Here is a 53,544-nt window from a genome sequence, read left to right as displayed (position 1 = left end):
AACTCTACCGACCAGACCGAGGGGAGCCCGGCTATTGGCAGCTTCCGTCATCAATGTGATCCTCTGAGCGGCCAGTACACCTAAGCCCGCCGTGGCCACCGGCGTCCGCCACCGTGCCCCGCCCTTGTTCACGCGGACATCATTGCTCGTCGATCGTCTAGCGGCACCAGGATGCGCACATACTGTGATCAGCACACCATATGCGACGGCTACGGTCGCGGCGGCGAGTGGGTTAGCTCGGACGTCGTGGCTACCGTCCAATGACCTTGTGGAACAAAGCCAACGCTCCGCCGGCGGCTCCGCCACCGACCAGGAACGCTGCCGGTACCGGTTGGCCACTGAGAAAGCCGAGCAGACCTGCAAGTATGCCTACGACGGTCGCCAGCAGCAGGACGACAGCGGCACGGACAGTCAGCAGTGGGCCAGGTGATGCTGCCACGGAACCTCCCAAGGGTGATGACGGAAATCGCGGCTCCTAAGTCGCGCAAGTGAGGTCATCCCACGAGGATCATCCAGAATCGCCGCCTGAAAAGAATCTTGGAAAGCTCCGTGGGATCCCTGCGGCACGCCCACTTACAAGGGGGTCATCTAAGTAGGCGTCAGCAGAAGGGCTGGAACGGTGAGCGACAGCGAACAGATCGCGGGCAAGGGGCCTGTGGTCAGCGCGCGTGTCCAGCCGCTACAACCTGCTGAAGAAGTTCTTGCCGATCTTGAGGTGCTGGCTTCCCCGCCTGAGATGGTGCGGGGAATCTCAGCTGCGCACGTAGCCGAGGCCCATCAGCTTCGAGAAAGCCTGCTACGTCGCGCGGCCGACCAGCGATTACGAGATGAGATGGCTCGGTACGACTTCACCGGGGAGATGTATCAAAGGTTCGAAAACGAGTTGGCCCGCTACGGTATGTCGGTTCTTCGTGGATGGATGTACACCGGATACATCTTCAAGCTCACCGCCACGCGCAAGTTCTTCCTGGCGCCCACTGACGTCGAACTCGAAGAACTTCAACGCGACTCCGATGCCCGCGAGGAACTGGCCACGATGACCGTCGCGCTTGCCCTTCCGCGGTTCCGCCAGCATGCGCTCGTCGAGGGAGGCTGGCGCTACGAGGGCGGCGCGAGTCTTCCGACCTACTTCATGGGAGCGTGCCTGTTCATTTTTCCCAACGAGTTCCGTAGTCGCCGGGCACAGCAGAAGAGATGGTCCCGAGCGCTCGCCCAGGGGGCCATCCTGCTGGATCCGGACGCCGGCATTACCGCCGACTTGGAGTCCCAGGCACTGGGACGGATCCGCGTTCGTGATGATCTGGGACGTGCCGGTGAACGCACCCGCGCGATTGTCGCCCTCACCCTCGACGGCTACAGCCAGGAGGAGATCGCCGAGTTACTCGGTGAGGCCTCAGTGAGGGCAGTGGAGGGAGCATTGTATCGGTGGAGAAAGACCGAACAGGAGCATGCCCTTGAAGGAGGGGATCTCTCGTGAAAGGCGCGGCTGAAGAGCCGTTCGAGGAGCTGATCGAGCGGTCCTCGCTCGGCACGGTCGGTGCCCGTCAGCTTCGGCAGCGCACCCCTCAGCCGAAAACTGATGAGGTTCGGCGGATCCAACAGCAGCGACTTGCCGGACGGTTTGAAGGGCAGACTGCAGAGCAGCGACTGGCGGATCGACGTGAGCGCCTCCTTACCGCTGCGTACAGCCTGTTCTCGACCCCCGGCTTTCACGCTGTCACCATCGAACGGCTTTGTTCAGAGGCTCACATCTCCAATAGGGCCTTCTACGAGTGCTTCGATGGCCGCGAGGGATTGCTCCAGGCATTGTACGAGCGCGACGTTGAAGAGGCTCTCACCCAGGTCGCCAAGGCGATCGCAGAAGCCTCGGTAACACCTGAAGACCAGTTCGTCGACGGCGTAACGCGATACCTGGAATTCGCCACTGCTGACCGTCGTCGGGCGCGCATTATGCATGTGGAGGCGCTCCGAGTCAGCTCCATTGAGAATGCCCGGCGACAGGCGCTCAGACGCTTTGCTGAGGTCTTTCAGGAGGTTGTGATCAACCTACCCGGGAATCGCCCTCAAGATCCATATCTGATTGCCCTGGGGTTGCACGGTGTGTTCCAAGAGCTCATCCGCGAGTGGCTAGAAGCAGGCACACCGCCTTCGACTGAGCTGCTGGTAGGGACCGTCATTAACATCTTCATGGGAAGCGCTCGCCCGGCTTCTTGAGAGGCATTTCGGATCTCCGTAAGTGAGCGGCCGTGCCGATGGGACGGTGCCCGGTCACCGGCGACCAGCAGACTGAACTGACCGGCCACACCGGCGGGGTACTGGCGGTGGCGGCGCTGCCGGGCCCGGACGGGCGGACCCTGCTAACTGCGGTGCTGGTCGTCGGCGATCTGATCAAGCACGTGGGGTGGATCGAACAGACCAATGCCGGCGACACTGTCATCGGCATGATCGACGAGATGCGCTACCAGTTGGCGGAGCGCCACACGCAGACGCCGCCCGCGCAGATACTCACCGATGTGCTCCGTCAGCATCGCCAGGTGCTGGCACTCTTGAGGGGCGGCAAACAGCGGCTACGCCAGACCCGCGAGTTGTTCCGCATCGACGCTGATCTCCTCGCGCATGCGTCCATCCTGCTTGGAGACCTCTACGACGACGGATCGGCGGTCGTCTACGGCATGGCCGCCGTCTTGTCAGCGCAAGAGGCCGGCGCCAGCGAGGCTGCCGCATTGAGCGTCCAGGCCAAGACGGAGCGGTGGCGACAATGTCGCTGCCGCCCGAACACCGCCTGTCCACGATCACCAACTACCTGGTTCGCATGGACTCGCAGCTGAACGCTCCTCGGTTCCGCGGTTCGGATATCGTGACCACGCTGCGCGAGCAGATCAGGACGTTCAACGCCGCTCGCGCTCGGCTCATCCCCGCAGAGGAGGATGCGTGAGTCCACTGCCGATGCGCATGGTCAACCGCTGGGAGAAGCGACAAAAGCTCATGCTGCCCCCCGGCCAAGGCCGGCTCTATTGGCATGTCTTGCTCGGAGACGACGTGGCCGCGCGTGCCATCGTGCAGGAAGCCCACGACCGCCTGGCCGGGCTGACCGGTCTCGATCTGGTGCCGCACCAGTTCATCCACCTGACCAGCTTCATCGCCGGATACTCGCATGAGATCACCGACTATCAGGTGGATGTGATGGCGGAAGAAGCCGCACGGCAACTCGCCGGGGTCGAGCCCATCACCGTGACGTTGGGTCGTGTGCTGTACCACCCGGAGGCGGTCGTACTCGAGGCACGGCCGGCTGAGCGGCTCCGGCCGTTGCTGGAGGCGGCGAAGTTCGCCACGTGCACCGCGACGGGTCGTGATGGACTCCTCGCGCACGACGCGTGGATACCGCATGTCACGGTCGCGTACAGCAGCGCGGATGGACCGGCGGCACCCATCATCGATGCCCTCGGGAATCGGCTGCCGGACCGCGAGGTGACCGTTCGGAGCATTCACATCGTCAACCAGGACGGGCCTGAAACGGTGTGGGCGTGGCGCCCTCTGATGGAGGTGCGTCTCGGCTCAAACGGCCGTCTCGGAAGTTAGATCTCCGGCGGTGGACTGCCGAGCGCCTGCGCCTCGAGTACAAGATCGCGACTGGTATTTCCTCTGGTCAGGCGGCGAGGAACGCGGCGTTCTTGCTCACGTGCTGTCCTTGGCGTCCCCAGCGTGGGACATCAACTGTGGGAAGTGCAGAAACGCAACAGATGGGCCAAGTCCGCTTCATTGGGCAGCCTGTTCGTTCAACTGCCCATGCCCTGACCACCTTGTGGCTGGAAGGCTGATGGGTGGAAACAGGGGACCCCGATCACGGCAGTTTCAGGGCTCAGAAATAATCATCTGAGCTCGGCCAGTCGGATGGCCGGCGGTGGGCCAATGGCCAGCAAATAAGAGTGGCTGGCCTAGGCGGCGGCGGAACCGCAGGTCGGGATTGGGTGGGGTCGGCCAGTCGCTACCCCGACTCTACTGGAGTCCTCAGTATTAAAGGTACAGGCGCGCTCCTGGTCGCTCTGATTCCCATTAAATTCATTTCATGAATCAGATCCACTCACTTTCTTTTATTTGTTTCTTTCGTTGATTGCGCAACTTACTTTAGGTTTTCTCGGGTCGCCTTTGAATCGGTATTTCTTCTCGGCTGACTCGGTTGAGAATAATGGTAAAGACTCGCTGGATGTCGTTGATTGAGGGCTGTGTTTCGAGATGTAATTGAAGTGTTCGAAGGTGGTAGGCGCGAAAAGCGCGCAGCAGAAACGGAGACAGGAAATGTCGTACGCAGCTTCTGGAAAGAGCGTTCCCGTCAACGTCCCCGGGGAGAGCCTCGCGCCGGAGGACATGGCGCGGGTGACGCCGGAGGACTGGGCGGAGATTCAGCGGCTGGCGCGTGGCTACTGCCGTACGGTGGACGCCACGCGGTCCCGTAAGCGCATGGACGGAAGCGCCACGATCATTAAGCAGGGGCACGCGCCGTATGGCACCGACGACGTTTCGGATGACGTCACCCAGGATGCGGTGCTGCTCTTCGCCCAGAAACTTCGGGACATCTCCGCGTCGTGCCGCAAGGCTTCCGAGAGCACGGCGGATGCCCCCGTGTGGATCTACGTCCGGCGCGATGGAGGCGAGATGACCATCTCGCGTACGACACTGCACCGATGGGCTGTCCGAGATGCCGCCGCGCGGAACGGTTACCGGGTTGATGTGCCTCCGACCGAGGCCGAAGCCACCCCCGGTACTCAGCTCATGCGACCGGTGCAGCGCGTGGAGAATGTCACGCGCGCGGCTGTGGCGTTCTGCATGGCACAGAACAGTGCTGCCATCTTCCGGCAGGCGTTCGGAGACGGCGGTGACTTCCCGATCCTGCGAGCGATGATGAGAATCGCGGGACAGGCCGATGATCTGGGACGGGCGGGGATTCTCGGCAAGGTCGCTCAGACGCGATACGGCGGTACGTACGGCTCCCGACGGGCCGTTATCCGCACGCGTGACGCTGCGCGGGCTGAATGGCGGGAGCTGTCCGAGCGCATTGACGATGCCAGGGACACGCTCAGGTGCGACGACGGATCCACGGAGGATTAACCGAAGGGTAGAAAGGGCCTCAGAGTACATCTGAGGCCCTTTTCGTATGGGGCTGCTCGGCGTGGGTACGCGCTTGAATGAAAAGGCTCCCCGAAAGCATTCGAGTTGCGGACGGTTGGGCGGGTGTGGCGACCGTATTTAAGTGAGAGCAAGCTCGCGGCGTTATAACGCTCGCACTTCTTTCGACAAGGCAGTTCGGCAGTTTCTAGCGTCGCATCGTCTTCGCCCCGCTTATGCAGCGGGGGCACCGAATCCATCTCATCCATCCGGTCGTCGACCGGGGCTTTCTCATGTCTGGAGGTCTCCCATGAGCGCTGCATCCGAGCTCACCGACACCATCACGATCAAGAAGCTGGCCGACATGGTCGCCATCGTGCCGTACCTGCTCGGGTTCCATCCCGCGCAGAGTCTGGTTTCGGTGTGGATCGATGACGCCAAGGTGAAGGGCGTCATGCGCCTGGATCTCACACAGGACCCAAGCGAGATGGCAGAGCGGACGGCGCACATGGCCAAGGTGCTGTCGGGCAACGGCATACAACGGGCACTATTGATCGGTTACGGACCTGGTTCCCAGGTCACGCCCATGATGGATGCCGCAATGGAGGCCCTCCCCGGGGCCGGGATCGACATCAGCGAGGCGATACGCGTCGACGACGGACGGTACTGGTCCTACATCTGTACCAATGTCAAGTGCTGCGCCCCGGAAGGGGTGCCGATCGATCCCACCGTCAGCGTGCCCGCCACTGCCGCCGTGGTGGCCGGGATGCGCGCTCTTCCCGACAAGGCGGCCCTGACCGCAACCCTGGCCCCGCCCCAAGACCTTGATCACAGCATCACACGCGAGATCTGCGCGCTCGCAAGAGAGGCGAGCAGAGAGGGCAACGACTGGTTTGGGGACGGCGTGAAGCAGATCGTCGCTGCCCTGGATCATGTCCAGTCGGGAGGGAACCTCGACGCCGAGACAGTGGCCTGGCTCGGCGTGTACCTCACCGCGAAGCCCCTACGCGACATGGCCATGACCTACGTGCAGGAGTACGACGCGGAGACGCATGTGCGCTTGTGGACCGAGGTCGTCCGCAAGGTCCCGCCCGCGTTCGCCGCAGCTCCCGCGACGCTCCTGGCATTCGCCGCGATGTGCCGGGGAGACGGGCCGTTGGCGAGCGTCGCGCTGGATCTGGCGCTGTCGGTCAGCACTCACTACACCCTCGCGATCCTGCTCACTGAGGCGCTCATGGTGGGCCTACCGCCGTCCGACATGCTCGGACGTGACTGGCGCCAGATGGCCGATGACATCGTTGCGCAAGTACGCGAGCGCCCCTCGGCTGCCTGGCCGGTACTTCCCGAGGGATGGTGATCACCCAGTCGGCGGGCTGAACCGGCTACCCAACGTCGCCCCCGACCAACACCACGCACTACCACCTCGCCGTCGCGCCTTGAACGGGGCGCGGCGGCGAGCTTCTTTCGCCGATCAACCCGTGCTGCCCTGACACACCGAGCCCGAGAGGACACTCGATGGACGACTGCAACATGAACGACCTCGTGTCCGAAATCGCCAAGCATCTGCACGGCTACAACCCAGAGACCCTCTGGGGCACGTCGTACCTGATGGGACCGGATGGGGCACGCCTGGCCGTACATCTGCTGATGGGTCGGACAGAGTGGGTCGTGATCACAGGGGTCTATCCCGTCGAATCTCCCGACCTGCGGCGCCACTCGATCATCGTGGCGGCCACACGCGGGCCGAAACACATCGCGAAGAAGATCACCCGTCGGCTTCTACCGAAGTACCTGCACGACCTCAAGCAGCAGGCCAAAGCGGCCAAATGCACTCGGACCGATCTGGTGGACACCCTGCTGTCCCTGCTGCCCGGACACGCAATCACCGCTGCCGAGCAGGGAGCCGTCATCCGATGGCGCCTCGGCTCCATGTACGGGGTCTTCGAAGTCCGCGACCACGCCAACAGCATCGAGATCCGCAACGCGGACCGCGAACTCGCCGAACGAGTCGCGTACGCGATCAATCAGCGCGCCACCTGAGCACGCGCCGAACACACCGACGGGCACCGGTTACGACCGGTGCTTTTTCCATTTCAAGCTGCCGTAGAGAGGAAGCGCACCATGTCCCGTGAGTCCCTGGAGTGGCTGAACACGAACACGCTGATCGGCCACACCGACAAGCGCGGTACCGCTTGGCACTACCGGGCCAGCATGCAAGGGGCGGAGCCCAACCACTACCCGGGCCCGATCCCGGTCGACGACGTCAAACGCCGCCTGTTCGGCTGGCAGGCGCTGTCGAGCCTGGTGTACGTGGAGGACCCGCGCGGAGGACTCGCCCAGGTGCCCGGACGGCAGGCGATCCTGCGCAGCGACAACGGCCACGTCATGGGGATCTTCTCCGACGGCTACGAACCGCACCCATACGTGGAATGGCTCGTCGGCAACATCTCCCGCCTGCTGGACGCCGATCTCTCGATCGGATCGGGCGGTCTGCTGAAAGGCGGCGCTGTCGCCTGGGTGTCGGTCGAAGTTCCCGACAACATCCACACCCCTGAAGGAGTGGAGTTCCGTCCGCACCTGTTCGGGGCGACCTCCTTCGACGGATCCCTGTCCACCACCTTCAAACGCGCGATCACGAACGTCGTGTGCGACAACACGATGGCCGCCGGGCTCGCCGAACGGGGCCAGCAGGTCAAGATCAAGCATTCGCGGCACTCGAAGTTCCGGCTCACCGAGGCTCGCCAGGCGCTGAACATCGTCTACTCGCTGGCCGACGAATTCTCGCGCGCTGTCGCGGACCTGTGCCGGATCCCGGTCAGCCGGTGGCAGTGGAACGCCTTCCTGGACGTGCACGTGTCGATGCCCGACAAGCCGGGCCGTAGCCGAACCATGGCCGAGAACAAGCGCGACTCCCTCGCCAGGCTCTGGAACCACGATGTACGCGTGTCGCCCTGGCAGGGGACGGCGTGGGGCGTGGTTCAGGCGATCAACACCTACACCCACCACGAACAGCACGTACGCGGCGCGGACCGGGCAGAGCGCAACATGCTGCGCGCCGTCACCGGCGGCGTCGACGACCTTGACCGCGACACCCTGCGCACCCTGTCCACGGTGCTGGACCGCTCACTCACCATCGCTGTCTGAATCCCGCTGATACGAGGTATGGCGCCCGGGGCCGTACCTGGAAGGAGAGACCGTGTTGCGGACCTGGCCCCGTCCGGGGCACTCCGGCCGTTCTGCCCGACGATTCCGGGCGCGTCCCCGTGAGAAACGGCTCAGAACCACCGAACTGCGCGCGCTGCGCGCCTGTCCGACAGGGGCCGAGCCGACGGCATCCCAGAGCAAGGAGGAAAGACGAGCATGAAGGTCGGAGATCTGGCCGTTGTCGCTGCCGGGTGCGTGATGCGGATCGTGGCGATCGGCGAAGTCCGGCACGACCTGGCGACGCTGGTCCCGGCGGCTGACCCGGACGGGAGGCGCGAATACGCGATCACGCGCTGGTTGGACTCGATGCCGACCGGTGCCGACGCGATCACATGCAACGGGTGCCTGCACGACACCCACCTGTGGACGGATGCCACCTACACCATCCGCTGGTCCGGACGCCGGGCGAGGTTGATCCGGTGCGCCCGCTGCTACCTGGATCTTCTCTACATCCGTGACGTGGACCTGCACAGCACCAGCACCACGATCAGAACCCACCACCTGGAACGGCGATGAGTCCCGTTCTGCCCGCCGCGTGATCGGACCAGAGACGCCGGCCAAATGTCGCCTGCTCACGTTACTCAGCACGCCAACGGTTTGGCGGCATCTGATAGACGCCATGCCGGAAAGCATCTGAGAGTTCTGAGGCCGCCGTTTCTGCAACGCTGGGGAGAGCGGAGCATGCCACGAGCGAGCAGGGCCGGAGGCGACATGAACGAGGAGACCGCGCATCTGCTGTTCGACACGGTGGAGCGTATCGAGAAGGACATCATGGCGCGGGAGTGCCCGGCGATCGTTGCCATGGAAGGCACGGGCAAGTTCGTTCTGAGTGATTATGACTACCTGCGCGACCCCGCGACGGCGGCAGCGTTCGAGGTCAGGGCGGCGGAGAAGGCCCGACAGATCGACGTCACGCGGTGGGTGCTGGCAGTTCCGCAGGTGTGGCTGTTCAAGCCGCCGAGCACGATCGCCGTCCGGGCCGTCTCCAATCACCCCCTGCGGGAGGGGGAGCAGGAGGCCATCACCTGGATGAGCTTCGACCAAGTGGATGGCGTGGATTACGGACGAGTCGTGTACGTACGCCGTCCGAGCGGAGAGCCCGTGTTCGAAGAACCGGAGATTTTCGAAATCGGCGTCTGGCCGGAGGAGACCATGCCGGGCCTCGTTCTGCTGCGGCGATGCCTGGCCGAAGAGTGAGGGCCGGTTCTGAGAACCGGCCCTCGACCGACTCAAATCTGTTGTTCGAAGGCAGATTGAAACGGTAGCCGCGAGCTTATCGCCTGCTCTTGAGCGCCGCCGGGATTCATCGCGTTACCGCTGGGCCGTACGGCGCCGATGAACTCCCGTTCCCGATATGGGTCGCCTGCCCAGGTGTCGATGCGCACAGTGCTGCCGGTGGAGGGGGCGTGCACCATGCGGCTGGCGTCCACAGCGATGCCTACATGGTGAATCGTCGCTGCACGGGTTGGGTCACGGGCGAAGAAGATCAGATCCCCGGGTCGGATCTGGCTCCTGGGCACTCGGATGCCTGCGTTCCACTGCGTTGAGGTGTGCCCACCGATTCGGACGCCGACCTTGGCCCAGGCGTATTCGGCCAAGCCGGAGCAGTCGAACCCGTGGATGTGGGCGCCATGTTCAATGCCGAGGCTGGGGCCGCTGGGGCCACCGCCGCCCCAGGAGTACGGTACGCCGCGCATGCGCAGCGCGGCCTGTAGGGCGATCAACCCATGCTCCGCCCCGGCCACCGCCACATTGGGGAGATGCTCGCACAACCCCATAGGAACGGATTCAGGTTGTCCGGGGCGGGCGTCGTCACACTTCGCGCCGAAGGCGGTAGCCGTGACGTAGGCGCCCCCGGCCAGTCCGGCGAGGAGCGCGATGCCACCCATCAGAGCGGCGGCTGCGGCAAGGATCGGCGCCAGTCCGGTTTCCGCGATCAACAGCGCGTCCCCGGTTGAGACTGGTGCCAGTGGCCGGCGATTTCGGCCAGGCGGAGGCGCGTGCCCCGGCGATCATGCGGGAGCCAGATCGCTTTATGAGGGCTGGTGCCTGTGACAGCGGTGGCGCACGGCACAGAGGTCTGGGCAGCACGGAGCTGGAGGCGCTCCTGCAGGTTGTTCTCCCGGCGTGGGGCGGAGGTGAGGAACAGGACAGGGGTGGTGATGCCGGTGGCGGCGGTGAGGGAGGCGTAGCCATCCAGCTTGGCCACAACTCGACCGATGGTTTCGGTGCCGGTGTCATATTCGAGGAAAAAGTCCACCGTCTGGCCGTTCTCGGTCCAGCGGCCGTAAGCGTCGGGGCGAACATGGGTACCCCACTGGATGGCGCAACGCCTTTCCGGCCACCAGATGTGCAGGTGGCACCCGCTGGTACGGCGGGCGGTGCCATACAGGTGGGCGAAGACGTCGTTGGTGCCGATGGTGTGAGCGAGTCGCTGGCTGTAGGCGATGGACAGGACGCGGTCGCGGCGGTAACCGAACTCGGCCAGATCTGTTCCGTCTTCGGCGGCCAGGACGACGGCGCCGGTTTCGCCGAGCACGTAGTGCCAGGGGGCGGAGCCGGTCGGCGGTTTGGGACGGAAGCGGTTCAGAACGCCGATGTGGTGCAGCTTGACCAGGCGGTGGCGTGCGGTGGTCGGGTCGTTGAAGGCGATGCGGGCGATCTGGTGGCTGGTCAGGACCTTGTGGGTCCAGACCAGGCGGAGCAGGTGCCGGTCGCGGGTGGTGAGCTGGGTGGCAAGTGTGGCCATGACGGCGGGCGTGTAGTGCTCGTTCATGCGTGAACGTCTCCTCCTGCGTTGGGCTGCTGCCGCGGGTCGTCCTGCGGCAGGGCTTCGGGGCGGGCCGGGGCGCGGCCGTGGGCTTGGGCGGCGGCGGCCCGGACACGTTGCGCGAGGTCGGCGTCCGGGGTCGGGAGAGGGTGGGTGCGCAGGGTGAAGGGTGGGGTTTCCGCGGAGCGGACAATGAGACGGGCAGCAGCTTGGTAGGCGCCGAGATTGGCCAGGTCATGGCGGGTGAGGTACGGGCTGAAATGGTGTTCGGTCTCGCGGGCGTCCTCGGGTGAGAGCGTGAAGTAGATCTTGTTGCGGGCGTCTGAGCTGATGGCCTGGTGGAGATCGCGGGGGAGCTGGGCGAGGTGCTGGTGGGCGAGCACGATCGACAGGCCGTAGGCGCGGGCTTCGGCGAGCATGTCGGACAGGGCACGGGGGAGGTTGAGGAAGTTCTGGGTTTCGTCGACGTACAGGGCCGAGTGGGCGCGGGTGCGGCCGAGGCGGGCGCGGTGGGAGGCGGCCTGCCAGACCTGGGCGAGCAGGAGTGAGCCGAGCAGGCGGACGGTGTCGTCGCCGAGGACGCCTTTGGGCAGACGAGCGAGCAGGATCTTGCCGTCCAGGACGTCGCCGACGTCGAAAGTGGATTGAGCGGAGCCGAGGATGTCACGGACGAAGGGGCGGAGCAGGAAGGCGCGGAGTTTGTTCATGATGGGCGCGGTGACGTGGGATTGGGCCTGCTCCGACAGGCGTTCGTACCAGGTCCAGAAGCCTGTCAGGAACGGGTCGCTCAGTTGCCCGGTGAGCTGGTGGCGGTAGGCGGGGTCGGTGAGCAGGGCGGGGATGTCGGCGAGGGTGCCGCCACTGCGCGACAGGGTGAGGGCGCAGCCCCGCAGGATGTCGTCGCTGCGTGGGCCCCAGGAGTCGGCGTAAATCTTGTGGAAGATGCCGACCAGGTTGTCGGTCAGGGTGTCTTGGTTCGGGCCTGCCAGGACGTTGAGTGCGGGCCTGGAGTACGGGTCGTCGGGGTCGATGAGCGCGATGCGCTTTGCGGCGGTTTCGGGGATGAGGCCGAGGAGGTCGGCGACGAGGTCGCCTTTGGCGTCGATGACGGCGACGCCACGTCCGGCCTGGATGTCGGAAAGGATCATGTGGGCGAGCAGGGTGCTCTTGCCGGTGCCGTTCGGGCCGAGGATGTGCGCGTGGTGGCAGGAGTCCGGTACGCGGAGCGCGACCGGCCGCTGATGGCCGGCGTCCGCAGTGCCGAGCACTTTGCCGTGCTGGGCGACCTGTGGTGTGGGGGCGACCGTGTTGGCTCCGGCCCGTCGCACGCCGGGGACGGCGGGATCGATCGGCAGGTGCGCGAGTGCGGCGAGTTCGGGGATCGACAGCAGGAAGCCATGTCCGAGACGGCGGGATACCAGCCCGTGGGCCGGTCGGAGCAGCCGGCGCCGTTCCAGCCGGTTGTGCCCGGAGTACAGGGCGAACGCGGCGGCGATGGCATGAGCCCGCCCGCGGATGGCCTGGCGGCGCAGCGTGGCCGCGCCGCCGTCGGCTGACTGGACGACATAGCGGATGGCCACCTCATAGCGGGGTTGGAGAGCCTTGTCGCGGATGGCGCGGGCTTCGGCGTAGTGCTCCAGCCGTACGGCGTGATCCGGCTCCCGGTGCGGGCGGGAACGTTCCGGGATGAAGAGATCAAGGGCGGCGCGCAGTAGCGCGACCGGTAGCCCCGGGCGGGAGGACAGGCGGCGGCCGGTGGCGGGACGGGCCAGGATCTGCACGGCGGCGTGCTGCCAGACCGGCATACCCACGCCGGCGCCGAGCAGGGCTCGGAGGGGGTCGTGGTCGTGGTCCTGCCGGATCGGTAGCCGTTCCTCACGGGCAAGCATGAACTGCCCGCCGGTGGCCCGCCCGCTCAACGGCACCGGCGGGTCTGCCTCGACGACGGTGGTTCGCGCGGAAAGCCAGGTGGCCTCGATCGCGTGGTTCACCAGGTGCTGAGGTACGGTGCCGGGAACCCACATGAGGATCCGCACACCGCCTGCACTGAAGCGGTACTCGAAGGTCAGATGCGGTTGGCCGAGCAGGACCCGCTTCCAGGCCGGGCGCAGCAACCCGAGCAGGTTGCCCCACAACGCCTCGGCTCCAGGCAGGTCAGCGGCTGGTGGGGCCAGGATCTCCAGACAGCGTGCCCCGCGAGTCGCAGCGCGGTGACGTAGCCGTACGAGTAGGAACCGGCCCAGACTTGCCAGGAACACGCTGGATGGGACCAAGATCGCAATCTGCTGGCCATGCCTGTACAGCCACGTCAGGGCGTCTGGGTCGTGAAGGAGGTCATGGAGTGTCACAGGTCCTCCTCGTCGTGCTGGGCGAGTTCTTGCGGGGAGGAGGTGACGAGGCGGTGTTCGCTGGCACTGGCCAGTACGTGGAAGGCGACCCGGGACGCGCCGGAGTCGGCGGCCAGCAGGCCGGTGCCGCGTTCGGCGGACAGCAGGAGATGGCGCTCGCCTTCGGACAGGTTGAAGGCCTCAGCGACCGCGTCGATGGCCTGGGGCGCCTGCCGCAGCAGGATCTGTGTGGCGGAATTGGCGATGATCGCCTGCCCGATGGGGGAGCCGAGTAGGTCGCCGGCGTCCTGGGTGACCACCGACAGCCCGGCCCAGTGCTTGCGGGCCGCCTTCGCCATCCGGAGCAGGAACTTCGCCCCTTCGGGGTCCTTCATCAGCAGCCACGCCTCGTCGACCACGACCAGTCGCGGACGCCGTCGGTCCGGGTCGGACACACGCCGCCAGACTGCGTCCAGGGTGATCAGCGTGCCGACGGCCTTCAGTTCCTCGGGAAGGTCCCGTAGGGAGAACACGATCAGGTGAGAGTCGTGCCGGGTGGTGGTGGCCCCGTCGAAGAGCCGACGGTGACTTCCCGTCACGTACGGTGCGAGCCCGGCCGCCAACTCGGAGGACCGGGGATCTTCGTCTTCGGTAAGCGTTGTTACCAGATCGTGCATCAGTGGTGGGGGTCGGTCCCAGGTGGTCGGATCGAAGGTGATCCCGGCCTGCTTGTACGCGGTGAGGATGGCTCGATCCAGCGTGGCTTTGCCGGTCTTGTCCAACGGTTCGCCGAGCATGACCGCGATGAGCGTGTGCAGGAACAGCACCCTGCGGGTCAGCGCATCCCGTCCGTCGGCGGGCAGGTCGAAGGGGTTGAGCCTGACGTCCGGTGCTCCCAGGTGCAGATAGGCGCCGCCGACCGCCTCGCACAGCCGGGCGTACTCGTCCTCGGGGTCGATGACCGCGACCTCGACTCCGGTGTACAGCGAGCGGAGTGCTTCCAGCTTGGCCAGGTACGACTTGCCGGCCCCGCTGCTGGCGATGATCGCGGAGTTGTGGTTGGGCTGGGCGAACCGGTCCCAGGTCACCAGGGAGGCGCTGGCAGCGTTCGCCCCGTACAGGACGGCGGTCGGCCCCATCGTCGCGGTCAGGTCTGGGCTGGTGAAGGGGAACGCGGCAGCCAGGGCCGGGGTGTCGAAGGTACGGGTAGCGCCCAGGTTGTCGAAGGCCAGCGGCAGCGACGACACCCACCCTTGCAGCTGGCGGAAAGCGACTTGGCGGGCGTCCAGGAGCAGGGACGCGGCTAGCGCGCGCACCTGGGCACACGCCTCGTCCAGCTCGCTCTCGCTGGTCGCGTGAACGGTTAGGTAGATCGAGACGCGGAACAGACGGGCCTGCCCGCGGGCGATCCGGGAGGCGAGTTCCTGTGCGTCCTCGGCGGCCACCTCGGCGCTGGGGTCGAGGAGACGGCCGTGCTGCTGGTCGCTCCGCAGCCCGGACTCCAGCCGGGCCAACTGCCGGCGCAGCCGATCGGCGGCCAGGAGCGACGGCACCGGATCCACGTGGAGCGACACGTCCAGACGGCCGGGGTAGGTCAGCAGCGGCTCCAGCCACCCGGGAGCGACCTCTCGCGGATACCCGCTCACCGCCAGCGACGCGCACAGCCCACCGCCGACCCGCAGATGGGACGGTCGAACCAGGACCGCGTCCGGACCGAACCGGCCGCGATCTGACCCCCTCGTACGTCGGATCTTCACTGGGAATCCCTCCTCGTGATGACCTCGTTTGGCTCGGCGAGCTGATCGGCGGGTAGAGGTGGCGCGGCTGGGTCGAAGCAGGACGCCAGCACGACACCGGCGGCCTCGGCGTTCAAGAGCCGGACCATGACCCCGCATGCCGAGAGCAGCCGCGTGGCTTCCTCCACCCGCCGTAGCGCTCGCGCTGCTGCCGCGTCCTGCCCGCCGCTGGACGGTTCGCGGACGACGAGCAGGACTTGGCGGCGCAGTAGGTCATGCCGGGCGGACAGATCGGCCAGGAACTCGGCATGCTCGTGCGCGGCGGCCCTCAACGCCGGATGGGCGAGACCGCCGGCGCCCTCCATCAGTTGGCCGATCGTTGGGGCGAGATCCACCCGTTGGGCGCGCAGCAGGATCTGCGCCGGGCCGGACAGGGAGTTGAGCCAGCGCCCGAACGTCGCCACGAGCGCGTCCTGCTCCTCAGGCGTACGCAGCGCGAAACTGACCGTGGACACCTCCGCCACCGCGGCGACACCATCGGGGCCGAGGTCGATCAACCCATCACCGATCACCCCACGAGCGGGCAGTCGCAGCGGCGCAGGCCGGGCCCCAGAACGCGCGGCCACCCATGCAGGAGCGCCAGGAGCTTGCTCGGCCGAGGAGGTCAGGGCCTTCGGCGAGACCAGATGGCGCAGCGCGGCCAGCAGATACCGGTCCAGCGGGACACCGTCACGCCGCCCGATGGCCAGCAGCAGCCCCGCCGTCGCGACCGGAAGAGCGCCCGCAGCGAACACCAGCAAGCCGATGTGCTCCCCGGCGACCAGGTACGCGCCATACACCAAGGCCGCGGTGCCGCCGAGGATGGTCACCTGACGTGCGGTGAACCTTCCCACGATCCGGTCGTCCTGTTCCACATCGGCGGGAATCCGTACCAGCCAGCTCATGTGCGTTCACCTCCTGGATCAGGCGGAGTACGCCGCCCCGGACTCGTGGTGCTGCCGGGATAGGCAGGCGGCAGGAACACGGCAGGCGGAACCGGAGGGCGGCCAGGCGTGCTGTGATCGCGCGGTACCTGACCGGCAGGGCCGGTGAATGGGCGAACCTGCTGGGGCCCAGCGCTTCCGTGAGCCAGCGGAGTGACCGACGACTGTGTGATCAACGCAGGGTTGCGGTGCCTGCCCGGATGGCGAGCACAGGTCGGGGAGTGCTGGCCCTGGCCTGGCCCGCCGCGGGGAGCCGGTCCGGTGGATGGACGAGGACCGCTCGAACCGGCGGGACCTCCTGGGCCAGATGGTCCGGGTGGACGGCGCGGAGGCAGCACCCTGCCTTGGATTCCCGGCGTCTGCCGGGCACCGGTAGTGGCACGCCCCCGGCCCAGGTGCAGGGCGTTCAGAACAGGTGAGGCGAACTTGTAGGCCAGGGCGTACTTGAAGATCCGCGCGATCGACGAGCCGCGCCCCGCCGTCTGAGCGAAGATCCGGCGCGAGACCCAGTGCGGAATGCGTACCAGAATGATCAGTAGGCAGATGGCGAGGACCACGTTGATGAGCTGGCCGGACGGGACGAGCCCGAGGAGCAGGCGCCCGTCCTGGTTGAAGAAGATCCGTACCGCCATCACCAGAGTCAGGGACTGAGCCACCTGAACGATCAGCAGCCCGGTGAAGGCACGCCACCAGAACCGGGCGAGCCCATCGGTGTGGGGAAGCGCCAGGCAGGCCATCGCCAAGGGGGCGGCCACGACCAGCAGCAGCACCAGCGCGGCTCGCATCACGAAGGCGATGAGCAGCAGGATCAGCAGAATGACCGCGACCAGCGCGAGCAGGATGTAGAAGCTCCCATCCTGTGCTGGTGGCAGGATCAGGTATCGCAGTGTCGTCAGCGCGCGCCGGCCGTCGAAGCTCTGCCCGAGCAGTGCCTGTGACAGCGCGTTGGCCAGCTCGATGATCTTTCCGCAGATCGTGAAGCTCGTGTTGGCGGCCAACGCGGCGGCCAGCAAGCGGGGCAGCACCTCCTTGACCGCGTACCGGGTCTGCACCGTCTCGTGCCCCATCGCCGTGATCGCGCCGATGGTGGCCAGCAGGACGAACGTGCTGTTGGCGATCACAGCGCTTGCCTTCCACAGGTCGAACACCCTGGGGCTGGCGGACACGTCCGGCGTGGAGAGCAGCGTCACCGCGAGGACGTTCAGCATGGGCTCCACTGCCAGCGCCACCATGTTGGCGAACCACGAGTTGAGCCAGCCGCCGATCCAGTCACCGATCGTGAAACCGAACCCGGGAGTCGTCATGGAGACGTCTGCCGGCAGCGACGGTGATGGTGCCGGCTCGGGCGAAGGCGAGGCAGCTGCGGCAGGAATTGCCGTCGTCGCGGCAACGCAACCGGCAATGACGGCAGTGGCCATGGCCTGCCACACCACGTTCCGCCGGGTGGAGTAGTCAATGACCCCACTCGGCAGGTAGGGCCGTCCGGGTGCGGTGTGGATCGGGAGCGTCGCGGTGGCAGAGGTGCGGGCGGTGGGCGGCATCGTGGTCAGCCGCCCACGATGCGCTTGAGCACGCTCATGAGTACCGGTGCCAGCACGGCCAGGGCGTATCCGAAGGCTGCCGCCTTCAGCGCTGCTTTGGCCTTCTGGATTTCCCCGGGGTCGCCACCTGCGATCAGGTAGCGCAGCCCGCCAACGGTCAGCATGAGTGTGGCCAGCGCTGCCAACATCCCGATCAGCCAGTTCCGCAGGTTCGTGAACACCGTGTTCAGATCGGCCGGAGCGGCGGCCGATGCCCTGGTTGCCACTACGGCAACCAGCAGCACAGCGATTGCCGCCGCGGCCACGATCGATACGGCGAGGCCGCGGAGGCAGCGCCTGCGGTGCTGGGGTTGCCGCGCGGTGCGCCGTCGCTTGGCCCGGCCGGCTATGGATGGGTGGTTGGGGGAGATCCGCGCGGAGTCAGGGGTGGTGTCCCTGTCTCCCTTCGAGTCGTTTGCCATGACTGCATCCGGAGTTTCCTGGCTCCGCGCGGAAGTAGTGGGTGAAGGGGTGGGGCCGGTTTCCGGCAGCCATGGCCTGCTGACCCGCGAGGCGTCTTGCCGGTTGTACGGCCGGCTGTCACGCAGGGGCATGTCCTGCAGCCGGGTGAGGACGATCAGCTCGGCGTCGAGTTCGCTGAGTGTCCCTTCGTTGACCGCGTCGAGGAGGACAAGGTCGGGGTGGTGCCACGGGCGGGTCACAGGCGGCGGCTCACCGGTCTGCCGCTGTCGCTCGGCCTTGGTGAGGAGGTAGCGGCGGGCGCTTTCCCCCGAGCAGCGGGCCGCCTCGCACAGGCGGCGCCGGATGTGGGGCAGATTGGTGTCCACGCGGTGGAGCGCTCGCAGGAAGCCCGCCAGGATCGCGATGTCGACGTCCACGGGGTCTCCGTGCGGCAAATCGCGGGTCAGGGAGAGCGCCGTCCTGCGAAGGGCCGGCATCGCCATCCCCGCAGTGGCGACCGTCCAGGCCGACTGCGGCTGTCGGGTACGGGCGATGAGTTCAGTCCAGACCGCGTCTCGGGCCTGTTGGGTGACGGTCTGGCTGGTGAGCAGCACTCGCAGCTCCAGCAGTTCGATCGGCCCCCGAGGCAGGCCGGGCGCGAATGCTGTGCAGTCCATGGACAGGCAGCCGGGGCCGGTGGTCAGCAGCCGAAACGATGTTTCCGCGGTGTCCAGGGGCGATTCGGTGAGGCGAGGTGCGCTCATGTCGTGCTCCGATTCGAGAAAGGCTCTCGTGGTCTCGGAAACTGGTCTACGCATCGCCTCAGAAACCGCTCAGAGGTGTGTGGGGAATCGGCTCAGAAATTTCTCAGAAGTCAGCCCTTCTGAGGGCTTCACCAGTCGCTGATCGGTCGTTTTCGCTTGTTTCTGAGTGGCCTCTGAGTCTGCTGCTTGCCTGGTCATGTGCCTCCAGGGTCATGCTCATGGCCCTGAGGGCGCGCATCCGGAAATCGTGTCCCGACAACAGCGATGGAGAAGTCGAATGACATCTACGCGACCATCAACAATCACAGGCTGACAAATCCCATCGGGTGGGAAGAACGGCGCCTGGTCATTTCACCGGTCGTTCTCCAGACGGCGCGAGCCTTTGCCGTCTGGACACGCCGCGATCTCACCGCGCCCGCCGATGCCGAGCTGGTTCTCGGCGTCCGTGACAGCAACGCGACGTTGGCCGGGGTGGTGTTCGCCGGCTCGCCCAGTTCGTGGCGGGACGACGACGGCGCCACGGTAGAGATCCTCTGCCTGGCCACCGACGGCACACTCGGCGCCGAACGGGCGCTGCTGGGTGGGGTCTGGTGGGCGGCCCGGGTCAAGGGCTATGAGCGGATGCTCGTCAGCGCCTACCCCGGTGGTGCGCGCGCCGGTCAGGTGCTGTGGGTGGCCCGGACGGTCGGAGGTCGCCGATGACCGTATTCAGGCAGCCGTACTGGCACGACGACCAGGCAGCCATCTACCACGGCGACGCCCGCCAGGTGCTCTCGGAGATGCCCGCAGGTTCGGTGGACTGCATCGTCACCAGCCCGCCGTACTGGGGCCTGCGCCACTACTGCGAAGGCCAGTACGGCCAGGAGCCCACGCCAGAGGAGTATGTCGGCAACCTGCGGGCAACCTTCGCCGAGGCCCGCCGGGTGCTCGCCGACGATGGCACGTGCTGGCTGAACCTGGGCGACTGCTACGCCGCCAACTCCGACGGCTGGGCCCGAGGCAAGACCTACAACCGTCGGCAGCCGGAGACACGGCCCAAGGCCCGGCTGGCCGTACCACCCAAGAACCTGCTCGGGATGCCCTGGCGGGTCGCCTTCGCCCTGCAAGAGGACGGCTGGATCCTGCGCAACGCCATCATCTGGCACAAGCCCAACGCGATGCCGCAGTCCGTCCGCGATCGGCTGTCCAACCGATATGAGTTGATCTTCCTGTTGGTCAAGCAGCGGACCTACTGGTTCGACCTGGACCCGATCCGCGAGCCGTACACAGGGGATCGCCCGATCACCAGAAGGGCGCGCTCCGGCGGCACCAAACCGAACAGCATCACTACCGCCTGGCCACCAACCGGCAAGTACGGCATGACCTGCAACGGTGCGGCAGGCCACCACCACGGCACGGCAATGCGGCCCACCGGGGAACGGCACACCACCTGCCACACCAGTGGCCGCAACCCTGGGGACGTCTGGCCGATCCCCACCCGCCCGCTACGGGCAGCGCACTTCGCGGCCTTCCCGATCGACATCCCGCTCAAGGCGATTGCCGCCGGCTGCCGCCCCGGCGGCAAGGTGCTGGACCCGTTCATGGGCAGCGGCACCACCGGCATCGCCGCGCGGCAACTCGGCCGGAAGTTCCTCGGCATCGACCTCAACGCCGCCTACTGCGACCTCGCCCGTACCCGGCTTCTCTCAGGGAACCCGTACTCGGCTCAGGGGGCCACGTCCCATGCCGGCGCACCAGGTTGTCCTCCGGGCGGCTGTCCGATTCCCGATGGCGAAAACGAGGAGGGCGCTCCATGAGGCCGCTGACGCTCGCGGAGGTGCAAGCCCTGCCGGCCGTCGTGCCCCTCCTGCTGGCCGCTCGCGCTCTGGGCCTGAGCAGGAACACCGCCTATCGCCTCGTCCAGCGAGAGGAGTTCCCCTGTCGCGTCATCAAGGTCGGCGACACCTACCGCGTGCCGACCATTGAGCTACTCGTCCTGATCGGCGTGGACAGGGAGAACGTACGGAGCGCCTTCGGCTCCAGCGCTTGATGTCCGGCTCATGAGGCGCTGGACGGAGCGTTGAGCGAGTACCGCTCATCTGGGTCACAGCCGACGGGTGGAGCGGCTAGGTTGCCGCTCCACCCTCTGGTGCATGGCGGCATGACGCTGGAGGCGAACCTCGCCGACCCGCAGCGCCACGCGAACGACTTCACCCAGCGCCGTGGATCACTGTCCTGGATCCGGACGGCGAGATGATCGGATGCGTCTATCCCTCACGCAGCGACGACCACGACGCTGACGTGCCCTCCTGGGTCCGGTACGCAGCTTCGGGAAGAGCCTGAGGCTGCGTACCGGTTGTATGGGCTCTCAGACGAGCAGGAGGAGGACGCGTTCGGCCTGGTGGTTCAGAGCACCTGGCGCGGGACCCTTACGATCGCCACCCATCCGCCCGACCCTCGCTTTGAACGATCCGAAGCGGGCGGCCCGGTGATCAAGGTGCCCAGAAGAACTTTTTTGAACCTGTCAGTGACCCGTGGAGGCGTCCAGAGCCACGGTCAAATGACGGTCAAACGATCAAGGGCCTGACCGCTGTCTCCACCGGACCCGGGGCGATTCACTGCGATCTCGTTCGCATGTGACGACACACCTCGGTCTGCGGCGGATCCGGACGCCCTGTCATGATCGGTATTGCGTGTTAGGGGTAGCGCGAATGTGGATAGTCATCCTGCGTGACAGATGGTTTCTGATGATCACTCCGCGTGAGTGGGTTGCGAGCCATTGGCGGAGTGTCAACGACGCATGTTGACCCGGATGCCATGGAGCACGGTGGGGTGGAACGAACTGACCCGGTCGCGGCGCTTTAGTTCATTGAGCAGTTCTTCGGTCCCGTCCAGTTCCTTCAGCTTCGGACGGTGGCCGCCAACTCTGGTGAGCGGTTCGTACTCGTCGCCGAGCGCCAAAAGAATCTGGTTCAACACCGGTAGCTCGATGTCAGGGAGGTGGGGTTCCAGCAGACTCAGGATGTGCTCGGCGGGCGCTCCGGCTTCGCTGAGCTTGACCAGGAGATCCACCGAGACCGTGTTGCCCTTGGCCGCCCACTCGCAGATCGCGATGGCACCCTGCTGGGACAACCGGCCGTGTATGTACTCCGCGTCATCGGCGATTGCCCGCTTGACGGTTGGTGCCACACGCCGACTCCGCATGAGCTTGGGCAGGTCGTCGCTCGATAGCGGTAGTTCACACACGTAGGACGCCAGGCTTTTGGACGCCGCGAAGTACTCCTCGCGGACCGCGAACGGGCTACCGCCCACACGCGCATATGTCTCGGCGGCATCGGGCACCAGTTCGGCAGCCAGCAGTGCCGGGAGCAGCTTGAGCCCGGCGCCGGTCAGGCGTTCGGGATCCAATCCGTTAGCGAGCTCGAGCTGCTTCACCAACCGGACCCTCGCTGCCGAGTCCAGGTTCTCGGCATGTGTCAGCGCATACCCGAGGTCGTACCTGGACTCCTCCTTCACCTCCTCGACCTCGGTGAAGTCGATGCTGTTCAGGTTCTTCACCAGCTCCTCGCGGACGCCGAACTTTGCTACGAACTGGCTCACGTTCCAGGCGGTAGGCGCGAACCGGCTCGCCGACATCACTGCAGTCCATGCCGTTTCGTCGAGGTCATCCAGGTCGGCTACCTCGCACGTCTGCGACGCGCCCTTCACAACCGGCAGCACCGCCGATTCGGCGGCACCGGCGACGTCATTCAGCACCGCGACGAACTCCTCCGAAGCTCCGACGGTCACTTCGCCCTCCTGGCGGGCATGGAGGTAGCTGTCCATGTTGTTGAGGATGTGCTCGTAGACGGTCGCGTTGATCGCCTTCACCACGTCGAGGGCTAGCGGGGTGCCTTCACTGAGTGCCGCGGACAGGTTCGCTCTCGTGACCGGGTACAGGCTAGCCGTGACCACCGCCTCACGCTGTGCGTCCCCCAGCACTGTGAGGTCGCCGACCTGGGTGCCGAGACGACGAACCAGGACCACCAGGTCAGCCGCCGTTGATGCCTCCACGGTGCCAACAAATGCCTGCATCTGGGCGTAATGCTCCGAGAGGAACTCTTCCACCCGGTCGGATGAGTCGTAGTCCACGTCTCGATCAGCGCTTTGGACAGCGGCATCGACGAGCTCAACGGCCGCCAGGAGATCGAACGGGGCTTTCTCGACCAAATGGACGAACACGCCCTTCCAACGAGGAGCCAGTTGGCTTACGAAGACCGCCCTGGACTCGCCGTCCATGAGGTACATATCGATGAAAGAGGAGTCGGTCTCGGCGCGCATGACGAGCTTGTCGAGAGCCTTATCAAGCAGTTCGGGATGCATGGGCAGGTAGTGGTTGAAGACCTCGAGGTTGAAGACGCTCTCGCCGTCGAGGAAGCGAGCGCCCATTTCCTTCTCAACCGCGTCGATGGAGGCAGCCTCGTCGAACCGGAAGCGGTGGTCTGCGCGGTCGGCCTGGACGCAATGGAGGATGAAATTCATGGCGCTGACGCTGATAGCGATGCCGTGGTAATCCGAGCAGTACAGAGTGAAGTTCTCGTCGATGTAGCCCTTGGCAAGGAGGTCGTGGGCCATGGGCGACACGAGGTCGGCAATGATGGCATCGAGGTTGCGCTCCACGCCGCCGTCGGTGGGCATGGTTAGGTCAGTCCTGGCCATGAGCTGCGCCATCGTGGCTTTCGCAACGAAGTCCTTCGTCTCCCGCGCGGCCCGGGAGGCGCGCTGGAGACGTGGGACATCGGCATCGACCAGCGCAGCGGCTCCATCCCCGACCAGCGCGATCACGTCATTGAACGACAGGGTGCTGCCACTGTATCCGGGTTGGCTAACGTGCACCTCTTTGCGGGTCTCGTGTAGCAACCTCCAAAAGTCGCCGGATGTAAGGGCTGCGAGCGCATAGCTCTTCGACTGGTACTGAAGGACCGGCTCGCCACCACCCCGCCACGCTCGGTGAACAATCTGCAGCACCTTTTGGAGCCGTTCGCCGGCGGCCTTCGCGTGCTTGTCCCACAGGGCGTTCGACGCAATCCGGTCTAGCGCCTCCTTGCTGACCGCTGCCTGGTGGCCCGCCTGATACGTGACCATGTCGCGGAAAGCCCGGTGGGCTTCGTCAATCTTGCTCGTGCCCAGCCGGATGGCCTCGAAGTCCTCCAGATGCAGGTTCTTGTAAACCATCATCGCGAACAGCCGGTCCGCGGTGAGGCCCTTGAGGCCCCTCTCTCCCAGGACCGCGGTACGGTAGATCTCGAACTCATTCCGGATGTTGCGAATCAGGCGCATGTCAGTCAGACGCCCGCCAACCAGATTCACCAGCGCAGCCGAAGGCCGCTCATCCGATTCGGCGAACTCCGCCATCAACAGATCCCTCGCCGACCGGTGCGTGATGAACGGAACCATCGGGACAACCAGGTCGAAAAACTTTGTCCTGTTCGCCGACGGGGCGGACTCCAGAGCGGACGCACGAAGCGCTGCCGCATCGGCATCCGCATCGCCGTCCGGGGCGCCATCGACTCTGAGTTGCTCGAAGATACTGTCGCGGACCGCATACACGAACCGAACCGGCCGTGACCTGATCTGCTCGGAGTTGTTCAAGACGGTGTTCAGTTCGCGTAGCGTCTCGAAGATGTGAGGGTCCCCGAACCGGTCCAGGTCCTCAAAAGATCGCAACCTGGGTGCGCGTCTTCTGGAAGAAGTAGACGATCTCGTCGAGGTACTCATCAAAATACGAGTTTTCTTTGGCTCTCAGCGTGACGGCCGCTCCGCCCGCGGAGACGCTCTCCACGCGCACTCGGCTTTGCAGAGCACGCAAACCAAGAAAGCAGATCATCCCCAGGAACACGCCGAGCCCAGCGACGATGACCCACGGAACCCAGTCATGACTGGTGACCATGGCCTGGGGTCCCACCTTCTTCACGCGCTCCACCAGCCCGAGCAGGACCGCGACCACAAAGGACCCTACAGCGGCCAGGGCGCTCCAGACCGCAGCCCGCCAGGGCCTGAACGAGTCGATACGGAAGTACCTCGACCCCGGCATGTCCGCAGGGGCCTTCCGGTAGAGGAACTGCTTGACGATCTCCTTCTGGATGAGGTTCGTCAGTGGAGCGGGGGTGGTGTCATCCTGGATGCGCGCCCGCTTCGTGTCGCCTACGCCCAGGCTCGACAGCGACAGGTTGACCCAGCTGATCTTCCGCTTATCCAGCTCCTCCTGGACACCGCGAATAACACTGCTCTTTCCGCTGCCGTAGTGCCCCGCGAGGGCGATATTCCTCGCGGCGTTCGCCGACTTGTCGGTCAGAATCTTGAGGAGGACCGCCGCGTGCCGCCCATGCAGGTTTTTTTCATACGTGGGCCCGAGACTCCGCAGGACCGGCACGTCGGGCTGTGATGCGGGCTGCCGGGCCGGGAGCACTCGTGACATGGACGGAATCTTATGCCCGGGTTGCGCAGTTGGTGGGCACACGTGATGCCGAATCCGGGGCATGAGCTGGGCGAACGTCGGCAGGGTCGGGAGGGGGCATGTGTCCAACACCCTGCCGACCGGTTTCGATCCCATGGGCTGGCTGGTGTGTGCCTCTCCTGCGTTGCCCGGCGCCGTTCATGACGCGACCGTCGTCTTGATCGACGTCTTAGCCGCCGCTCCACGTGATGACCTTCCCGGACAAGGCTTATTAGGGTGCGGCACGATCCGGGCGCCGTTCAAGCGGCGGCGACATCGTCCGGGCTGTCGCGTGGGCAAACCGTGCTCATGGGCAGCGTCCTCGGTAGCTGCTCCTTGCTTTGAACCACCAGAGACGGCAGACCGGCACCAAATCAGCGATCAAGGTGCCCAGGAGAACTCGTTTGAACCCGTCACGACCCCATGGAGGCGTTCAGAGCCACGGTCAAATGACGGTCAAACGATCAAGGGCCTGATCGCTGTCTCCAGCGATCAGGCCCTTGACCTGCTACTGCACTGTCGGGGTGGCGGGATTTGAACCCACGACCTCTTCGTCCCGAACGAAGACACCGCCGCAGGTCAGAACACCTGGTGGTGCGGTCTACCTGCGGAAACAGTCTCCTGGTGTCGGCTGATGTCGGCTGGTGTCGGTCAGTCGTGACGCACGGGTGACGCACGATCAACGAAACCGGGGGCCGCTACAGAACGTGACCCCGCTCATGCCACAGCCCCGCCCCCGTCACAGCAACGGGAGGCGGGGCTGACGCGTGTCACGACCGGAATCAGGACGGGCGGCCGAACTGATACACCTCGGCATCCGGCTTGTCATTCCCCTTCGTCTCCAAAGCGCGAGCAGTATGCAGGGCGACGACCAGATGATGTCGCACGTAAGGCGACAGGCTGTCCATCTCCATGATGCGGCGCTCGTCCGGGTCGGCGTACAGGCTGCCCTCCGGCTCCTCGCCGAGCTCCTTCTCCCGCAGAACCGCCCGAAGGTCATCCGTCGACAGGCGGCGGGCCACCTGGATGAGCGTGGCACGAAGCTCGTCGTCCGGCAGTAGTGACTCCTCCCGGCCGACCGTCCCCTGCGCTTGCATGGACAGCGACGGCAGGCCTCCCGGCTGCGGCGCCTCTTCAAGTTCGCCGCCGGCGAGCGCGCGGCCGATCGCGCCTGGCGCGAGCTGGTAGGCCTGCTCAAGAGTGGCGATGGTCGATGGGGTGAAGGTGTCTCGTTGTGCTGTCTCGATGTCGCGGATGAGCCCCAAGTTCAGGCTTGCCTCTTCGGCGAAAACCTTGCGGGTTGCGTAGCGGGGGTTGAGCCGGGCGCGCCTCTCGATGAGTAGGCGGCCTAGGCGTTCCCACGCTGGTCGCGTCTGGGCGTCCACCGTGACCCTTTCGTCAGGGAATGTCCCGTTTGGCTGTCATACGACTAGCCCACATCTAACCGTAGCTGACGCAGGTTAACCCGTCTATGACCGGGGCTGACGTCTCCTGACTTCATTACTGCCTCACAAGCCCCTGTCATTGTCAGTTGCAGCGGTCCAAACTCAGATCGCATCAGATGGACTGACCAAAACGCTTGTCATATGACTTCATCTGAGCCAGACTGCGGGCATGGCTCTTCAAAACGGCCCCGCAATCCGGGCTATCCGGCGAAGCGCAGGCCGCACCCAAGTGGACATCGCAGAAGCCGCGGGGATCGACCAGAGCTACCTGTCCCTGCTCGAAAGCGAGAACCGCACCGCATCCCCCGACGTCATCAAGGCGATCGCCGACGCGCTCGGCGTCCCCGCCGAAATCCTCCACCGCCCCGACCGCGAGCAGCAGGTCGCCTGATGGCCGCCCGCAGGAACGCTCCAAAGGCGCCGCTGCTGCACACCATCCTCGAAACCGCCGAGCTGCTCCGCTGCGGCAGAGACAAGGTCTACGAGCTGATCGTCGACGGCGACCTCGAAGCCGTCGACATCGCCCGCAAGGGCAGCAAGCGCACCCACCTGCGCGTACCAGACGCCTCAATTCAGGCGTACATCGCCAAGCTGCCCCGCGTACTCACCCCATGACATGCAGCAGGGCCCGGCCACGCCCGGCCAGGCCCCGCAACGAACGCATCCACCACAACCAAAGGACGCGACCGTGACCACCATCCTCGCAGAACCGACCACCACCGTCACCAGCGTGCCCGGCGTGCTGTACGCCGCCGCCGACCACCTGCAGACGCTCCGGCACGCCCGCGTCGGCAGCCTCGAAATCCACCAGGCGCTCCACGCCGCCGGCACCACCGTCGAGCAGGCGCAGGACGCCCTCAACGCGCTGCACGCCCGCATGCCAGCCCGGTACGGCCTCAACCGGACGGTGTGGCGTCTCCACCGCGACGAGGCGGCCTCGCTGCTCCGCCGGGCCGCCGACATGATGCACCCTCCCGCCGTCCGTGCGGCCCGCGTCGCGGCGGTGCTGCGGACCGCCGCCCGGTATGTCGCCCAGCCGGTCAACGCCTCCCTGCCGGACGCGCTCCGCACCGTCACGCGGGATGAGCTGCTGGTGGGGGAGGCGGTTGAGGCGCTGGCCCGCCGTCTGCGTTGCCACCCGCGCGACGTGTCGATGTGGGATCGCAGGCGCACCCGCGCGCAGGTGGGTGCCGCGCTGGCTGACGCCGCCCTGCTGGTGGAGCACGACGCTGCGGCGGTGACCCGATGACCGCGAAGGAATACATCATCCGGGCCACGCACGACTACGAGTACAAGGTCACGGCCGAGAGCGCCGACGAAGCCGCGCAGATGATGAGCGACGGCGAGAACATCGGCCCCGGCAACTGCGTCGGCTACGGGATCGAAGCGGTGGTCTCCGCCGACAAAGCTGGCTACTACTGGGACTTCGACCAGGACGAACGCGCCATGTGCGGGGAGTGCGGCCACCTGCTCTACGACGGGCACACAGGTCGCCGCTACTACGACCGCAAGGCGCGGTCGAGCAAGTGGCCGAACGCGTGCGACGAGTACGGATGCGACTGCCTCAACGGCGCTGAGCCGGTCACCGAGCAGCCTGCGGCGGTGTCCTCCTGATGTCCACCGCCAACATCCTGCGCCGAGCCGCCGACCTCATCGAGAGGGGCGAGAGCGGCACCCCCGCCTCCGCGTTGATGTCCGCCGTCTACGACGTGACCGACAGGTGGGACCACCAGCTCTTCGACAAGGCCCGCCTCGCGCTGGCCACCCACCTCAACTACGCGACCGACCGCGACCCCAGCCGCGACCTGCGCCGCTGGTCGCAGCTCCGCACCCCCGCCCAGATGGCCACCCAGATGCGCGCCGCCGCCGACGCGTCCGAAAGAGGTGCCCCGTGATCGCCCTCGACCTGCACGCCGACCTGCTCGTCTCCGCACCCGAATGGGAAGACGGGCAGCCCGTCCGCATCCTCCACACCCACCCCGCACTCGACGGCGTCGCCGTCCGCTACCAGGACGTGCACGCCCACCACCACGCCCACGACGTCGTCGTCGAGGTCGGCTTTCACCTCGACCTCATCTCCGGCGGATACGGCAGGGCCGCCTGATGACTGGACCCGAGCACTACCAACGAGCCGAGAACCTCCTCAGGGACCTGACCAAAGCCGAATGCAGCATGAGCGGCCGTACGGACCAGGTCGCCATGGAGCGGACGCTGGCGAAGGCCCAGGTACACGCGACGCTCGCCCTGGCCGCCGCCACCGCGCTCAACGACTACCCAGAAGGCGCCCCGATCGCTGACATCAGGGCATGGCGGGCAACTGCGGGCACGCCCGAGGAGGGCACCCGATGACCCGCCCCTGCCAGGTGGGCCGGTGCAACCGGCACGACGCCACCCGCCGCCCCGGCGCCGTCTACGCCTGCACGCGCTGCTGGGCCGTGGTCGAGCGGCTCGCCGCCCAGCACCTCGCAGCCAGCACGGGAGGCAGGTCGTGAAGGCCACACCGAAGAAGCCCGCCAGCAGCAAGCCCGACCTGCCGTGGCTCGACCCCACCACCACCAACACCCGCGTCTGCTCCTGCGGCGCACCCAACTGGGGCACCGCCACCACCTGCCGCAAGGGGTGCACATGAGCCGGCCCCGCACAACATGCCCCGTCTGCGGCCGCAACATCGTCAAGCGCAAGAACGGCAGCCCCGTCTCGCACTACCCGCCGCCCGGGCGCAGCGACCTCGCATGCGGGGACGACCCGCGCGCCCACTGCCGTGGCAGCCACCCGCAGGAGACAGCCCGGCCGAGCGTGCGCGGCGGCGCGCAGCTCACCCCCAACGACGAGGACACCTACCGCGAGGAGCAGAACGACCGTGACTGACCACAAGGTAGACGTCCACATCGCCCGGCTGCAGCCCGGCACCCTCGTCGACGTCGTCATCAAGGGCGTCGAATTCGCCTACGAGCGCACCATCGACCACAGCACCGGCACCTTCTCCATCCGTGATGAGCACGGCCGCCGATACATCATGCCGCCCCAAGCCGCCATCACCCGGGCGGGCGAGGCCAGCACCGACGACCGCATCGCCGCTGCCCTCAGGGTGCTCGACGCGATGGAGTACGACGGCCGGCTACAGCCGTATGTCGCCGCCGCCGTCCGCAAGGAGGTCGGCCTTCCACCGAGGCACTGGCCGCCGCAGCCTGGCGACGTCTGGGACGACGGGTTTCCGTCCGGCTTCATCGCCTCCCAGTGGTTCGCCCAGGCCATCACACGGAACGGCGGACCCGCCGAGATCGTGATGGTGCCGGTCGAACGCGGCCCGGAGGACGCGGAGGTGAAGACGCCCGAGGAGCTCATGGCGGACGCCATCGAGCTCACGCTGGTCTACCGCAAGGACGGCGGCCAGTGACCGCCCTCGCCGACGCACCCGCCATCGTCCCCGGCGTCTACGACATCCCCGAGGCCGACTACCACCGCGACCCCGTCCCTGGCCGCTCGCTGTCCAGCTCGGGCGCGCGGAAGCTCCTGCCGCCGTCCTGCCCCGCCAGGTTCCGGTGGGAGCAGCTCAACCCGCCTGGCCCCAAGAAGACGTTCGAGATCGGGAGCGCCGCGCACAAGCTCGTGCTCGGCGCCGGCCCCGACCTCGTACTTGTGGACAAGGCGCGGTGGGACGACAAGGAGACCAAAGCCGAGGTCGCCGACATCCGCGCACGCGGCGGCATCCCGCTCAAGCGCACGGAGTGGGACATGGTCCACGGCATGGCGGCAGCTCTGCGCCGTCACACCGACGCCCGCACCCTGCTGTCACCCGACCGCGGCGACCCGGAGCAGACCCTGCTCTGGCCGGACCGGGAGACAGGCGTGTGGCGGCGGGCGCTGCTCGACCACCTCCCGCACAACACCAGCCGGCGCATGGTCATCGCCGACTACAAGACGACGACCAGCGCCAACAAAGCCGCCATTACCAAGGCGATCTTCAACTACGGCTACCACATCCAACTCGACTGGTACCGCGACGGAATCGCGTCGCTCGGCATCGACGGAGACCCGGCCATGTGCCTCGTCTTCCAGGAGAAAGAGCCGCCCTACCTGGTCAACATCGTCCAGCTCGACCGCGAAAGCCTCCAGCTCGGACGCGAACTCAACCGGCGAGCCATCGACCTCTACGCCGCCTGCGCCGCCACCGACACGTGGCCCGGCTACAGCAACAAGATCACCCTCATCGAAACGCCGCCGTGGGCGGCCACCGCGCTCTACGAGGAGTCCATGTGAGCAGCCCCAACACGCCCGCCACCATCAACCTGCCCGCCCCGTCGCGCGTCGGCCAGGCCACCGCCGTCGAGCAGTCCCGCGCCGTCGCGGAAGTGCACGCCGCCATGGTGATGGCCCAGCAGGTGCCGCGCAATCTCGACCGCGCCGTGGCCGAGATGGAGCGGTCCTGCCGCCAGATGGAGATGGCGTCGCGGGCGTTCTACTCCTTCCCCCGAGCCGGGGGAACCGTGAACGGGCCGTCCATCCACCTCGCCCGCGAACTCGCCCGCTGCTGGGGCAACATCCAGCACGGCCTGCACGAGATGCGCCGCGACGACGAAGGCCACCAGTCCGAGATGCAGGCCTTCGCCTGGGACATCCAGACGAACACCCGCATCGCCCACACGTTCATCGTCCCGCACAAGCGCGACGCCCGCGGCAGTGCTCAGGTCCTCACCGACATGCGCGACATCTACGAGAACAACGCCAACAACGGCAGCCGGCGCGTCCGTGAGGCCATCTTCGCCGTCCTCCCGCCCTGGTTCGTCGAGCGCGCCAAAGAGCTGTGCAACGAAACCATCGCCGCAGGCCGCCAAGGGGAGACGCTGCCGCAGCGCATCGACGAGGCCATCAAGGCATTCGCCGGCGGCGGCATCACCCAGGACCAGCTAGAGCGCAAGCAGGGCAAGCCCGCGACGGCGTGGACCGCGCACGACGTCGCACAGCTCGAAGTGCTCTTCAAAAGCCTGCGCCGCGGCGAGGTCACCCGCGACGAGGCGTTCCCGGCCAGCGAGCAGCCGGTCACGGTCGCCGAGATCGCCACCCCCACACCGCCCGCACCGCAGCAGCCGGAAGCCCAAGACGCCCCGGCCGCCGAGCAGCCGCAGGTTCCGGCTCAGGCCGCCCACCCCGACCGGCTCCGCGAGATGAACATCCTGTTCACCGACACCGGCATCACCACCCACACCGGCAAGGGCTCCACCGCCGCCAACGACGCCGCGCGCTTCGCGTGGATCGCCGAACACCTCGGCGTAACGGTGACCTCAACGAAGGACCTGACCGCCGACCAAGCGGACCAGGCCATCACCCGGCTCACCGCAGCCAAGGTCGAGGCCGCCCAGCGCCGGACGGAAACCGAGCGGCACATCGGCGAACTGTTCGACGGACTCACCCCCGCCCTGTCCGGCGCCGAACGACTGCACGACCTGGGCCGGCTGTTCGGCCGGGAGATCGGCGCGCCGCGCGACCTCACCAACGTCGAGGTGGACGACCTCGCCGAGCTCCTCACCGACTGCCAGGGCCAGACCGCCGCATGGGATGTCGCCGTCACAGCCGCCGAAGCAGCGCGGCGACAGGTGGTGTGAGATGGGCCGCCACCGCACCGCCACACCCGTATACCCCGGCCTCATCCGCCGGACCTGGCGCCGCCTCCCAAAGCCGTTCCGCGCCCGCGTCTGGGAGCGGCGGCAACGCTGGCGCGCCTGGCTCGACCGCCGGCACACCCCCGCCGGGGAGTGGGACGCCCACCTGCCCAAAGACGCATCCAACTGGGCCGACGACTGGCTGTGGGGGTCAGTCGGTGTAGCTGCCGCCCTCCGCACCCGCCGCCAACAGCGCGGCGACCTCCTCCCACCACACCACCGCAACCCTCCGAAGGGGACGCCGTGACACCGACCCTCACCTCGGACGGGCACCTCGACTGCGACCTGTGCCCGGCCCGCTACGACCACACCATCGTCGTCGACCACCCCGAGTTGACCCCCCGCCAGCAGCTGCGGCAGGCCGCAGTCCGCGCCGGCTGGAAGCAGACCTCGGCCGGGCTGGACGTGTGCCCGGACTGCGGCGACGGCGAGGCGGCGATCCTCATCCCGGGCTGGGCGATGTTCTGGACGCCGGAGCACGCCGTCGTGCCGCTGGTGTCGCCGGATTTGGAGGCGGCGGCCGCCGTCCTGGCCGCCCTGCTGGATCCGGAGGCGACGGTCGTCATGCCCGCCCTGGTGAAGCACAAGGCCGCAGCATGACGCCTCCCGCCGCCCCTGCCCCGGGTGGCCCTCCTCAGGCCGTACAGGCCCAGCCACACACCTCGAAGGACACAGCCATGACCATCACCAACGAGCGCCTCGCCGAGATCCGCGACCTCAACGTGGACTCCTGCTCCGCCGACGCCCCGCACAACCCTGACGTGTGGGCACTGGAGTCCGCGCGCAAGGACCTCCTCGCCGAGGTGGATCGGCTCCACGGCCAGCGGGACCGGCTGCTCGCCCTGCACGAGTACGACGAACTCATCTTCGGCGGCTTCATCTGCACCCACTGCACGCCCGACGACACGGACGACCCCGACGACAACGTGTACTGGCCGTGCCCGTCGCTGCTCGCCGTCGGCGTGGACAACGACGAGGGCAACACCATCATCCGCGCCCGCCGCGCCGAGATCGCCCGCAAGGCCGCCCAGGAAGCGGGCGCGTGATGACCGTCACCGCGCTCAACCTGGCAGCCAGGCCCGTCCTCCTCCGAGCCGCCAACCGGATCGTCGAAACCGGGCTCGCCCACAACGACTACACCACCCCCGCCCTCAACCCAGACCCCGACACCTGGCCCGTCGACCCGATGGGCGCCATCGCCGACGCCTGCGGACTCCCAGCCCGCGCCTGGGAAGACGACCGCATGCACCACCCCGCGCTCGTGCACGCCTGCGAAGCCGCCGACCTGCTCGTCACCCACCTCGGCCTCGACCCGGCCAAGGCCTACGACGAAACACTCGGCGCCTGGTCCGACGAGCACACCGTCGAACACGTGGTCACCGCCATGCGCAACGCCGCCCGAGAGGAGACCACGTCATGAACGAACGCGACCTCACCGTCTACCGCACCACCAACGCCGACGTACTCAAGCGCTGGCATGAGACGGCCAAGGCCCGCGAGGCGTGGGGCGAGCAGATGAAGGCGTTCCTCGCCGAGCACGGCTTCGGCAAGCGCCAGGTCTGGACGATCAACATCACCGGCTACATCGCAGGCATCGAGCACGACGACGGCGACGTGCCGGAAGGGTGGCGCATCGACCGGTACGGCCGTCTCGTACCCCGGCGTAGCACCAAGGCGGGCAAGGCGATCGCCGCCAAGCTCGACGCTCTGCGCCAGCCCGACCCGCGCGCCAGCCTGCCCGGCATGCCGGGCGAGTGCCTCGTCAGCCTCGCCCTGCTCACCTGCGGGCTACGGGTCATCGACGACGCCCTGTTCGCAACGTGGAGTCAACCGATCCCCGAAGAGCGGGTGGACCTGGACATCTGGGAGCGGATCAAGCTCTCGGAGTATTACGCGGCGATCGAAGCCGACGACGAGCAGGCGGAGGCGACGCTGTGACGCCGCTCGCAATCACCGCCGCCACCGTCTGCCTCGCAGCAGCCGCCATCGCCGCCGCCAAACTCGCCAGGCCCGCACTCCTCCACCGCAAAGCCCTCCGGCTCGACCGGCAGGTACGGGCCGCCAAACGGCAGCAGATCAGGATCAACGTCGCAGGACGGCTCGCCGCCGACAGCGACGCCTGGCAGCGCTTCCTCGCCTCGCATGAAGAACTCCGGCCCGACCGGCACGGCGGCAACTGATGCGCCACCTCGCACCGCCGGCCACGCCCGCCACCAGCCAGCAGGAGACCCGATGACCGCCATCGAATGGACCGACCGCACCTGGAACCCGACCACCGGATGCGACCGCGTCTCAACCGGCTGCGACAACTGCTACGCCCTCACCCTGGCCAAACGGCTCAAGGGCATGGGGTCGGCGAAGTACCAGCGCGACGGCAACCCGCGAACCTCCGGTCCCGGCTTCGGACTCAGCGTCCACGCCGACGTCCTCTCCATGCCGTTCACCTGGACCACGCCGCAGATGGTGTTCGTCAACTCGATGAGCGACTTGTTCCACAAAGACGTCCCCGAAGAGTTCATCGCCCGCGTGTGGACCGTCATGGCCAATACGCCGCAGCACACCTACCAGATCCTGACCAAGCGGCACGACCGCATGCGCTCCATCGTCCGCCGGATCGCCTGGCGCTCCGCGACCACCGAGGAGCGGCAGCGCGGAGTGCGCGGCTCCGTCGCCTACGTCCAGCCGGACGAGAAGCTCAACGACCACCTCGGCGCGCCGCGCGTCCTGCCGAACGTCTGGCTCGGCGTCTCCGTCGAGAACCAGAAGTGGGCCGACATCCGCATCCCCGCCCTGCTGAAGGTGCCGGCTGCGGTGCGGTTCATCTCCGCCGAGCCGCTGACTGGCGCAGTGGATCTGAACGGTCAATGGCTCGATGGCGAGTGTGCAGAGTGTCAGGGCAGCGGGACGAAGGGCTGGGACGAAGGGCAGTGCTCGGTGTGCGCAGGCACTGGCGAACTGCCCCGCCTGCACTGGGTGATTGCTGGCGGTGAGTCCGGCCCGGGCGCACGGCCCATGCATCCTGGCTGGCCACGGCTCATCCGCGACCAGTGCGTCAACGCGGGCGTGCCTTACCTGTTCAAGCAGCGCGGCGCCTACACGTGGGAGGCGGGCAGCGGCTGGCGTGAGCCGGACCTGTACGTCAACGACGACACGGGCGAGGCGCTCCCTGAGCACGAGGTGCCCAACACCGGCTCCTGGCAGGGCGTCTGGCGCATCGGCAAGAAGGCCGCTGGCCGCGAGCTCGACGGCCGCACCTGGGACGAGTACCCCACGCCCGCCATGGCAGGCGCCCGATGACCGCCCCGACCACCGCCGCCCCCACCACGGGGGCGGCGGCCCCGCCCAACGTGACCGGGCTCGACCTGTCCATGACCGCCACCGGCGTCGCCTACCTGGCAGCCGGCCAGCTCGTGACCGCCACCATCCGCCCCACCCCCGGCATCGGCGACCAGCGCCTGCTCTACATCGCCGAACACGTCGGCCTCGCCGTGGGCATCAACGGCCAGACCGACCTCGCCATGGTGGAGGACCTGCCGACCCACGCTCACGGGGCGGGCATCACCGGCATGGTGCACGGCGCCATCCGCATGACCCTGCTCACGCTCGGCGTGCCGTATGCGCTCGTCACCCCGGCCAGCCTGAAGAAGTACGCCACCGGCAAGGGCAACGCGACCAAGGCCGACATGCGCATGGCCCTGTTCCAGCGTGCCGGGCTCGACCTGCGTGACGACAACCAAGTCGACGCCTGGTGGCTGCGCGCGGCCGGACTCGACCACCTCGGCCACCCGCTCGTCACGCTGCCCAAGGCGCAGCGGGAAGCCCTCGCCAAAGTGGCCTGGCCGCAGGCGGTGAACGCCGCATGAGCCACCGAATCGGAAGCATCTGCTCCGGCACCGGAGCCCTCGACATGGCCGTCCACCAAGTGCTCGGCGCCGAAACCGCCTGGTTCTGCCAGTACGAACCACCCGACAAGGACGACAAACCGGACCGGTGGCAGTTCGCCTCCCGCATCCTCGCCCACCACTGGCCCGACGTGCCCAACCACGGCGACATCACCAAACTCGACTGGGCCACAGTCGAGAAGGTCGAAGGCATCATCGCGGGCTGGCCCTGCGAAAACATGTCCCTCGCCGGCCGCCGCGAAGGACTCGTCGCGGGCGTGCAATCCGGGCTGTGGTTCAACATCGTCGACGCCATCCGCGCCCAGCAGGCGATGCGCGAGCCGGGCGAGCCGGGACCGTTCATCTTCCTGGAGAACGTAAGGGGTCTTCTCAGTGCCCGAGCCGACAGCGACGTGGAACCCTGCCCGTGGTGTCTGGGAGACGTCGAGGACGAACCTGATCTGCGGGCACTCGGAGCTGTACTCGGGGACCTGGCCGAGCTCGGGTTCGATGCGGAATGGACGGGCCTTCCCGCGTCCGGAGTGGGCGCCTGCCACGAGCGGTGGCGGGAGTTCATCCTCGCCTGGCCAGCTACTGCCGACCCCGCGGTCTTCGGACACGAACGGGGCAGGCCTACACGGGAACGGCGGCATGGATCTGCGGACGGCGGTGAAGCTGCTGCCCACCCCGACCACGTCCAACATCTCAGGCAACCAGGTGAACAACCGCGGGGATCTGCTCCTGCCGGGCGTCGTGATGGCACTGCTGCCGACGCCCGCAGCGAGCGACTCAACTCGCGGGCGCACTCGACGCGGCGGGAGTCGCGCAGAGGAGATGCTTCTCACCGAGGTAGCGCATCAGGCGTCGACTGGGGCCCTTACCGACCAGCGATCGACCGGCACGAACGCGTCTTCAGCCGGCCCGCACCCCGACCAACTCAGCCTGGACGATCCGGTGCCGAGCAGCTGAGCCCCCGCTTCACCGAGTGGATGATGGGCCTCCCGGCCGGCCACGTCACCGACGTGCCCCGACCTGAAGGGATGTCCGCCCCCGCCTACCGCAACGCGTGCATCACCGCGTGCGGCAAAGGCGTCGTCCCCGCCCAGGCCGCCCACGCGCTGCGCATTCTGCTGGACCGTGCCGGACGGCAGGTAGCTGCGTGAACGCCTACACCGCGCCAGCCCACCAGCAGCTACGCCGCCACCGGCAAGCCGCCGACATCCACCAACGACACCTCGCCCACACCATCGGCGTCAGCGAATCCGCCCTCCGACGGTGGGAACTCGGCCACACCACCCCCCGCATCAACCACGCCTACGCCTACGCCGCCACCCTCAACCAGCAACTCACCATCATGCGCGGCAACCAGCCGATCAGCCCCCTCCAACAAGTGCTCCCCAACCTGGCCCGCTTCCGCGACAGACACCACACCACCCGCCTCGCCATGGCCGCCCACCTGCACGTCACCGAATCCGCCGTCGGCAACACCGAACGCAAAGCCGCCGCCGGAGCACCCGTCGTGCTGGCCACCCTGGAGCGCTACTTCGCCGCCCTCGGCTACCGGATCGCCGTCACCCCGCGCCAGCCCGAAAGGACACCAGCATGACCGCCACCAACATCGCCGACTGGATCCGGCCCTGGTACCCCGGCGGGACCGTCGGCCACACCCGGGCCAACTGCCCCGACCTCCTCCACGTCGTCCCCGCCCCCATCGAAGGCACCGGCTGGCTCAACCCGAACAACGGCAAAGTCTGCATGCCCTGCCTCAAAGCCGACGGCTACCCGCTCTGGGACGCCCGCTGCAACACCTGCCGCCTCTCCCTCGCAGAAGAGAAGAGCTGGAACGCCTGCGCCTCCATCTTCACCACCAAGCAGCAGGCCATCGCCTGGAAGCACGCCCACCAGTGCGAACCCGCCGTCTCCCTCGTCTCCCCCGAGCCTTTCACCCTGCCCGAGGCCGACGACCGGCTCACCCTGTTCCCGCTCGCCGACCTGATCACCGTGGAGTCCGCAGCATGAAGCTCACCGTCGACCCCAAACCACTCGCCGAACTCATCGCCTGGGCCGCCCGAGCCATCCCCAACCGGCCCACCGTCCCCGTCCTCTCCGGCCTCCTCCTCCACGCCAGCGACGACAAACTCACCGTCAGCGCCTTCGACTACGACGCCTCCGCCGTCGCCACCATCGCCTGCGAAGTCGCCGAACCCGGACGCATCGTCGCCCCCGGCAGGCTCCTCGCCGAGGTGGCGAAAGCCCTGCCGGACAGGCTCATCGTCGACCTCACCGCCACCGACACCGAAGCCACCATCAGGGCCGGACGATCCGACTTCACCCTCCGCCTGCTGCCCGCCGACGACTACCCGACCCTGCCCACCCCGCCCGAGCCGGCCGGAACCATCGACGCCCACTCGTTCGCCGCCGCCGTCGCCCAGGTCCACCCGGCCACCTCGAACGACGACACGCTGCCGATGCTCACCGGCATCCGCCTCGACACCGACGGAGACCAGCTCACGCTCGCCGCCACTGACCGCTACCGGATCGCCGTCACCGACACCACCTGGAACCCCACCGCAGGCCCGATCAGCGCGATGATTCCCGGCCGCCACCTCCACGACATCGTGAAGGGCCTCGGCAACGGACCCGTCCAGCTCGCGATCAACGACAGCATGGCCGCCTTCACCACCAGCGACCGACAGTCCACCGTCCGGCTGCTCGACGAGCAGTTCATCGACTACCGCGCCCGCGTCGCCATGGACACCACCATCACCGCCACCGTGGACGCCCCCGCGCTGGCCGCCGCAGTGAAGCGGGTCGGCCTGGTGGCCGACCGCAAGACCGGCACCGCCATCCGGCTCGCCTTCACCGACGGCGAGGTGACCCTGCGCGCCGGAGGCGACGACATCGGCCGCGGCAACGAAACCCTCGACAGCGCGCTGGACGGCGAACCCATCGAGATCGCCTTCCAATCCGGCTTCCTCCTCGACGCCCTCGGCGCCATCCCCGGCAAGGCACGCATCGGCATGACCGAGCCGAACAAGCCCGCCCTGTTCTCCAGCGAGGACGGCAGCCACAAGCAGCTCGTCATGGCGCTGAGGCTGTCGTGACCGCCCCGTGCACCCGCTGGGACGCCGCCGCAGCCAAGCACTGCGGCGGCACCCCCACCCGCCTCTACATCAGCGGCAGCCGATGCCCAGCCTGCACCCCCACCGCACTCAAAGGCCAGCCAGAACCCGGCCAAGACGCCCACTGCGCGCCCCTGCGTTGCTACTGCCCCGGCGGGCCGCCCTGCCCCAGGGCCGACCCCGGAGGTGAAGCGGCATGAGCCTCACGCTGCAGCAGGTCACCGACCGCGGCCTCACCTACCGCAGATTGGATCACTGGGTGCGCGCCGGATACCTGCACCCCCACCACCAAGGCGGCACCGGCAACAACCGCACCTGGCCCACCCGCGAACTACAAGTCGCCGACCTGATGCGCCGCCTCGTCGACGCCGGACTCACCGCCGGCGTCGCCGCCATCGCAGCACGCGCCCACCTCGACGGACGCCCCCTCGTCCGCCTCGCCCCCGGCCTGGTGCTCGCCATCGACACCGACCTGCTCACCGAAGCGGGCCAGCCGTGAGCGGGGACCGCGGTGACACACCCGTGCTCCACCTGCACCCGGCCCGCCGCGCTCATCATCACCGGACGAGTACCCGGGAGGACCTGCTACAGCGCCCTCACCTGCGATCGGTGCGCGGCCAAACACCGGCAGCAGGCAGCCAAAGCCGGGCCCGTCCACGAAGAACCCCTCGAAGACGGCCCGCAGGACGCCCTGTTCTGACCCGGCGAAAAACGCGCTGAACCACCCAAGCCCTCCCGCCCGAACACCACCCAGCACCACCACTCAAGGGGGACCGTTGACCACCCCGCAGGACCCGCCAGCAGCCGACCTCGAACAGGCACGGCGATGGCTCGCGACGCTCCACGGCGACGCCCCCGGACTCATCAACATCGTCTCCACCGGCAACTGGGTCGGCGAGTTCTACCCCACCGACGACGCCGGACTCGACGCCGCCGTCAGCTACATTGCACGACTCGACCGGCAGCAACGGGCAGGCATCTACGCCCGCGTCACCACCCTGTCCGCAGCACCCCCACCCGGCCGCCGCGGACTCGCCGACCTCTCCCTGTCCTTCCCCGGCTTCTGGGCCGACCTCGACATCGCCGGCCCCGGCCACAAAACCACCGAAAAACTGCCCGCCACCGTCGACGACGCCCGCCGCATCATCGACACCTCACCCCTACCCGAACCCACCATGTGGATCCACTCCGGCGGCGGCCTCTACCCCTGGTGGCTCCTCACCGACCGCCACCAGATCGAGCCCGGCGGACACGACGACATCGGCACCCTCACCGCACGCTGGCAACTCGTCATCCTCGCCGCCTCCGAACAACTCGGCTACAGCTACGGCCAAGGCGTCGGCGACCTCTCCCGCGTCCTGCGCGTCCCCGGCACCATCAACCGCAAGACCGCGCTCGGCCGCGAATGCCGGATCCTCGAAGGCGCGTCCGGCGTCACCTACACCCTCGACGAGCTCGCCATCCTCCTCTACACCATCGACCTGCCCGACCCCCAACCACCCGCCCACCGAGAACCGCCCACCCGACCCCAACCCGCCAACCACACGCCCGGCACCATCGGCCCCTTCGACGCCCTCGATGAAGTGTGCGAATGGCGCGACCTGTTCGAGCCGTACGGCCTCACCTACGTCGGCAGCGAACGCGACGGCGCCGAACTCTGGAGACGCGACGGCGCCAGCAGCGCCTACAGCATCCGCGCCTGGCCCCACGTCTGCGTCAACCACAGCGAAGCACTCGACCTGCCCTCCGGCGCAGGCCACCGGCTCACCCACGGCAAAGTATTCGCCCACTGGCACCACCACGGCGACACCAGCGCCGCCGCCACAGACCTCATCCGCGCCGCCGCCGGCCACCCCGACGCCAGCCCCGCCGCCCGCAGCCTCCGGCCCGCCATCCTCGACCACATCCGCCAGCGCTGCACCGTACGCCCCTGGACACCCAACACGCCGCCCGACGACGTGCCCTTCCCCGACGCACCCACCGACCACATCACCCAAATCCCCATGAGCACTCGCACAGGAGAAGACCCGCCCTGGCCTGACGACCCGAACCGCGGCGACCACACCACCGACGCGCAGATCATGGCCGGGCTCTACATCGACGCGAACGCCGCACGCGCCCACTTCAAAGACGACGCCGAAGACGTAGAAGGAAGCGGGGCGAAGCCTCCACCCCTCGACGTCGCCACGATGCTGCCCGTCGGCCTGAGGAACTTCGTGACCGCCGTAGCCGAGCACCTGCAAGTGCCCGTCGAAGCCCCTGCCCTCATATCCATCAGCATCCTGTCCGCCGCCACATCCGGCCGAGTCGTGGTCGACGGGCGCAACGGATGGCGGCAGCCATCGATCGTCTGGACCGCCACCACGATGCACTCCGGCGAACGGAAAACCGACGTCGTACGACTCGCCGCCGCGCCACTACGCCAGATCGAACAACGCATGATCGCCGAATACCTCGACGGGGTCCAAACCTTCAAGCGGGACAAGGCCGACCTCGAAGCGCAGGACAGAGACCTGAAGCAGGAACTCCGCCGCGCCAGAGGAGCAGATCGCGCACGCGTCGAGCAGGACCTGATGGAACTGCAGGTGCGAATCGAAGAGATGCCCGCCGACGCAGGACCGATGCCCGCCGTGCTGGTCGAAGACATCACCGTCGAAGCCCTCTCGCAGCGGCTCGACGAGAACGGGCAGGCGCTCGGCGTCATCTCCGACGAGGGCGGCGTGTTCTCCCTCATCGCAGGCCGCTACAGCAAGGACAACGGGCCGAACCTCGACCTCTACCTGAAGGCGTACGACCAGAGCCCCGTCCGCGTCGACCGGGTCATGCGCGGCAGCCTCATGCTCACCAAGCCGTCCCTGGTCGTCGGCATCCTCGCCCAGCCGCACGTCTTGGAGAAGGCGGCCGGGATCGACGGCGCCATGGAACGCGGCCTCATGGGTCGGTTCTTCCTCGTCTTCCCCGAGTCCACCTTGGGGAAGCGGCAGATCGACACGCCGCCCATATCGCCGGTGGTCGCAGCCCGCTGGGAGGCCGTCGTCGCCCACGCCTACAGCCTGCGGGCCTGCCAGGACGAAGAGCCGCACGTCCTGGCCATCGAGGACGGAGCGCACAGCATGCTCCGGGAACTACGGATGCGGCTGGAGCCGCACCTGGAGCCGGTCGTGGGCCGGTACGCGCACATGACCGACTGGGTGGGCAAGCTGGCGGGCAAAGTGTTGCGGCTCGCCGGCGTGTTCCACCTGGCGGACGGGCGGCCGGTCGCGGAGCCGATCAGCGCGGCCACCATGAACCACGCCATCGCCTTCGGGATTTGGTCACTCCGGCACGCCGAACACATCTACGCGAGCTGGCAGAAGCGCGCGGCCACCCCGGCGGGCGAGGGGACGGAGTGGGTCCTGGAGTGGCTGAAGCGCACAGGCAAAACAGAGTTCACCCTGCGGGACGCGCAGCAGGGCGCGAAGCGCACGAAGTGGTACACGGCGGCGACGTTGCAGACGGCGCTTTGCGGTCTGGTCCGCTCTCGTCATCTGGCCAGCTGTGCGCGCTTGGACGGTGCGGGGCGCCGGCAGGCGACGGGGATGTTTCTGGTGCGGGGTGACCAGTGAGTCGGCGAGACGTTGGGGACATCGTTCCCCCCAACGGTCCCCAATGTCCCCAACGTGTCCCCGGTGCTGGGGACATTGGGGACCGTTGGGGGGGCGAATGTCCCCAGCGAAAGCGCAGGTCAGGGGCCCTAGAAAGCTCGTTGGGGACATTGGGGACCGTATCTGCCCTGTTCGCGCGCGCACACACAGAACTCGCCGTGCTGGGGACATCCCCAAAAGGTTTAATAACGATCTTGTTGTTTTCTTATCTCATATCCCCCCACCTGCGGAAACGCGCACAGACGCTCCCGCGCACAGACGCACACCCCAGCACGGTCCCCAATGTCCCCAGCACGGTCCCCACCACCGGAGGCGCCGCATGACCCCACCACGCGACACACCACCCGCCGACCTCACCGCAGGCCAGAAATGCACAGCCACCGCCAAACGGTCCGGCAAACGGTGCACCCACTGGCCGATGCGCGGCTCCACCGTGTGCGCCCAACACGGCGGCAAAGCACCCCAAGTCATGGCAGCCGCCGAACGCCGGATCGTCGAAGCGGAGGCGTCAGCGATCGTCCGCCGTCTCCTCGCCGACCCTGACGCCGAACCCGTCTACGACCCGGCGTGGGAGCTCGCCCGGGTGGCCGGCCGGATGGGCAACGCCGTCGATGTGCTCGGCGTGCGGGTGAACGAGCTGGACGAGGCCGGGCGGCTGGAGTACACGGACGCCAACCTGGTGCGGCGGCTTCACGTGCTGGTGGAGGCGTGGAAGGAGTTGATGGTCGAGTACCGCAAGACGTTGACGGATATGACGCGGCTGGGCATTGAGGCGCGGACGGCGGCCCGGCTTGAGGATCGGGTGCAGGAGTTGCACGGCGCGGCGTTGGCTCGGGTGATCGGGCGGCTGTTGGACGGGCTGCAGTTGACGGCTGAGCAGCGCGCGTTGGTGCCGACGGTTGTGCCTGGCGTCCTGTTGGAGATCGCCGGAGAGGCGGCGCCGTGATGCACCTGCACCGCTGGCAGACGGTTGAGCGGATCGGCTACGTCGTCACTGAACGCCGCAGCCGCTGCGGCCGGACTCGCACCCGTCTGAGAGCCGCTGTGAGCGTTTCTCCCGACATTCCGTCATCACGACACCCGGACAAGCCTCTGAGGCTGCCAGCGGCCACCACAGCCCCGTGCAGGAACGCTCCAACCCCAACCAGCAACCACCGGAACGAGGCAACGTGAACCAACCCGACACCGCCATCGCCCGCGCCCGCCTCCTGCACCCCAGCCCGGCCGAACTCGTCGCCGCCCACGCTGAGTCCGACACGTTGTGCACCACCTGCATCAGCCCGGCACCATGCCCCACCCGGCGGGCACTCGACGGAGAGGACTGACCCGTGGCTGACATCCACCGCTGGAGATCGTCGAGTACAGCGTCCACCCGCCCGCAGACCAGCTCGTCATCGTCGAAGTCCTCGACCGGCTCCGCGACGAGCTCGGCGACCGCTGGCGCTACTCCCGCGCCGTTGAGATCACGGTCGGCAGCGACGGCGAGATCGTGTTCCGCTACCGGAAGGCACGCACATGAACCGCGCCTGGATCGCCCCGCTCGGCACTAGCCCGGACGAACCCGGCTGGACCGAGATCGGCTACATCGGAAACGACGGACTCATCTTCGAAGACGAGCCTGAGCCGCTCCCGGAATGGCTTACCCCGAGGCGGTACACGATCACGCTGCGCGGCCGGTTCCCCTGGCGTTTCTACCAGCGGTTCTTCGGGACGCCCGGCCCGCACGCGTCGCGGGTGAAGCGCGAGTACCACCGGCGGCGCCGATGAGCTGCCTCGTCTGCCTGGAATGGATCGACTACCCGGCGCTCAAGACAGAGTGCCCCTACTGCTGGCGCCCGATCAGTGAGCTGGAGTGGCGGTCAACCAGGACGAGCCCGCCGCCCCCGTTGCCCGCTCGTGGCCCGGTCTGCCTCTGGCGTGGAACAGGGCACCGATGAATTTCCTGCGCCGCCTCTTCCACCGCCACCGCTGGGCCGTCCTCTCCGGCAGCATCGACCGCCTCACCATCACCGCGCACGCCTGCTGGTGCGGCGCCAACAAGCAGATCACCACCAAGGGGGAGTGACCCGTGCCGATCAACCCGGATGCCTGCCCAGGCCCGTGCAACCACCGCGCCCGCCAAGCCTGGAACACCTACGACACCGCCCAAACCCAGCACACCGCCGACATGGCCGCATGGCTCGACATCCCCGGCGACGACCGGCCCGCACGCCCCGCCCCGCCCCAGCCGCCCACCACCCCCGTCACCCCCGGAGCCCCCGTCTGGGATCACCGGTGCGCTCGCGTCATCCGCGAAGCCCTCGCCGAACTCGACGACACCGCCGCCATCCTCGCCGCCAGCATCGACGGCCACCGCGGCGCCGCCATGGCCGGCCCCAACGGGGTGAAGCCGGTAGACCACAAGACGATCGTCGAATCGCTGGACGAGCTGTTCGGCGACCTGGTGGAGGTGGAGGATCAGTGGCGGCAGGCGCGCGGCTACCGGCCCAGGCCGCGCAGGGCTCGGGGCGCGCACGCTCGGGCTGCCTGCGTGAGCTGGCTGCTCGACCAGTTGGACGACCTGCTGCTGCACCCGGGCTCGGTGGAGTTCGGCCTGTCGGTGCTGCGCTGGCAGCGCAGGTTGCGGGCGATGGCGAAGGTGGATCCGGCGTCGCGCCGGTCGCCGATCGCGTGTCCGCGCTGCCGGGAGCGGCAGGTTTCGCGGCGGGAGGATGGCTACTTCGAGTGTGTGTGCGGGAGGCTGTTGACGCAGGGGGAGCATGACCGGGAGTACGCCCGGCAGGCGGACGAGCACGAGCAGCAGGAGGCGCGAGCGTCATGAACAAGCAAACCGCCAACATGATCAGAGCATGGAAGCCCCCGCCGCCCTGCGACCGGGTCGGCTGCGGAGCACTCCACCCGCCCGGCGTCTACCACGGCCCCGCCACCCTGGAGAAGGACTTCGGCAACCTGACGGTCATTGCGCTCGTCTGCGAGGACGACGACGGCTGGACCGCCGAAGCGCAGATCATCCAGACCTGGACCGGGCCGTGGAGCGGCGACGCCGTGCTCCGCTTCCCGGACGGCTCAACCTCGCAGGTGTTCATCGAGGAGACGCGGTTCGCGGCGGGCAGCTACGCCGAGTTCAGGTGTCGCGGGTTGGGCGGCCCTCCGGACGTGCTCGATGCTCGCGCTGGGTCGGAAGGCACCTCGTGAGCAGCCCCCCGGCGGCCCCGTTCCATCAGCGCACCGAACTCGAACGTGCGAAACGCGGCTGGTCGAAACAAGAACTCGCCCGCCATGCAGGCATCGGCCGCGTCACCTACGACCGGCTCGCCGTCAACACGGTGCCGCCCATCGCCCGCACCGTCCACAAACTGTGCGCCGTGCTCGACATCGACTTGGCCGAAGGGCTCCGCCTCGCAGGACTCGCCACCGAGCCGCTCGGGGACGAGCCGCCGCAGTGGGCGCGCGACCTGCAAGAGACAGCAGCCAGCCTGCAACACAACATCACCCGGGCCGGCCACATCCTGGCCGCGCAGGGGGCGATGGGGTGGGCGTACCGTGGCGACCTCGACCAGTTGCAGCACGCGCTGGCCGCGATGGGGGCGGAGCAGCTGCGGGAGCTGTCCGCCGCCGCCACCCTGCTGGCCAGCGTCGCCGACGAGGAGATGAGCAGCAGATGAGGAACTCGATCACCGTGGGAGACCACGAGGTCAAGGTCGACCAGGGCGAGTACGAGGACTTCAACGACCAGGGCGAGCCGATCATCCGGGCGACCGGACACAGCACCTGGTGGTGCACGTGCGGGGAGAAAGGCGCAGGCCCGAACGCGGAGACGACGCGGGAGATCCTGGACCACCTCGGCCTCGACGAGAACGGGGAGCAGCGTGGGTGACGACTGGCTGACCGACCTCAAATTCTGGTGCCAGACCAACGCCGCCCAGCGCATGGTTGTCTGCAATGTCGAAGACGCCGAACGGATACAGGCCGCCGCCGTCGAAGCAGGCATCGGCGACCTCATCACCTTGACGCCCTTCTACGTGCCGCCACCCGGCTGCGCATTCGTGGTGGGCATCGGCGACACCATCGACACCACGATCCCGGAAGAGTTCTTTCAAGCGCTCGGCGTGGACAAATACGTCTGATCCCGACAGTCACGGAATGGTCCAGCTTGCCCACCCGCCGCAGGCTGTGTAACACTTCCGCCAGCAGCAACACGTATGCCCTCACGCCCCGCGCGCGAGGGCATCACCTTTTTCCGGGGGTGAACCATCGACCCCGTCACAGCCCAAACCGCCGCCGCCCAACTCCGCCGCCAGCCGGTCACCATCAGGCAGTGGGCGCGCCGCTACCAGGCCCGACAGCTCGGCACCGTAGACCGCAAAGTGTTCTACGACTACAACGACCTGGCCACCATCGACGGGTGCATGCGGCGCGGCGAGCCCATCCCGCTCACCGCCGACGAGCGTGACCAGCTGCGCGCCAGCCTCCGCACCCGCTGGCAGGACGCCGCCTGATGACCGCCGAGCAGTACCTCACCCCCGAGGAAGCCGCATTCAAATCGAACGCGTTCCCCCGGTACGTCAAGAACTCCGGCACCGCGTTCGTCGTCACCGGCCTCGCCTACTCCGAAACCACCGAGATCGCGTTCTGGAAGTTCAGCCCAGCCGGGTACACCGGCGGCAACATCACCTGCGACGTCGTCTGGTACGCCGACACCTCCGTCACCGCCGCGCACGGCGTCGCCTGGCAGGTGGCCCTGGCCGCGATCACGCCGTCCGTCGATACGCAGAATGTGGAGACCAAGGCGTTCGCCACCTCGCAGACCGGCACGACCGACCTTGGTTCGACCGACGCTCAGAAGCTGATGGTCACCACGATCGTCATCACCAACCTCGACAGCATCGCTGCGGGCGACGAGGCGTGGCTGAGCCTGACCCGGCTGCCTGGGAACGCAGCCGATGACCTGACCGGCGACGCGATCGTCACCAGCGTGCGCCTCTCCTACAGCGACACGTAGGGGGCTGGCGTGGCTGTCCGCTTCGACGCCGACACCGAGGAATACACGCGCGCCCTGTCCCTCGGCGTGGTCACCCAGTTCGCCGTCGCCTGCTGGGTGAAGATCAGCGTCGACCGGAACAACATCTCGACCGTCTGGTGCGTCGACAACGGCGGCGGCGACTACATCCGGCTCGCCACCACCGTCAACGGCACCACTCTGCAGATCGCCGACGACCTCGGCAACCACACCCTCGCCAGTGCAGGCGTGAACACCTGGCAGTACGTGGGCTTCTCCATGAACGGCGCGGACGCGACCGCAGTCATGCAGGCGGCGACCGCGTCGACCCCGTCCTCGTTCGCCTGGGCCAGCGGATCGCCATCGCAGAACCTGGCCACCCTCGAAATCGGCGACGGCGTTTTCGACACCCAGTTTCTGAACGGGTGCGTCGCCGCGTTCAAACTGTGGGTCGGCGTCACGCTGACTCAGGCCGAGCTTGAGGCCGAGGCGTGGCAATACCTGCCGCAGCGGACGGGCGGCCTGGCCGCCTGGTATCCGTTCCTGCGTGGCGAGGCGACTGACTACAGCGGCAACGGGCGAACGTTGTCGGGCGGCACCGGCACCACGGCTGAGGACGGGCCGCCGATCCGCTGGAGCGTCGGACGGCGCCGCATCATCCGGTTCACGGGAGCCGCCCTGGGCGAGGTTGCAGCCACGCTGCCTGCTCTCACTGGCTCGGCGTCCGGCGCCGTAGTGGTGGCCGGCCAGCAGTCCGCCGTCCTCCCGTCGCTGACCGCCGCTCTGGACGCCACCGCCACCGTCGAGGGCCAGGCGCCCGCCGTACTGCCCGCGCTCGCCGCTGGCTTGGCCGGCGAGGTGGGTGCGCCCGGCCTGGTCGACGCCCGCCTGCCCGCCCTCACCGGCCAGCTCGACGGGCTGCTCACCGGCGGGTTCCTCACCGCCCAACTACCCGCCCTCACCGGCAGAGTCGACGGTGAGCTCGCCGTCCACGGCGCCGCGCCAGCCGTACTCCCGGCGCTCACCGGCAGCCTGGCCGGCGAGGCCGAGATCCCGCACAACAACCTCGACGTCACCGCAGGCGCGCCGTACCGGGGCTGGACATCCCGCCCCCTCGCCGCCGCCTGGACCGCAGGCACGCCGTACCGAGGCTGGCAGGCCCGACAGCCCACGACCTGAGGGGAGGTACGGTGGCCGTCGCACAGATCCCCGCCATCAGCGTCGAATATGTCAAGGTCGCCATCACCGGCCCCACCGGGGTTGACCTCACCGAGCTGGACGTTGCGCTGGCGATCGTCGCCGACGGCCAGATCCCCGTCACGGACGACTGGAAGGTCGGCACGTGGATCGGGACGAGCGCGGCCGTGCTGATCGGCCCCGGCACCCTGCTGCCGCTCGACCAGGGCACGTACTACGTCTACGTCAAGATCACCTCCACGCCGGAGGTCCCTGTCCTGCCGTCCGGCAGCATCCACATCACCTGAAAGGGAGCCGAGATGGCCATCCGGATCAACACCGCCGCGCGCAACGCGGCAGCCGACGCCGTCGTAGGCGTGTTCAGCGGCGGGACCGGCGCGCCCGTGCTCCGCATCTACACCGGCACCCAGCCCGCCACCCCCGCCACCGCGCCATCCGGCACGCTGCTGGCCGAATTCACGCTGTCCGACCCGGCGTTCGCCGCCGCATCCAGCGGATCCGCCACCCTGGATGTCACCCCCGCCCTCACCGACGACGGCCTGGCCGCCGGCGACGCTGGATGGTTCAGGATTTGTGACTCGACCGAGGCGGCCGCGACCGGCCTGGGCGTGCTCGACGGCTCCGTCACCGCGACCGGCGGCGGTGGGGACCTCACCCTGAACACCGTAACGATCTCGGTCGGGGTCAGCGTCGAGATCACCTCCGGCTCGATCACGATGCCCGCAGCCTGATGGCTCTCACCGCCCTAAATCGGGCGCGGGTGCTCAACCATTGGATGCGCACCAACAGCGCCCAGCTGCCTGCCGTCACCAAGCCGGACCTGGCCGCAGCGGTGGCGGCGATGGACGACTGGCTTGACGCCAACGTCGCCTCGCTGAACGCGGCGATGCCGCAGCCCGCGCGGGCCGAGCTCGGTGTCGCGATGAAGCTGGAGATCCTCGCCTTCATCCTGATGCGGCGCGCGAACCGGCTACCGGCCGAGGAGGACTGATGGCGACGGTCCCGCGCGAGCTGCACCCGGACGAAGCAAAGTACGGGTCGGCCGCGTTTCCGCAGCTGCTCAAGAACAACGGCACCAACGGCCCGGTGTCGTGGCTGGCCTACGACGCGGCGTCGACGGAGACCGCCTACTGGGAGCTGACCGCCTTCTCCTACGGGTCGGGCAGCCTCACCCTCGACATCGTGTGGGGTGCAGCCACGGCCACGTCCGGCGTGGTGCGGTGGGAGGCAGCCATCGCCGCCATCACCCCGGAATCGGACTCACAAGACCCGGAGACGAAGGCGTACGCGACCGCCTCCACCGTCGATGACACCCACCTGGGAACCACCGCACACCGGCTGATGCGCGCCACCATCACGATCTCCAACCTCGACGGGTTGGCCGCCAACGACGAGATGTGGCTGCGGATCGCCCGGGTGGGTGGGAACGCCGCCGACACCCTCGCCGGGGACGCCTGGCTGCACCGGGCGATCCTGTCCTACTCCGACACCTGATCGGAGGCGTGGCATGGCGGTCCGCTTCTCCGCCGACGGCCAGGCCTACACGCGGGCCGCGGCGCTCGGCACGGTCACCGCGTTCACGGTGTGCTGCTGGCTCAAGCTGTCCACGGATCGCAACACCTCGGTGGCCGTGTGGGGCCTGGACAACGGCTCGTCGGATTTCTGGCAGCTCACGACCGACAGCAACGGCACGAGCATGTGGCAGGGCGACGACGCCGGGCCGCGCTCGACCAGCGTCGCGTTGACGCTCAACACCTGGTACTTCTTCGGAATCTCCGTCAACGGCGCGGCTGGCACACGCATCTACCGCTCCGCCGCCAGCCCCACCTTCACGGCTGGCACCTGGACCGGCGGCTCCCCGAGCACCAACGGAGCCAACTTCCGCATCGGCGCGAACAGCTTCGCGGGCGAGTGGCTCAACGGCTGCGTCGCCGCCGTCAAATTCTGGACCGGCGCCACGCTCACCCAGGCCGAGATGGAAGCGGAGTCGCAGGCGTACGCGCCCGTCCGCACCAACGGGCTGGCCGCCTGGTATCCGCTGCTCAGCCCCGAGACGACCGACTACAGCGGCAACGCCCGAACCCTGACCGGCGGAACCGGCGCGACCGTCGAGGACGGCCCGCCCATCTCCTGGAATTCGCGCCGCCGGCACCTGTGGATCCCGCCCAGCGCCCTGCCCGTCACCGGTAGCCTCACCGCCCCCCTGCCTTCCCTCACCGGCAGCGCCGCCGCGAGCGTCACCGTCGAAGGCGCGGCCGCCGCCGGCCTCCCAGCGCTCGACGCAACGGCGTCAGCCCTCGCAACCGTCGTCGGCAGCAGCGCAGCCGAGCTTCCCGCACTCCAGGCGTCAGCCACCGGTACGGCCCAGGCCGCCGCAGTTCTCGCCGCGCTCCTGCGGTCCCTCGATGCCAGCGCCGCGGGTAACCTCGCCTCGCCCGCCGTCCTGGCCGCAGAGCTTCCCGCCCTCACCGCCGCCCTCACCGGCACTGCCGCCGCCGACGCCGAGCTGCCCGCCACCCTGCCCGCACTCACCGCCACCGTCGAGGGTACGGTCGCCGACACTCCGTCCGCCGTCACCGACCTGACGCTGCCAGCCCTCACCGCCAGCCTGGCCGGCACCCTCACCGCCGACGCGGTTCTCACCGCGGCGCTGCCCACGCTCGGCGCGGCCGCTGCCGGGCACGCCACCGCAACCGCCCAGCTTGACACGACCCTCCCCGCGCTCACCGGCGGCCTGGCCGGAGAAGCCGGCACCGACGGCCAAGTCACTGTTGCACTGCCGCCGCTCGCCTCGACCATCACCGGCCAGGCTCAAGCCGACGCCAGCATTGACGCCGCACTGCCCACCCTCACCAGCACGCTCGCCGGGACGATCGACACCGGCGACACCCTGCTCGCCGCAGTCCTACCAGCCCTCGACAGCAGCCTCGCCGGACAGGCCGCCATCACCGGCAGCCTCACCGGACCGCTGCCCGCCCTCACCGCAGACGTGGCAGCCGCAGCTGCCAGCGATGCCGCGTTCGCCGCTGATCTTCCGTCGCTCACTGCCGCCGCTGCCGGGCAGGTGACCGCCGAAGCCAAGCTGGCCGCCACCCTGCCGCCGCTGACCGCCGTCCTTGAAGCGGAAACCCACGGCGACGGCGCGCTCACCGTCCTCCTCCCCGCGCTGTCCGGCCAGATGGAGGGCGCCGCCCGCATCGCGGGCACCGTCGAGGCCGGCCTGCCAGCGCTCGCCACCGCCGTCGGCGGGGCGCTCACCACGCGCGGGCCGCTCACCGCCCCGCTGCCGCCGCTCACAGCCCTACTGCAGGGCGGCCCCATCCTGCCCGTCGGCCCGCTCGACGCACGCCTGCCCGCCCTCGTCGGCGCGCTGGCCGGAACATCGGCCGCTGTTGACCTGCCCGACGTTTTCAACCGTCCCGGCCCGCCGCATTTCAGCTGGCCCGCCGGGAGTCCGAGCCTGACCGGCTCTGCCGGAACACCGTCGCTGACCTGGTCTGCCGGTCCGCCGCGCCTGAAGGGGGAGTAGTGGCCTACATGCCTGTCTCCTCTAAGGAGGAGTTGCGTGTCCCGCACAACGCGGACGCCATCGTCTACCCCGTCGAAATCGCGATCGTCCTCGACGACGCGGGCGAGCCGGCCGACTCCGACTACCACGCCGCCTCCTGGGATGGTCGGGACGCCGTCCTGCTGATCGGGGCTGGCAGCGACATCCCGCTCGACGCCGGCGAGTACGCGGTGTGGACCCGGCTGGATGCTGGCCTGCAGCGGCCGGTCCGCCGGTCAGGGACGTTGACGGTGGGCACGCCGTGACCGCGACGCTGTCGCCCTGGGAGGCCGCCGCTCGGCACTTTCAGGTGAAGCCCCGTAAGTGGGCCAGCCCAGGGGCGATGGCGGCCGCGCTCGACCCGGGCAGCCACCGGCAGACAGCGATGCTCGACCTGATCGACCGCGAGATCGTCGAGCTGTTCGACGGCGACCAGCATGACCGGCTCATGGTGTTCTGCCCCCCTCAGGAGGGCAAGAGCCAGAAGATCAGCCGCCGCACCCCGGCCTGGCTGCTCTCCCACGACCCCACGCTGCGCATCGCCATCGTCAGCTACGCGGCGAACAAGGCCGAACGGTGGGGCCGGCAGATCCGCCGCGACATCCTCACCCACCCCGAACTCGACATCACCCTCCGCCAGGACTCCCGCGCGGCCGGCCGGTGGGAGACCGAGGAGGGCGGACAGCTCGTGTGCGTCGGCATCGCGGGCGGCATCACCGGTGAGCC

The 53,544-nt window shown here is 67.9% G+C and carries 72 protein-coding genes (1 of these 72 cut by a window edge); 62 read left to right on the top strand and 10 right to left on the bottom strand.

The window, feature by feature from the left end; all coding sequences use genetic code 11:
- Positions 1–268: 268 nt before the first annotated feature.
- The 11 genes from ACIBQX_RS19140 to ACIBQX_RS19090 all read left to right on the top strand — a co-directional run bounded on the left by ACIBQX_RS19140 (position 269) and on the right by ACIBQX_RS19090 (position 9,504).
- Positions 269–430: a hypothetical protein gene (locus ACIBQX_RS19140; protein ID WP_397006152.1), complete on the top strand. Its 162-nt coding sequence runs from the start codon at positions 269–271 to the stop codon at positions 428–430.
- Between the two features lie 189 nt (positions 431–619).
- Complete coding sequence (locus ACIBQX_RS19135; protein ID WP_397006150.1) at positions 620–1,477, top strand: hypothetical protein; 858 nt, start codon at positions 620–622, stop codon at positions 1,475–1,477.
- Positions 1,474–2,214 carry a TetR/AcrR family transcriptional regulator gene (locus ACIBQX_RS19130; protein WP_397006148.1) on the top strand — a complete coding sequence of 247 codons (741 nt, stop codon included), beginning with the start codon at positions 1,474–1,476 and terminating at the stop codon, positions 2,212–2,214. The genes ACIBQX_RS19135 and ACIBQX_RS19130 overlap by 4 nt, the downstream gene beginning before the upstream one ends.
- A gap of 32 nt (positions 2,215–2,246) precedes the next feature.
- The gene (locus ACIBQX_RS19125) at positions 2,247–2,828 is read left to right on the top strand and encodes a hypothetical protein (protein ID WP_397006146.1); all 582 of its coding nucleotides are present in this window, start codon (positions 2,247–2,249) and stop codon (positions 2,826–2,828) included.
- A 103-nt stretch (positions 2,829–2,931) separates the two neighbouring features.
- The gene (locus tag ACIBQX_RS19120) at positions 2,932–3,579 is read left to right on the top strand and encodes a 2'-5' RNA ligase family protein (RefSeq protein ID WP_397006144.1); all 648 of its coding nucleotides are present in this window, start codon (positions 2,932–2,934) and stop codon (positions 3,577–3,579) included.
- A 717-nt stretch (positions 3,580–4,296) separates the two neighbouring features.
- Positions 4,297–5,106: a hypothetical protein gene (locus ACIBQX_RS19115; protein ID WP_397006142.1), complete on the top strand. Its 810-nt coding sequence runs from the start codon at positions 4,297–4,299 to the stop codon at positions 5,104–5,106.
- A 307-nt stretch (positions 5,107–5,413) separates the two neighbouring features.
- Positions 5,414–6,460 (top strand): DUF4192 domain-containing protein, encoded by a 1,047-nt coding sequence (locus tag ACIBQX_RS19110; protein ID WP_397006140.1) that lies wholly within the window; start codon positions 5,414–5,416, stop codon positions 6,458–6,460.
- A gap of 158 nt (positions 6,461–6,618) precedes the next feature.
- Positions 6,619–7,143: a hypothetical protein gene (locus ACIBQX_RS19105; protein WP_397006138.1), complete on the top strand. Its 525-nt coding sequence runs from the start codon at positions 6,619–6,621 to the stop codon at positions 7,141–7,143.
- An 81-nt stretch (positions 7,144–7,224) separates the two neighbouring features.
- Complete coding sequence (locus ACIBQX_RS19100) at positions 7,225–8,247, top strand: DUF932 domain-containing protein (protein ID WP_397006136.1); 1,023 nt, start codon at positions 7,225–7,227, stop codon at positions 8,245–8,247.
- Positions 8,248–8,463: 216 nt separating this feature from the next.
- Positions 8,464–8,823 carry a hypothetical protein gene (locus tag ACIBQX_RS19095; RefSeq protein WP_397006134.1) on the top strand — a complete coding sequence of 120 codons (360 nt, stop codon included), beginning with the start codon at positions 8,464–8,466 and terminating at the stop codon, positions 8,821–8,823.
- Between the two features lie 195 nt (positions 8,824–9,018).
- Complete coding sequence (locus ACIBQX_RS19090) at positions 9,019–9,504, top strand: hypothetical protein (protein ID WP_397006132.1); 486 nt, start codon at positions 9,019–9,021, stop codon at positions 9,502–9,504.
- 32 nt (positions 9,505–9,536) lie between these two features.
- Here ACIBQX_RS19090 and ACIBQX_RS19085 read toward each other — a convergent pair whose 3' ends face one another.
- From ACIBQX_RS19085 to ACIBQX_RS19060, 6 genes are all read right to left on the bottom strand, one after another.
- The gene (locus tag ACIBQX_RS19085) at positions 9,537–10,247 is read right to left on the bottom strand and encodes a C40 family peptidase (RefSeq protein ID WP_397006130.1); all 711 of its coding nucleotides are present in this window, start codon (positions 10,245–10,247) and stop codon (positions 9,537–9,539) included.
- Positions 10,244–11,083: a replication-relaxation family protein gene (locus tag ACIBQX_RS19080; protein WP_397006128.1), complete on the bottom strand. Its 840-nt coding sequence runs from the start codon at positions 11,081–11,083 to the stop codon at positions 10,244–10,246. Before ACIBQX_RS19080 ends, ACIBQX_RS19085 begins: the two co-directional genes overlap by 4 nt.
- Positions 11,080–13,350 carry a type IV secretory system conjugative DNA transfer family protein gene (locus ACIBQX_RS19075; RefSeq protein WP_397006126.1) on the bottom strand — a complete coding sequence of 757 codons (2,271 nt, stop codon included), beginning with the start codon at positions 13,348–13,350 and terminating at the stop codon, positions 11,080–11,082. Before ACIBQX_RS19075 ends, ACIBQX_RS19080 begins: the two co-directional genes overlap by 4 nt.
- A 71-nt stretch (positions 13,351–13,421) precedes the next feature.
- Positions 13,422–15,161 carry a VirB4 family type IV secretion system protein gene (locus ACIBQX_RS19070; RefSeq protein ID WP_397006125.1) on the bottom strand — a complete coding sequence of 580 codons (1,740 nt, stop codon included), beginning with the start codon at positions 15,159–15,161 and terminating at the stop codon, positions 13,422–13,424.
- Positions 15,158–16,084, bottom strand: coding sequence for a PrgI family protein (locus ACIBQX_RS19065; RefSeq protein ID WP_397006123.1), 927 nt, complete (start codon positions 16,082–16,084; stop codon positions 15,158–15,160). Before ACIBQX_RS19065 ends, ACIBQX_RS19070 begins: the two co-directional genes overlap by 4 nt.
- A complete protein-coding gene (locus tag ACIBQX_RS19060; RefSeq protein WP_397006121.1) occupies positions 16,081–17,427 on the bottom strand; it encodes a conjugal transfer protein TrbL family protein in 1,347 nt (448 codons plus the stop codon). Before ACIBQX_RS19060 ends, ACIBQX_RS19065 begins: the two co-directional genes overlap by 4 nt.
- On the opposite strand from ACIBQX_RS19060, the gene ACIBQX_RS19055 reads away from it, so the two are divergent.
- Positions 17,426–17,575 (top strand): hypothetical protein, encoded by a 150-nt coding sequence (locus ACIBQX_RS19055; protein ID WP_397006119.1) that lies wholly within the window; start codon positions 17,426–17,428, stop codon positions 17,573–17,575. The genes ACIBQX_RS19060 and ACIBQX_RS19055 overlap by 2 nt on opposite strands.
- A gap of 94 nt (positions 17,576–17,669) precedes the next feature.
- On the opposite strand, the gene ACIBQX_RS19050 is transcribed toward ACIBQX_RS19055, so the two are convergent.
- Positions 17,670–18,869: a pilin gene (locus tag ACIBQX_RS19050; RefSeq protein ID WP_397006117.1), complete on the bottom strand. Its 1,200-nt coding sequence runs from the start codon at positions 18,867–18,869 to the stop codon at positions 17,670–17,672.
- A gap of 264 nt (positions 18,870–19,133) precedes the next feature.
- Between ACIBQX_RS19050 and ACIBQX_RS19045 the strand changes: the two genes are divergently transcribed.
- The 4 genes from ACIBQX_RS19045 (at position 19,134) to ACIBQX_RS19030 (ending at position 21,105) form a co-directional block, all read left to right on the top strand.
- A complete protein-coding gene (locus ACIBQX_RS19045) occupies positions 19,134–19,571 on the top strand; it encodes an XF1762 family protein (protein ID WP_397006115.1) in 438 nt (145 codons plus the stop codon).
- Positions 19,568–20,665: a DNA-methyltransferase gene (locus tag ACIBQX_RS19040; RefSeq protein WP_397006113.1), complete on the top strand. Its 1,098-nt coding sequence runs from the start codon at positions 19,568–19,570 to the stop codon at positions 20,663–20,665. Before ACIBQX_RS19045 ends, ACIBQX_RS19040 begins: the two co-directional genes overlap by 4 nt.
- Positions 20,662–20,898, top strand: coding sequence for a helix-turn-helix domain-containing protein (locus tag ACIBQX_RS19035; RefSeq protein WP_397006111.1), 237 nt, complete (start codon positions 20,662–20,664; stop codon positions 20,896–20,898). The genes ACIBQX_RS19040 and ACIBQX_RS19035 overlap by 4 nt, the downstream gene beginning before the upstream one ends.
- A gap of 81 nt (positions 20,899–20,979) precedes the next feature.
- Positions 20,980–21,105, top strand: a complete 126-nt coding sequence (locus ACIBQX_RS19030) for a hypothetical protein (RefSeq protein WP_397006109.1) — start codon at positions 20,980–20,982, stop codon at positions 21,103–21,105.
- Between the two features lie 533 nt (positions 21,106–21,638).
- Here the strand turns inward: ACIBQX_RS19030 and ACIBQX_RS19025 are convergent.
- The 3 genes from ACIBQX_RS19025 to ACIBQX_RS19015 all read right to left on the bottom strand — a co-directional run bounded on the left by ACIBQX_RS19025 (position 21,639) and on the right by ACIBQX_RS19015 (position 26,708).
- Positions 21,639–24,605, bottom strand: a complete 2,967-nt coding sequence (locus tag ACIBQX_RS19025) for a hypothetical protein (protein ID WP_397006107.1) — start codon at positions 24,603–24,605, stop codon at positions 21,639–21,641.
- Positions 24,541–25,305, bottom strand: a complete 765-nt coding sequence (locus tag ACIBQX_RS19020; protein WP_397006105.1) for a hypothetical protein — start codon at positions 25,303–25,305, stop codon at positions 24,541–24,543. Before ACIBQX_RS19020 ends, ACIBQX_RS19025 begins: the two co-directional genes overlap by 65 nt.
- A gap of 800 nt (positions 25,306–26,105) precedes the next feature.
- Positions 26,106–26,708, bottom strand: coding sequence for a hypothetical protein (locus ACIBQX_RS19015; protein WP_397006103.1), 603 nt, complete (start codon positions 26,706–26,708; stop codon positions 26,106–26,108).
- Positions 26,709–26,937: 229 nt separating this feature from the next.
- Between ACIBQX_RS19015 and ACIBQX_RS19010 the strand changes: the two genes are divergently transcribed.
- From ACIBQX_RS19010 to terL, 46 genes are all read left to right on the top strand, one after another.
- Positions 26,938–27,159 carry a helix-turn-helix domain-containing protein gene (locus tag ACIBQX_RS19010; protein WP_397006101.1) on the top strand — a complete coding sequence of 74 codons (222 nt, stop codon included), beginning with the start codon at positions 26,938–26,940 and terminating at the stop codon, positions 27,157–27,159.
- Complete coding sequence (locus ACIBQX_RS19005) at positions 27,159–27,383, top strand: helix-turn-helix domain-containing protein (RefSeq protein WP_397006099.1); 225 nt, start codon at positions 27,159–27,161, stop codon at positions 27,381–27,383. Before ACIBQX_RS19010 ends, ACIBQX_RS19005 begins: the two co-directional genes overlap by 1 nt.
- A gap of 73 nt (positions 27,384–27,456) precedes the next feature.
- Positions 27,457–28,017, top strand: coding sequence for a hypothetical protein (locus ACIBQX_RS19000; RefSeq protein WP_397006097.1), 561 nt, complete (start codon positions 27,457–27,459; stop codon positions 28,015–28,017).
- A complete protein-coding gene (locus tag ACIBQX_RS18995) occupies positions 28,014–28,382 on the top strand; it encodes a hypothetical protein (RefSeq protein ID WP_397006095.1) in 369 nt (122 codons plus the stop codon). The genes ACIBQX_RS19000 and ACIBQX_RS18995 overlap by 4 nt, the downstream gene beginning before the upstream one ends.
- On the top strand, positions 28,382–28,663 hold the full coding sequence (locus ACIBQX_RS18990; protein WP_397006093.1) for a hypothetical protein: 282 nt from the start codon (positions 28,382–28,384) through the stop codon (positions 28,661–28,663). The genes ACIBQX_RS18995 and ACIBQX_RS18990 overlap by 1 nt, the downstream gene beginning before the upstream one ends.
- On the top strand, positions 28,660–28,872 hold the full coding sequence (locus ACIBQX_RS18985; RefSeq protein ID WP_397006091.1) for a hypothetical protein: 213 nt from the start codon (positions 28,660–28,662) through the stop codon (positions 28,870–28,872). Before ACIBQX_RS18990 ends, ACIBQX_RS18985 begins: the two co-directional genes overlap by 4 nt.
- The gene (locus ACIBQX_RS18980; protein ID WP_397006089.1) at positions 28,872–29,117 is read left to right on the top strand and encodes a hypothetical protein; all 246 of its coding nucleotides are present in this window, start codon (positions 28,872–28,874) and stop codon (positions 29,115–29,117) included. The genes ACIBQX_RS18985 and ACIBQX_RS18980 overlap by 1 nt, the downstream gene beginning before the upstream one ends.
- Complete coding sequence (locus ACIBQX_RS18975; RefSeq protein WP_397006088.1) at positions 29,114–29,260, top strand: hypothetical protein; 147 nt, start codon at positions 29,114–29,116, stop codon at positions 29,258–29,260. Before ACIBQX_RS18980 ends, ACIBQX_RS18975 begins: the two co-directional genes overlap by 4 nt.
- Positions 29,257–29,397: a hypothetical protein gene (locus ACIBQX_RS18970; protein WP_397006086.1), complete on the top strand. Its 141-nt coding sequence runs from the start codon at positions 29,257–29,259 to the stop codon at positions 29,395–29,397. The genes ACIBQX_RS18975 and ACIBQX_RS18970 overlap by 4 nt, the downstream gene beginning before the upstream one ends.
- Positions 29,394–29,636: a hypothetical protein gene (locus tag ACIBQX_RS18965; RefSeq protein WP_397006084.1), complete on the top strand. Its 243-nt coding sequence runs from the start codon at positions 29,394–29,396 to the stop codon at positions 29,634–29,636. The genes ACIBQX_RS18970 and ACIBQX_RS18965 overlap by 4 nt, the downstream gene beginning before the upstream one ends.
- A complete protein-coding gene (locus tag ACIBQX_RS18960; protein WP_397006082.1) occupies positions 29,629–30,165 on the top strand; it encodes a hypothetical protein in 537 nt (178 codons plus the stop codon). The genes ACIBQX_RS18965 and ACIBQX_RS18960 overlap by 8 nt, the downstream gene beginning before the upstream one ends.
- Positions 30,162–31,028 (top strand): PD-(D/E)XK nuclease-like domain-containing protein, encoded by an 867-nt coding sequence (locus ACIBQX_RS18955; protein ID WP_397006080.1) that lies wholly within the window; start codon positions 30,162–30,164, stop codon positions 31,026–31,028. The genes ACIBQX_RS18960 and ACIBQX_RS18955 overlap by 4 nt, the downstream gene beginning before the upstream one ends.
- A complete protein-coding gene (locus tag ACIBQX_RS18950) occupies positions 31,025–32,371 on the top strand; it encodes a hypothetical protein (RefSeq protein WP_397006078.1) in 1,347 nt (448 codons plus the stop codon). The genes ACIBQX_RS18955 and ACIBQX_RS18950 overlap by 4 nt, the downstream gene beginning before the upstream one ends.
- A 1-nt stretch (position 32,372) precedes the next feature.
- Positions 32,373–32,675 (top strand): hypothetical protein, encoded by a 303-nt coding sequence (locus tag ACIBQX_RS18945; protein ID WP_397006076.1) that lies wholly within the window; start codon positions 32,373–32,375, stop codon positions 32,673–32,675.
- A complete protein-coding gene (locus ACIBQX_RS18940; RefSeq protein ID WP_397006075.1) occupies positions 32,672–33,028 on the top strand; it encodes a hypothetical protein in 357 nt (118 codons plus the stop codon). Before ACIBQX_RS18945 ends, ACIBQX_RS18940 begins: the two co-directional genes overlap by 4 nt.
- A gap of 77 nt (positions 33,029–33,105) precedes the next feature.
- Positions 33,106–33,474, top strand: coding sequence for a hypothetical protein (locus ACIBQX_RS18935; protein WP_397006073.1), 369 nt, complete (start codon positions 33,106–33,108; stop codon positions 33,472–33,474).
- Positions 33,471–33,848: a hypothetical protein gene (locus ACIBQX_RS18930; RefSeq protein ID WP_397006071.1), complete on the top strand. Its 378-nt coding sequence runs from the start codon at positions 33,471–33,473 to the stop codon at positions 33,846–33,848. Before ACIBQX_RS18935 ends, ACIBQX_RS18930 begins: the two co-directional genes overlap by 4 nt.
- Positions 33,845–34,366 (top strand): hypothetical protein, encoded by a 522-nt coding sequence (locus ACIBQX_RS18925; RefSeq protein ID WP_397006069.1) that lies wholly within the window; start codon positions 33,845–33,847, stop codon positions 34,364–34,366. Before ACIBQX_RS18930 ends, ACIBQX_RS18925 begins: the two co-directional genes overlap by 4 nt.
- Positions 34,363–34,608 (top strand): hypothetical protein, encoded by a 246-nt coding sequence (locus ACIBQX_RS18920; protein ID WP_397006067.1) that lies wholly within the window; start codon positions 34,363–34,365, stop codon positions 34,606–34,608. Before ACIBQX_RS18925 ends, ACIBQX_RS18920 begins: the two co-directional genes overlap by 4 nt.
- A 52-nt stretch (positions 34,609–34,660) precedes the next feature.
- Positions 34,661–35,725: a DUF5131 family protein gene (locus ACIBQX_RS18915; RefSeq protein ID WP_397006065.1), complete on the top strand. Its 1,065-nt coding sequence runs from the start codon at positions 34,661–34,663 to the stop codon at positions 35,723–35,725.
- Positions 35,722–36,291 (top strand): hypothetical protein, encoded by a 570-nt coding sequence (locus ACIBQX_RS18910; RefSeq protein WP_397006063.1) that lies wholly within the window; start codon positions 35,722–35,724, stop codon positions 36,289–36,291. The genes ACIBQX_RS18915 and ACIBQX_RS18910 overlap by 4 nt, the downstream gene beginning before the upstream one ends.
- On the top strand, positions 36,288–37,472 hold the full coding sequence (locus ACIBQX_RS18905) for a DNA cytosine methyltransferase (protein WP_397006062.1): 1,185 nt from the start codon (positions 36,288–36,290) through the stop codon (positions 37,470–37,472). Before ACIBQX_RS18910 ends, ACIBQX_RS18905 begins: the two co-directional genes overlap by 4 nt.
- The gene (locus ACIBQX_RS18900) at positions 37,469–37,915 is read left to right on the top strand and encodes a multiprotein-bridging factor 1 family protein (protein ID WP_397006061.1); all 447 of its coding nucleotides are present in this window, start codon (positions 37,469–37,471) and stop codon (positions 37,913–37,915) included. Before ACIBQX_RS18905 ends, ACIBQX_RS18900 begins: the two co-directional genes overlap by 4 nt.
- Positions 37,912–38,328: a hypothetical protein gene (locus ACIBQX_RS18895; protein ID WP_397006060.1), complete on the top strand. Its 417-nt coding sequence runs from the start codon at positions 37,912–37,914 to the stop codon at positions 38,326–38,328. Before ACIBQX_RS18900 ends, ACIBQX_RS18895 begins: the two co-directional genes overlap by 4 nt.
- Positions 38,325–39,413 (top strand): DNA polymerase III subunit beta, encoded by a 1,089-nt coding sequence (dnaN, locus tag ACIBQX_RS18890; RefSeq protein WP_397006059.1) that lies wholly within the window; start codon positions 38,325–38,327, stop codon positions 39,411–39,413. Before ACIBQX_RS18895 ends, dnaN begins: the two co-directional genes overlap by 4 nt.
- A gap of 214 nt (positions 39,414–39,627) precedes the next feature.
- Positions 39,628–39,930 carry a MerR family transcriptional regulator gene (locus tag ACIBQX_RS18885; RefSeq protein ID WP_397006058.1) on the top strand — a complete coding sequence of 101 codons (303 nt, stop codon included), beginning with the start codon at positions 39,628–39,630 and terminating at the stop codon, positions 39,928–39,930.
- Positions 39,931–40,207: 277 nt separating this feature from the next.
- Positions 40,208–43,036 carry a YfjI family protein gene (locus ACIBQX_RS18880; RefSeq protein ID WP_397006057.1) on the top strand — a complete coding sequence of 943 codons (2,829 nt, stop codon included), beginning with the start codon at positions 40,208–40,210 and terminating at the stop codon, positions 43,034–43,036.
- 358 nt (positions 43,037–43,394) lie between these two features.
- Positions 43,395–44,021, top strand: a complete 627-nt coding sequence (locus ACIBQX_RS18875; RefSeq protein WP_397006056.1) for a hypothetical protein — start codon at positions 43,395–43,397, stop codon at positions 44,019–44,021.
- A gap of 223 nt (positions 44,022–44,244) precedes the next feature.
- Entirely contained in the window at positions 44,245–44,400 is a 156-nt protein-coding gene (locus ACIBQX_RS18870; protein ID WP_397006055.1) for a hypothetical protein, read from the top strand.
- A 190-nt stretch (positions 44,401–44,590) separates the two neighbouring features.
- Positions 44,591–44,842 (top strand): hypothetical protein, encoded by a 252-nt coding sequence (locus ACIBQX_RS18865; RefSeq protein ID WP_397006054.1) that lies wholly within the window; start codon positions 44,591–44,593, stop codon positions 44,840–44,842.
- Between the two features lie 85 nt (positions 44,843–44,927).
- A complete protein-coding gene (locus ACIBQX_RS18860; protein WP_397006052.1) occupies positions 44,928–45,140 on the top strand; it encodes a hypothetical protein in 213 nt (70 codons plus the stop codon).
- A gap of 3 nt (positions 45,141–45,143) precedes the next feature.
- Positions 45,144–45,896 carry a hypothetical protein gene (locus tag ACIBQX_RS18855; protein ID WP_397006050.1) on the top strand — a complete coding sequence of 251 codons (753 nt, stop codon included), beginning with the start codon at positions 45,144–45,146 and terminating at the stop codon, positions 45,894–45,896.
- The gene (locus ACIBQX_RS18850) at positions 45,893–46,270 is read left to right on the top strand and encodes a hypothetical protein (protein ID WP_397006048.1); all 378 of its coding nucleotides are present in this window, start codon (positions 45,893–45,895) and stop codon (positions 46,268–46,270) included. The genes ACIBQX_RS18855 and ACIBQX_RS18850 overlap by 4 nt, the downstream gene beginning before the upstream one ends.
- On the top strand, positions 46,267–46,740 hold the full coding sequence (locus tag ACIBQX_RS18845) for a helix-turn-helix domain-containing protein (protein WP_397006046.1): 474 nt from the start codon (positions 46,267–46,269) through the stop codon (positions 46,738–46,740). Before ACIBQX_RS18850 ends, ACIBQX_RS18845 begins: the two co-directional genes overlap by 4 nt.
- The gene (locus tag ACIBQX_RS18840) at positions 46,737–46,952 is read left to right on the top strand and encodes a hypothetical protein (RefSeq protein WP_397006044.1); all 216 of its coding nucleotides are present in this window, start codon (positions 46,737–46,739) and stop codon (positions 46,950–46,952) included. The genes ACIBQX_RS18845 and ACIBQX_RS18840 overlap by 4 nt, the downstream gene beginning before the upstream one ends.
- Positions 46,945–47,202, top strand: a complete 258-nt coding sequence (locus ACIBQX_RS18835; protein ID WP_397006042.1) for a hypothetical protein — start codon at positions 46,945–46,947, stop codon at positions 47,200–47,202. The genes ACIBQX_RS18840 and ACIBQX_RS18835 overlap by 8 nt, the downstream gene beginning before the upstream one ends.
- Before the next feature lie 240 nt (positions 47,203–47,442).
- Positions 47,443–47,574 (top strand): hypothetical protein, encoded by a 132-nt coding sequence (locus tag ACIBQX_RS18830; protein WP_397006040.1) that lies wholly within the window; start codon positions 47,443–47,445, stop codon positions 47,572–47,574.
- Positions 47,574–48,077 carry a hypothetical protein gene (locus ACIBQX_RS18825; RefSeq protein WP_397006038.1) on the top strand — a complete coding sequence of 168 codons (504 nt, stop codon included), beginning with the start codon at positions 47,574–47,576 and terminating at the stop codon, positions 48,075–48,077. Before ACIBQX_RS18830 ends, ACIBQX_RS18825 begins: the two co-directional genes overlap by 1 nt.
- Positions 48,078–48,086: 9 nt before the next feature.
- Positions 48,087–49,253, top strand: a complete 1,167-nt coding sequence (locus ACIBQX_RS18820) for a hypothetical protein (RefSeq protein WP_397006036.1) — start codon at positions 48,087–48,089, stop codon at positions 49,251–49,253.
- An 11-nt stretch (positions 49,254–49,264) separates the two neighbouring features.
- A complete protein-coding gene (locus ACIBQX_RS18815) occupies positions 49,265–49,558 on the top strand; it encodes a hypothetical protein (RefSeq protein ID WP_397006034.1) in 294 nt (97 codons plus the stop codon).
- A 12-nt stretch (positions 49,559–49,570) separates the two neighbouring features.
- Positions 49,571–50,002 carry a hypothetical protein gene (locus ACIBQX_RS18810; RefSeq protein ID WP_397006032.1) on the top strand — a complete coding sequence of 144 codons (432 nt, stop codon included), beginning with the start codon at positions 49,571–49,573 and terminating at the stop codon, positions 50,000–50,002.
- On the top strand, positions 50,002–50,262 hold the full coding sequence (locus ACIBQX_RS18805; protein WP_397006030.1) for a hypothetical protein: 261 nt from the start codon (positions 50,002–50,004) through the stop codon (positions 50,260–50,262). The genes ACIBQX_RS18810 and ACIBQX_RS18805 overlap by 1 nt, the downstream gene beginning before the upstream one ends.
- Positions 50,262–50,765: a hypothetical protein gene (locus ACIBQX_RS18800; RefSeq protein WP_397006028.1), complete on the top strand. Its 504-nt coding sequence runs from the start codon at positions 50,262–50,264 to the stop codon at positions 50,763–50,765. The genes ACIBQX_RS18805 and ACIBQX_RS18800 overlap by 1 nt, the downstream gene beginning before the upstream one ends.
- Positions 50,766–50,778: 13 nt before the next feature.
- Positions 50,779–52,800: a LamG-like jellyroll fold domain-containing protein gene (locus tag ACIBQX_RS18795; RefSeq protein ID WP_397006026.1), complete on the top strand. Its 2,022-nt coding sequence runs from the start codon at positions 50,779–50,781 to the stop codon at positions 52,798–52,800.
- 8 nt (positions 52,801–52,808) lie between these two features.
- Positions 52,809–53,084, top strand: coding sequence for a hypothetical protein (locus tag ACIBQX_RS18790; protein ID WP_397006024.1), 276 nt, complete (start codon positions 52,809–52,811; stop codon positions 53,082–53,084).
- Positions 53,081–53,544 carry the 5' end (the start) of a phage terminase large subunit gene (gene terL, locus ACIBQX_RS18785; RefSeq protein WP_397006022.1) on the top strand. It continues 1,090 nt past the right edge of the window, so only the first 464 of its 1,554 coding nucleotides appear in the window; the start codon lies at positions 53,081–53,083; its stop codon lies off the right edge, out of view. The genes ACIBQX_RS18790 and terL overlap by 4 nt, the downstream gene beginning before the upstream one ends.

The organism is Nonomuraea sp. NPDC049714 (assembly GCF_044465295.1).
Lineage (GTDB): Bacteria > Actinomycetota > Actinomycetes > Streptosporangiales > Streptosporangiaceae > Nonomuraea.
Note: the sequence above shows the minus strand (reverse complement) of the source record. Positions and strands in the feature narration are given on the sequence as shown.

Excerpts from the sequence above, each read along its gene's own strand:
- ACIBQX_RS18905 (WP_397006062.1), top strand. The coding sequence starts at position 36,288 with ATGAGCCACCGAATCGGAAGCATCTGCTCCGGCACCGGAGCCCTCGAC.
- ACIBQX_RS18975 (WP_397006088.1), top strand. The coding sequence starts at position 29,114 with ATGACCCGCCCCTGCCAGGTGGGCCGGTGCAACCGGCACGACGCCACC.
- ACIBQX_RS18945 (WP_397006076.1), top strand. The coding sequence starts at position 32,373 with ATGGGCCGCCACCGCACCGCCACACCCGTATACCCCGGCCTCATCCGC.
- ACIBQX_RS19095 (WP_397006134.1), top strand. The coding sequence starts at position 8,464 with ATGAAGGTCGGAGATCTGGCCGTTGTCGCTGCCGGGTGCGTGATGCGG.
- ACIBQX_RS18965 (WP_397006084.1), top strand. The coding sequence starts at position 29,394 with ATGAGCCGGCCCCGCACAACATGCCCCGTCTGCGGCCGCAACATCGTC.
- ACIBQX_RS18915 (WP_397006065.1), top strand. The coding sequence starts at position 34,661 with ATGACCGCCATCGAATGGACCGACCGCACCTGGAACCCGACCACCGGA.
- ACIBQX_RS18865 (WP_397006054.1), top strand. The coding sequence starts at position 44,591 with ATGAACCGCGCCTGGATCGCCCCGCTCGGCACTAGCCCGGACGAACCC.
- ACIBQX_RS18790 (WP_397006024.1), top strand. The coding sequence starts at position 52,809 with ATGCCTGTCTCCTCTAAGGAGGAGTTGCGTGTCCCGCACAACGCGGAC.
- ACIBQX_RS19060 (WP_397006121.1), bottom strand. The coding sequence starts at position 17,427 with ATGACGACTCCCGGGTTCGGTTTCACGATCGGTGACTGGATCGGCGGC.
- ACIBQX_RS18840 (WP_397006044.1), top strand. The coding sequence starts at position 46,737 with ATGAGGAACTCGATCACCGTGGGAGACCACGAGGTCAAGGTCGACCAG.
- ACIBQX_RS18990 (WP_397006093.1), top strand. The coding sequence starts at position 28,382 with ATGTCCACCGCCAACATCCTGCGCCGAGCCGCCGACCTCATCGAGAGG.
- ACIBQX_RS18925 (WP_397006069.1), top strand. The coding sequence starts at position 33,845 with ATGAACGAACGCGACCTCACCGTCTACCGCACCACCAACGCCGACGTA.
- ACIBQX_RS19025 (WP_397006107.1), bottom strand. The coding sequence starts at position 24,605 with ATGAGTACCTCGACGAGATCGTCTACTTCTTCCAGAAGACGCGCACCC.
- ACIBQX_RS19055 (WP_397006119.1), top strand. The coding sequence starts at position 17,426 with ATGGAGACGTCTGCCGGCAGCGACGGTGATGGTGCCGGCTCGGGCGAA.
- ACIBQX_RS18875 (WP_397006056.1), top strand. The coding sequence starts at position 43,395 with ATGACCCCACCACGCGACACACCACCCGCCGACCTCACCGCAGGCCAG.
- dnaN (WP_397006059.1), top strand. The coding sequence starts at position 38,325 with ATGAAGCTCACCGTCGACCCCAAACCACTCGCCGAACTCATCGCCTGG.
- ACIBQX_RS19020 (WP_397006105.1), bottom strand. The coding sequence starts at position 25,305 with ATGTCACGAGTGCTCCCGGCCCGGCAGCCCGCATCACAGCCCGACGTG.
- ACIBQX_RS18805 (WP_397006030.1), top strand. The coding sequence starts at position 50,002 with ATGGCTCTCACCGCCCTAAATCGGGCGCGGGTGCTCAACCATTGGATG.
- ACIBQX_RS19115 (WP_397006142.1), top strand. The coding sequence starts at position 4,297 with ATGTCGTACGCAGCTTCTGGAAAGAGCGTTCCCGTCAACGTCCCCGGG.
- ACIBQX_RS18995 (WP_397006095.1), top strand. The coding sequence starts at position 28,014 with ATGACCGCGAAGGAATACATCATCCGGGCCACGCACGACTACGAGTAC.
- ACIBQX_RS18800 (WP_397006028.1), top strand. The coding sequence starts at position 50,262 with ATGGCGACGGTCCCGCGCGAGCTGCACCCGGACGAAGCAAAGTACGGG.
- ACIBQX_RS19100 (WP_397006136.1), top strand. The coding sequence starts at position 7,225 with ATGTCCCGTGAGTCCCTGGAGTGGCTGAACACGAACACGCTGATCGGC.
- ACIBQX_RS18895 (WP_397006060.1), top strand. The coding sequence starts at position 37,912 with ATGACCGCCACCAACATCGCCGACTGGATCCGGCCCTGGTACCCCGGC.
- ACIBQX_RS18810 (WP_397006032.1), top strand. The coding sequence starts at position 49,571 with ATGGCCATCCGGATCAACACCGCCGCGCGCAACGCGGCAGCCGACGCC.
- ACIBQX_RS19010 (WP_397006101.1), top strand. The coding sequence starts at position 26,938 with ATGGCTCTTCAAAACGGCCCCGCAATCCGGGCTATCCGGCGAAGCGCA.
- ACIBQX_RS18825 (WP_397006038.1), top strand. The coding sequence starts at position 47,574 with ATGACCGCCGAGCAGTACCTCACCCCCGAGGAAGCCGCATTCAAATCG.
- ACIBQX_RS19105 (WP_397006138.1), top strand. The coding sequence starts at position 6,619 with ATGGACGACTGCAACATGAACGACCTCGTGTCCGAAATCGCCAAGCAT.
- ACIBQX_RS18850 (WP_397006048.1), top strand. The coding sequence starts at position 45,893 with ATGAACAAGCAAACCGCCAACATGATCAGAGCATGGAAGCCCCCGCCG.
- ACIBQX_RS19040 (WP_397006113.1), top strand. The coding sequence starts at position 19,568 with ATGACCGTATTCAGGCAGCCGTACTGGCACGACGACCAGGCAGCCATC.
- ACIBQX_RS19065 (WP_397006123.1), bottom strand. The coding sequence starts at position 16,084 with ATGAGCTGGCTGGTACGGATTCCCGCCGATGTGGAACAGGACGACCGG.
- ACIBQX_RS19005 (WP_397006099.1), top strand. The coding sequence starts at position 27,159 with ATGGCCGCCCGCAGGAACGCTCCAAAGGCGCCGCTGCTGCACACCATC.
- ACIBQX_RS18885 (WP_397006058.1), top strand. The coding sequence starts at position 39,628 with ATGAGCCTCACGCTGCAGCAGGTCACCGACCGCGGCCTCACCTACCGC.
- ACIBQX_RS19050 (WP_397006117.1), bottom strand. The coding sequence starts at position 18,869 with ATGAGCGCACCTCGCCTCACCGAATCGCCCCTGGACACCGCGGAAACA.
- ACIBQX_RS18795 (WP_397006026.1), top strand. The coding sequence starts at position 50,779 with ATGGCGGTCCGCTTCTCCGCCGACGGCCAGGCCTACACGCGGGCCGCG.
- ACIBQX_RS19090 (WP_397006132.1), top strand. The coding sequence starts at position 9,019 with ATGAACGAGGAGACCGCGCATCTGCTGTTCGACACGGTGGAGCGTATC.
- ACIBQX_RS18980 (WP_397006089.1), top strand. The coding sequence starts at position 28,872 with ATGACTGGACCCGAGCACTACCAACGAGCCGAGAACCTCCTCAGGGAC.
- ACIBQX_RS18910 (WP_397006063.1), top strand. The coding sequence starts at position 35,722 with ATGACCGCCCCGACCACCGCCGCCCCCACCACGGGGGCGGCGGCCCCG.
- ACIBQX_RS19110 (WP_397006140.1), top strand. The coding sequence starts at position 5,414 with ATGAGCGCTGCATCCGAGCTCACCGACACCATCACGATCAAGAAGCTG.
- ACIBQX_RS19080 (WP_397006128.1), bottom strand. The coding sequence starts at position 11,083 with ATGAACGAGCACTACACGCCCGCCGTCATGGCCACACTTGCCACCCAG.
- ACIBQX_RS19045 (WP_397006115.1), top strand. The coding sequence starts at position 19,134 with ATGGAGAAGTCGAATGACATCTACGCGACCATCAACAATCACAGGCTG.
- ACIBQX_RS18935 (WP_397006073.1), top strand. The coding sequence starts at position 33,106 with ATGACCATCACCAACGAGCGCCTCGCCGAGATCCGCGACCTCAACGTG.
- ACIBQX_RS19035 (WP_397006111.1), top strand. The coding sequence starts at position 20,662 with ATGAGGCCGCTGACGCTCGCGGAGGTGCAAGCCCTGCCGGCCGTCGTG.